The sequence below is a fragment of the Streptomyces sp. NPDC086766 genome, assembly GCF_044746005.1.
Taxonomy (GTDB): Bacteria; Actinomycetota; Actinomycetes; order Streptomycetales; family Streptomycetaceae; genus Streptomyces.
In genome coordinates this window covers 56,829-113,717 of record NZ_JBIVBI010000016.1, presented here as the reverse complement: position 1 = coordinate 113,717, position 56,889 = coordinate 56,829, and the positions used below count along the sequence as shown (strand labels likewise).

The 56,889-nt window shown below is 72.0% G+C and carries 50 protein-coding genes, 1 pseudogene and 1 riboswitch (1 of these 52 cut by a window edge); of the genes and pseudogenes, 41 read left to right on the top strand and 10 right to left on the bottom strand.

Annotated features, from left to right (window positions below):
• The first annotated feature begins 6 nt into the window (after window positions 1-6).
• Window positions 7-846: a ribonuclease III gene (rnc, locus tag ACIPM1_RS26610; protein WP_356191659.1), complete on the top strand. Its 840-nt coding sequence runs from the start codon at window positions 7-9 to the stop codon at window positions 844-846.
• A 140-nt stretch (window positions 847-986) separates the two neighbouring features.
• Complete coding sequence (gene mutM / locus ACIPM1_RS26605) at window positions 987-1,892, top strand: bifunctional DNA-formamidopyrimidine glycosylase/DNA-(apurinic or apyrimidinic site) lyase (protein WP_402438849.1); 906 nt, start codon at window positions 987-989, stop codon at window positions 1,890-1,892.
• Window positions 1,893-1,956: 64 nt separating this feature from the next.
• On the opposite strand, the gene ACIPM1_RS26600 is transcribed toward mutM, so the two are convergent.
• Window positions 1,957-2,352: a helix-turn-helix domain-containing protein gene (locus ACIPM1_RS26600; RefSeq protein ID WP_356191663.1), complete on the bottom strand. Its 396-nt coding sequence runs from the start codon at window positions 2,350-2,352 to the stop codon at window positions 1,957-1,959.
• Window positions 2,353-2,909: 557 nt separating this feature from the next.
• Here ACIPM1_RS26600 and ACIPM1_RS26595 point away from each other — a divergent pair.
• Complete coding sequence (locus tag ACIPM1_RS26595; protein WP_402438847.1) at window positions 2,910-3,248, top strand: hypothetical protein; 339 nt, start codon at window positions 2,910-2,912, stop codon at window positions 3,246-3,248.
• Window positions 3,249-3,345: 97 nt separating this feature from the next.
• Here the strand turns inward: ACIPM1_RS26595 and ACIPM1_RS26590 are convergent, their stop codons facing one another.
• On the bottom strand, window positions 3,346-4,629 hold the full coding sequence (locus tag ACIPM1_RS26590; RefSeq protein ID WP_402438845.1) for a CAP domain-containing protein: 1,284 nt from the start codon (window positions 4,627-4,629) through the stop codon (window positions 3,346-3,348).
• Window positions 4,630-4,798: 169 nt separating this feature from the next.
• Between ACIPM1_RS26590 and ACIPM1_RS26585 the strand changes: the two genes are divergently transcribed.
• The 4 genes from ACIPM1_RS26585 (at window position 4,799) to ACIPM1_RS26570 (ending at window position 11,131) form a co-directional block, all read left to right on the top strand.
• Window positions 4,799-5,080: an acylphosphatase gene (locus tag ACIPM1_RS26585; protein WP_402438843.1), complete on the top strand. Its 282-nt coding sequence runs from the start codon at window positions 4,799-4,801 to the stop codon at window positions 5,078-5,080.
• A 390-nt stretch (window positions 5,081-5,470) separates the two neighbouring features.
• Window positions 5,471-5,674 (top strand): hypothetical protein, encoded by a 204-nt coding sequence (locus ACIPM1_RS26580; RefSeq protein WP_018567931.1) that lies wholly within the window; start codon window positions 5,471-5,473, stop codon window positions 5,672-5,674.
• 209 nt (window positions 5,675-5,883) lie between these two features.
• Entirely contained in the window at window positions 5,884-9,438 is a 3,555-nt protein-coding gene (gene smc, locus ACIPM1_RS26575; protein WP_402438841.1) for a chromosome segregation protein SMC, read from the top strand.
• A 274-nt stretch (window positions 9,439-9,712) separates the two neighbouring features.
• Window positions 9,713-11,131 carry a sugar porter family MFS transporter gene (locus ACIPM1_RS26570; protein ID WP_402438839.1) on the top strand — a complete coding sequence of 473 codons (1,419 nt, stop codon included), beginning with the start codon at window positions 9,713-9,715 and terminating at the stop codon, window positions 11,129-11,131.
• A 96-nt stretch (window positions 11,132-11,227) separates the two neighbouring features.
• On the opposite strand, the pseudogene ACIPM1_RS26565 reads toward ACIPM1_RS26570, so the two are convergent.
• Both ACIPM1_RS26565 and ACIPM1_RS26560 read right to left on the bottom strand, forming a co-directional pair.
• Window positions 11,228-11,737 (bottom strand): annotated as a pseudogene (locus ACIPM1_RS26565) (LLM class flavin-dependent oxidoreductase); the annotation flags it as partial.
• Window positions 11,738-11,900: 163 nt separating this feature from the next.
• Window positions 11,901-13,355, bottom strand: coding sequence for a cytosine permease (locus tag ACIPM1_RS26560; protein WP_402438837.1), 1,455 nt, complete (start codon window positions 13,353-13,355; stop codon window positions 11,901-11,903).
• A 221-nt stretch (window positions 13,356-13,576) separates the two neighbouring features.
• Between ACIPM1_RS26560 and ftsY the strand changes: the two genes are divergently transcribed.
• Window positions 13,577-14,791, top strand: coding sequence for a signal recognition particle-docking protein FtsY (gene ftsY / locus ACIPM1_RS26555; RefSeq protein ID WP_402438835.1), 1,215 nt, complete (start codon window positions 13,577-13,579; stop codon window positions 14,789-14,791).
• A gap of 390 nt (window positions 14,792-15,181) precedes the next feature.
• Here the strand turns inward: ftsY and ACIPM1_RS26550 are convergent, their stop codons facing one another.
• Window positions 15,182-15,847, bottom strand: coding sequence for a bifunctional DNA primase/polymerase (locus ACIPM1_RS26550; protein ID WP_402438834.1), 666 nt, complete (start codon window positions 15,845-15,847; stop codon window positions 15,182-15,184).
• A gap of 447 nt (window positions 15,848-16,294) precedes the next feature.
• On the opposite strand from ACIPM1_RS26550, the gene ACIPM1_RS26545 reads away from it, so the two are divergent.
• The 6 genes from ACIPM1_RS26545 to ftsH all read left to right on the top strand — a co-directional run bounded on the left by ACIPM1_RS26545 (window position 16,295) and on the right by ftsH (window position 26,030).
• A complete protein-coding gene (locus ACIPM1_RS26545; RefSeq protein WP_402438832.1) occupies window positions 16,295-17,779 on the top strand; it encodes a hypothetical protein in 1,485 nt (494 codons plus the stop codon).
• 382 nt (window positions 17,780-18,161) lie between these two features.
• Window positions 18,162-19,502, top strand: coding sequence for an ammonium transporter (locus ACIPM1_RS26540; RefSeq protein WP_402438830.1), 1,341 nt, complete (start codon window positions 18,162-18,164; stop codon window positions 19,500-19,502).
• Window positions 19,499-19,837, top strand: a complete 339-nt coding sequence (locus ACIPM1_RS26535; RefSeq protein ID WP_039656487.1) for a P-II family nitrogen regulator — start codon at window positions 19,499-19,501, stop codon at window positions 19,835-19,837. The genes ACIPM1_RS26540 and ACIPM1_RS26535 overlap by 4 nt, the downstream gene beginning before the upstream one ends.
• Before the next feature lie 25 nt (window positions 19,838-19,862).
• The gene (locus tag ACIPM1_RS26530) at window positions 19,863-22,322 is read left to right on the top strand and encodes a [protein-PII] uridylyltransferase (protein WP_402438828.1); all 2,460 of its coding nucleotides are present in this window, start codon (window positions 19,863-19,865) and stop codon (window positions 22,320-22,322) included.
• Between the two features lie 81 nt (window positions 22,323-22,403).
• Window positions 22,404-23,951, top strand: coding sequence for a signal recognition particle protein (gene ffh, locus ACIPM1_RS26525; RefSeq protein ID WP_402438827.1), 1,548 nt, complete (start codon window positions 22,404-22,406; stop codon window positions 23,949-23,951).
• Window positions 23,952-24,089: 138 nt separating this feature from the next.
• Window positions 24,090-26,030: an ATP-dependent zinc metalloprotease FtsH gene (ftsH, locus tag ACIPM1_RS26520; RefSeq protein WP_402438825.1), complete on the top strand. Its 1,941-nt coding sequence runs from the start codon at window positions 24,090-24,092 to the stop codon at window positions 26,028-26,030.
• A 31-nt stretch (window positions 26,031-26,061) separates the two neighbouring features.
• Here ftsH and ACIPM1_RS26515 read toward each other — a convergent pair whose 3' ends face one another.
• On the bottom strand, window positions 26,062-26,919 hold the full coding sequence (locus tag ACIPM1_RS26515; RefSeq protein ID WP_402438823.1) for an SAM-dependent methyltransferase: 858 nt from the start codon (window positions 26,917-26,919) through the stop codon (window positions 26,062-26,064).
• Between the two features lie 646 nt (window positions 26,920-27,565).
• Here ACIPM1_RS26515 and ACIPM1_RS26510 point away from each other — a divergent pair.
• The 17 genes from ACIPM1_RS26510 to ACIPM1_RS26430 all read left to right on the top strand — a co-directional run bounded on the left by ACIPM1_RS26510 (window position 27,566) and on the right by ACIPM1_RS26430 (window position 41,148).
• Window positions 27,566-28,162, top strand: coding sequence for a hypothetical protein (locus tag ACIPM1_RS26510; RefSeq protein ID WP_356191701.1), 597 nt, complete (start codon window positions 27,566-27,568; stop codon window positions 28,160-28,162).
• Between the two features lie 350 nt (window positions 28,163-28,512).
• Window positions 28,513-28,935 (top strand): 30S ribosomal protein S16, encoded by a 423-nt coding sequence (gene rpsP, locus ACIPM1_RS26505; RefSeq protein WP_356191704.1) that lies wholly within the window; start codon window positions 28,513-28,515, stop codon window positions 28,933-28,935.
• Window positions 28,936-28,940: 5 nt separating this feature from the next.
• Window positions 28,941-29,180, top strand: a complete 240-nt coding sequence (locus tag ACIPM1_RS26500; protein WP_030612780.1) for an RNA-binding protein — start codon at window positions 28,941-28,943, stop codon at window positions 29,178-29,180.
• Window positions 29,181-29,261: 81 nt separating this feature from the next.
• A complete protein-coding gene (gene rimM, locus ACIPM1_RS26495) occupies window positions 29,262-29,810 on the top strand; it encodes a ribosome maturation factor RimM (protein ID WP_356191708.1) in 549 nt (182 codons plus the stop codon).
• Window positions 29,810-30,643, top strand: coding sequence for a tRNA (guanosine(37)-N1)-methyltransferase TrmD (trmD, locus tag ACIPM1_RS26490; protein WP_402438819.1), 834 nt, complete (start codon window positions 29,810-29,812; stop codon window positions 30,641-30,643). The genes rimM and trmD overlap by 1 nt, the downstream gene beginning before the upstream one ends.
• 134 nt (window positions 30,644-30,777) lie before the next feature.
• Window positions 30,778-31,128 carry a 50S ribosomal protein L19 gene (gene rplS / locus ACIPM1_RS26485; protein WP_356191714.1) on the top strand — a complete coding sequence of 117 codons (351 nt, stop codon included), beginning with the start codon at window positions 30,778-30,780 and terminating at the stop codon, window positions 31,126-31,128.
• Between the two features lie 45 nt (window positions 31,129-31,173).
• Complete coding sequence (gene lepB / locus ACIPM1_RS26480) at window positions 31,174-31,980, top strand: signal peptidase I (RefSeq protein WP_402438817.1); 807 nt, start codon at window positions 31,174-31,176, stop codon at window positions 31,978-31,980.
• Entirely contained in the window at window positions 31,973-33,067 is a 1,095-nt protein-coding gene (gene lepB / locus ACIPM1_RS26475; RefSeq protein ID WP_356191719.1) for a signal peptidase I, read from the top strand. The genes lepB (ACIPM1_RS26480) and lepB (ACIPM1_RS26475) overlap by 8 nt, the downstream gene beginning before the upstream one ends.
• Window positions 32,955-33,965, top strand: a complete 1,011-nt coding sequence (gene lepB / locus ACIPM1_RS26470) for a signal peptidase I (protein WP_402438815.1) — start codon at window positions 32,955-32,957, stop codon at window positions 33,963-33,965. Before lepB (ACIPM1_RS26475) ends, lepB (ACIPM1_RS26470) begins: the two co-directional genes overlap by 113 nt.
• A 181-nt stretch (window positions 33,966-34,146) precedes the next feature.
• Window positions 34,147-34,929, top strand: a complete 783-nt coding sequence (gene lepB / locus ACIPM1_RS26465; protein ID WP_402438813.1) for a signal peptidase I — start codon at window positions 34,147-34,149, stop codon at window positions 34,927-34,929.
• A gap of 187 nt (window positions 34,930-35,116) precedes the next feature.
• Window positions 35,117-35,593 carry an NUDIX hydrolase gene (locus ACIPM1_RS26460; protein WP_402438896.1) on the top strand — a complete coding sequence of 159 codons (477 nt, stop codon included), beginning with the start codon at window positions 35,117-35,119 and terminating at the stop codon, window positions 35,591-35,593.
• Between the two features lie 56 nt (window positions 35,594-35,649).
• Entirely contained in the window at window positions 35,650-35,958 is a 309-nt protein-coding gene (locus ACIPM1_RS26455; protein ID WP_003993268.1) for a DUF2469 domain-containing protein, read from the top strand.
• 100 nt (window positions 35,959-36,058) lie between these two features.
• Entirely contained in the window at window positions 36,059-36,451 is a 393-nt protein-coding gene (locus ACIPM1_RS26450; RefSeq protein ID WP_356191726.1) for a YraN family protein, read from the top strand.
• Window positions 36,451-38,076, top strand: coding sequence for a YifB family Mg chelatase-like AAA ATPase (locus ACIPM1_RS26445; RefSeq protein WP_402438811.1), 1,626 nt, complete (start codon window positions 36,451-36,453; stop codon window positions 38,074-38,076). The genes ACIPM1_RS26450 and ACIPM1_RS26445 overlap by 1 nt, the downstream gene beginning before the upstream one ends.
• Entirely contained in the window at window positions 38,073-39,233 is a 1,161-nt protein-coding gene (gene dprA / locus ACIPM1_RS26440; protein WP_402438809.1) for a DNA-processing protein DprA, read from the top strand. The genes ACIPM1_RS26445 and dprA overlap by 4 nt, the downstream gene beginning before the upstream one ends.
• Before the next feature lie 273 nt (window positions 39,234-39,506).
• Window positions 39,507-40,343, top strand: coding sequence for an RNA polymerase sigma factor WhiG (gene whiG / locus ACIPM1_RS26435; protein ID WP_402438807.1), 837 nt, complete (start codon window positions 39,507-39,509; stop codon window positions 40,341-40,343).
• A gap of 247 nt (window positions 40,344-40,590) precedes the next feature.
• A complete protein-coding gene (locus ACIPM1_RS26430; RefSeq protein ID WP_356191750.1) occupies window positions 40,591-41,148 on the top strand; it encodes a TetR family transcriptional regulator in 558 nt (185 codons plus the stop codon).
• Between the two features lie 122 nt (window positions 41,149-41,270).
• On the opposite strand, the gene ACIPM1_RS26425 is transcribed toward ACIPM1_RS26430, so the two are convergent.
• Window positions 41,271-41,765 carry a peptidoglycan DD-metalloendopeptidase family protein gene (locus ACIPM1_RS26425; protein WP_402438805.1) on the bottom strand — a complete coding sequence of 165 codons (495 nt, stop codon included), beginning with the start codon at window positions 41,763-41,765 and terminating at the stop codon, window positions 41,271-41,273.
• Between the two features lie 545 nt (window positions 41,766-42,310).
• On the opposite strand from ACIPM1_RS26425, the gene rpsB reads away from it, so the two are divergent.
• From rpsB to ACIPM1_RS26400, 5 genes are all read left to right on the top strand, one after another.
• Window positions 42,311-43,234 carry a 30S ribosomal protein S2 gene (gene rpsB / locus ACIPM1_RS26420; protein WP_402438803.1) on the top strand — a complete coding sequence of 308 codons (924 nt, stop codon included), beginning with the start codon at window positions 42,311-42,313 and terminating at the stop codon, window positions 43,232-43,234.
• Window positions 43,235-43,385: 151 nt separating this feature from the next.
• Window positions 43,386-44,222 carry a translation elongation factor Ts gene (tsf, locus tag ACIPM1_RS26415; protein WP_356191738.1) on the top strand — a complete coding sequence of 279 codons (837 nt, stop codon included), beginning with the start codon at window positions 43,386-43,388 and terminating at the stop codon, window positions 44,220-44,222.
• Between the two features lie 203 nt (window positions 44,223-44,425).
• The gene (gene pyrH, locus ACIPM1_RS26410; protein WP_402438801.1) at window positions 44,426-45,184 is read left to right on the top strand and encodes a UMP kinase; all 759 of its coding nucleotides are present in this window, start codon (window positions 44,426-44,428) and stop codon (window positions 45,182-45,184) included.
• 208 nt (window positions 45,185-45,392) lie between these two features.
• Window positions 45,393-45,950: a ribosome recycling factor gene (gene frr, locus ACIPM1_RS26405; RefSeq protein ID WP_039656445.1), complete on the top strand. Its 558-nt coding sequence runs from the start codon at window positions 45,393-45,395 to the stop codon at window positions 45,948-45,950.
• Entirely contained in the window at window positions 45,950-47,137 is a 1,188-nt protein-coding gene (locus tag ACIPM1_RS26400; protein ID WP_402438799.1) for a phosphatidate cytidylyltransferase, read from the top strand. Before frr ends, ACIPM1_RS26400 begins: the two co-directional genes overlap by 1 nt.
• A 126-nt stretch (window positions 47,138-47,263) precedes the next feature.
• Here the strand turns inward: ACIPM1_RS26400 and ACIPM1_RS26395 are convergent, their stop codons facing one another.
• The 3 genes from ACIPM1_RS26395 to ACIPM1_RS26385 form a co-directional block, all read right to left on the bottom strand.
• A complete protein-coding gene (locus tag ACIPM1_RS26395; protein WP_402438797.1) occupies window positions 47,264-48,565 on the bottom strand; it encodes a PP2C family protein-serine/threonine phosphatase in 1,302 nt (433 codons plus the stop codon).
• Window positions 48,566-48,827: 262 nt separating this feature from the next.
• The gene (locus ACIPM1_RS26390) at window positions 48,828-49,241 is read right to left on the bottom strand and encodes a hypothetical protein (RefSeq protein ID WP_402438795.1); all 414 of its coding nucleotides are present in this window, start codon (window positions 49,239-49,241) and stop codon (window positions 48,828-48,830) included.
• 1,174 nt (window positions 49,242-50,415) lie between these two features.
• Entirely contained in the window at window positions 50,416-50,859 is a 444-nt protein-coding gene (locus tag ACIPM1_RS26385; protein WP_402438794.1) for a hypothetical protein, read from the bottom strand.
• 272 nt (window positions 50,860-51,131) lie between these two features.
• Between ACIPM1_RS26385 and ACIPM1_RS26380 the strand changes: the two genes are divergently transcribed.
• The 5 genes from ACIPM1_RS26380 to ACIPM1_RS26360 form a co-directional block, all read left to right on the top strand.
• Window positions 51,132-52,364: an acyl-CoA thioesterase/bile acid-CoA:amino acid N-acyltransferase family protein gene (locus ACIPM1_RS26380; RefSeq protein ID WP_402438792.1), complete on the top strand. Its 1,233-nt coding sequence runs from the start codon at window positions 51,132-51,134 to the stop codon at window positions 52,362-52,364.
• 206 nt (window positions 52,365-52,570) lie between these two features.
• The gene (gene rlmN / locus ACIPM1_RS26375) at window positions 52,571-53,677 is read left to right on the top strand and encodes a 23S rRNA (adenine(2503)-C(2))-methyltransferase RlmN (protein ID WP_402438790.1); all 1,107 of its coding nucleotides are present in this window, start codon (window positions 52,571-52,573) and stop codon (window positions 53,675-53,677) included.
• A gap of 136 nt (window positions 53,678-53,813) precedes the next feature.
• A riboswitch (TPP riboswitch) is annotated at window positions 53,814-53,921 on the top strand.
• A gap of 92 nt (window positions 53,922-54,013) precedes the next feature.
• Entirely contained in the window at window positions 54,014-55,096 is a 1,083-nt protein-coding gene (locus ACIPM1_RS26370; protein ID WP_356191193.1) for a thiamine ABC transporter substrate-binding protein, read from the top strand.
• A gap of 23 nt (window positions 55,097-55,119) precedes the next feature.
• Entirely contained in the window at window positions 55,120-56,754 is a 1,635-nt protein-coding gene (locus ACIPM1_RS26365) for an ABC transporter permease (RefSeq protein ID WP_402438788.1), read from the top strand.
• Window positions 56,755-56,889, top strand: partial view of an ABC transporter ATP-binding protein gene (locus ACIPM1_RS26360; RefSeq protein ID WP_402438786.1) — the beginning only. 885 nt of this gene lie beyond the right edge of the window; only the first 135 of its 1,020 coding nucleotides appear in the window; it begins with the start codon at window positions 56,755-56,757; its stop codon lies off the right edge, out of view.

The following is a 56,889-nucleotide window of genomic DNA, read 5'->3' as shown; positions in this document are numbered from 1 at the left end:
CGGCTGGTGAGAGGCACCGTGTCCACTGCCAAGAAGGCGGATGACGCCAAGGCGGAACCAACCGCCCGGAAAAAGTCGGACAACACGGCCTCGTCCCACACGCTTCTGGAAGGGCGGCTCGGCTACCAGCTCGAGTCCGCCCTTCTGGTGCGTGCGCTGACCCACCGTTCGTACGCGTACGAGAACGGCGGTCTGCCGACGAACGAGCGTCTGGAGTTCCTCGGGGACTCCGTCCTCGGTCTCGTCGTCACCGACACGCTGTACCGCACCCACCCCGACCTGCCCGAGGGCCAGCTGGCCAAGCTGCGGGCCGCGGTGGTCAACTCGCGTGCGCTGGCGGAGGTCGGCCGCGGCCTCGACCTGGGTTCCTTCATCCGGCTCGGCCGTGGTGAAGAGGGCACGGGCGGCCGGGACAAGGCGTCCATCCTCGCCGACACCCTGGAAGCGGTGATCGGCGCGGTCTATCTCGATCAGGGCCTCGACGCGGCCTCCGAACTGGTGCACCGCCTGTTCGACCCGCTGATCGAGAAGTCCTCGAACCTCGGAGCCGGCCTGGACTGGAAGACCAGCCTCCAGGAGCTCACCGCGACCGAGGGGCTCGGCGTGCCCGAGTACCTGGTCACGGAGACCGGACCCGACCACGAGAAGACCTTCACTGCTGCCGCCCGCGTCGGAGGCGTCTCGTACGGCACCGGCACCGGCCGCAGCAAGAAGGAGGCGGAGCAGCAGGCCGCCGAGTCCGCCTGGCGGTCCATCCGGGCCGCGGCGGACGAGCGCGCCAAGGCGGCGGCCGAGGCCGTCGCGGCCGCCGGGGACAACGCGGACGCCGAGTCGGCCTCCGCCTGACCCGGCGCGCACCGCTCCGCAGCACAGCGCACCCGAGCGCCCGCCCCTGCCCGGGGCCGGGCGCTCGGTCGTAGAGGAGGGCCGGCGGCCCCGAGGCCGAGTGCCGCGGGGCCGCGGACCCGCGGAAGACGGGGGAGTCCATGCCCGAGTTGCCCGAGGTCGAGGTCGTACGGCGCGGCCTGGAGCGGTGGGTCGCCCACCGGACCGTCGCCGACGTCGAGGTGCTGCACCCGCGCGCGGTCCGGCGGCATCTCGCCGGCCCGGACGACTTCGCGCACCGCCTCGAGGGGCACCGCATCGGCATACCCCACCGCCGCGGCAAGTACCTGTGGCTGCCCCTGGAGGGTTCCGGCCAGGCGATCCTGGCCCACCTCGGCATGAGCGGCCAGCTGCTGGTCCAGCCCCGGGAGGCGCCCGCCGAGAAGCACCTGCGCATCCGCATCCGGTTCGCGGACAGCCTCGGCACCGAGCTGCGCTTCGTCGACCAGCGCACCTTCGGGGGGCTCTCGCTGCACGACACCACCCCCGACGGGCTGCCCGACGTCATCGCCCACATCGCCCGGGACCCCCTCGACCCGCTGTTCGACGACGAGGCCTTCCACCGGGCGCTGCGCCGCAAGCGCACCACCATCAAGCGGGCGCTGCTGGACCAGTCGCTGATCAGCGGGGTCGGCAACATCTACGCGGACGAGGCGCTGTGGCGGGCCCGCATCCACTTCGAGCACCCCACCGCGACCCTCACCCGGCCGCGCACGGCCGAACTCCTCTGCCACGTCAGGGACGTGATGAACCAGGCCCTGGCCCTGGGCGGCACCAGCTTCGACAGCCTCTACGTCAACGTCAACGGCGAGTCCGGGTACTTCGACCGCTCCCTGGACGCCTACGGCCGCGAGGGCCTGCCCTGCCGCCGCTGCGCCACCCCGATGCGCCGCCGCCCGTGGATGAACCGCTCCAGCTACTTCTGCCCGAAGTGCCAGCGGGCACCGCGCGAACGCCTCCGCGCCGTCCGCGTCCCACCCGGTCCCTACGGCCCCGCCGCGCGCTAGCCGGGACCAGGGCCTGTCCGGCGGATCATGCCGCAGACGCCGGTGAACCTTTCCGGTTACCGCACTAGACCCGGCGGGCGTCGTACGCCTCGCGCGCAGCCAGCACGTCGTCCATACGGCCCTCCACGCACTGGATGAGGGCCAGCAGCCGCCCGGCGACCTCGTGGCCGAGGGGGGTCAGTTCGTAGTCCACGCGGGGCGGGTTCGTCGGCTGGGCCTCGCGGTGCACCAGACCGTCGCGCTCCAGCGCGTGCAGCGTCTGGGACAGCATCTTCTCGCTCACGCCGTCCACGCGGCGGCGCAGCTCGTTGAAGCGCAGGGAGCCCTCGTGCAGTGCGCCGAGGGTGAGCGAACCCCAGCGACCGGTGACGTGCTCCAGCGTGCCGCGCGAGGGACAGGCCTTGGCGAACACGTTGTACGGGAGGTTCTGCTCCTCCGTGCACTCCTGCGCGATGCTCATACCCCCAGCGTACGCGAACGCAGCGCTACCCCGTGGTTGGCGCTGTCCATGAGTAAGTTCGCGCGGTACGGGGTTGTCGGTGGCCGTCCACTTCTTCCCCTGCCGCCAGTGCCGCGGCCTCCCCTGGGACTGGCGCTTCGACTGCCACTGGCCGCCGAGGGCGCGGGCTCAGGCCTCGCGGGCTCAGGTCTCCGGCCCGGCGACCTGCGACAACAGCACCTCAGCCGTGAAGGTTGAGGGCGGCGTGAGCCAGGCGGGACACTTGTCCGATGGGCGTCTCGAGGGGTTCGTGGGTCAATACCACGCATGATTGGTCAAATGCCGTCGATTCGGACCACCTGGCGTCCGTGCGACGGAGCCCGGAGAGGTTCGCGCCAGGTGGTCCGTGGCACCTTGTCCTCGAAGTGCTTGCCTATGCCGCCGACGAGGCGTCGAGCAGGGGCGGAGGACGCTGCCTCGTCAGTCTCCGTCCGGACGGCTCCGTGTCCGTGGCGGATGACGGACGGGGCACCGACACCCGTAGGGATGAGCACGGGCAGATCGTGAAGAAGCCGGTCATGGCGACAAAGGACCTGCGCTTCTTCGACTTCCCGGACGCGGAGCTGCTTCCGGACGGCCATCCGCGCCGCGGCATGTCCGTCGTGGCGGCGCTGAGTGAGTGGCTCGTCCATACCAACCGTCGCCCCGACGGGGCCTGGACCCAACGCTATGAACATGGCATTCCGGTCACCGGCCTCGAACCCGTCGAGGACGACGGCAGCACCGGGACACTCGTCCACTTCAGACCGGACACACCGTCGCGTTCGATGGATGTGGCCATGGACGGGCAGTGGAAGCGTCTGGCCATGACGTGGCCGGACCTGGACATTCAGGTGGACGACCGGCGTCATGCCTGATGGCCACGGCCGTGGATCGTCTTCATGGACGAGGAACCCACGATCGACGGCCCGGACACGGCCCGGCAGGGTGCTTACCGTCTGGCCTGCGGCTGTCTCAATAGCCGAAGTCCTGTGTCCACCAGGGGCCGCCGGAGCCGAAGTGTGCGCCCACGCCCAGGGTCTTGAAGTCGCAGTTCAGTATGTTGGCGCGGTGGCCGGGGCTGTTCATCCACGCCTCCATCACCGCCGCCGCGTCCGCCTGGCCCCGGGCTATGTTCTCGCCGCCGAGGCCGGTGATGCCGAGCTTCGCGGCCCGGTCCCACGGCGAGGCGCCGCTGGGGTCGGTGTGGTCGAAGAAGTCCTGGTCGGCCATGGCCTTGCTGAAGTTCTCCGCCAGCTCGGTCAGTGCGCTGTCCGCCGTCACGGGGCTGCAGCCCACCTTCGCCCGCTCCTCGTTGACGAGCTGGAGCACCTGTGCCTCGGCGGCCGCCTGCTGGGAGACCGCCGCGGGGGCCTTGTTCCTGCCCCCCGCCTTCGGGGGCTTGTGGGCCGGCGTGCTGGGCTCGGGCTGCTCGGTCCGGCTCGGCGCGGCCGGGGTCGGCTTCACCGACGGCGACCCGGTGGGCCTGGCCGACGGCGCGGCGGAGGCCGACGCCGAGGCCGAGCCGGAGGCGGACTGCCCCGGTGCGGCCGACCGGTCCGCGTCACGGCTGGTCGACGAGCCGCCGGTCCGGCCCTGGGCACTGCCCGAGGTGCCGCCCTGCTCCGAGGCCGAGTTCGTCGGAGATCCCGCCGCCTGCACCGCGTCGGCGCCGCTGCTGCTTCCGCCGCCCAGCTTGTAGTTGTCCAGACCCGGCACCGCCCCGGTCGCCACGGCCACCGTGCCGATGGCGACGGCGGCCGAGACTCCGAGCAGGCCCGAGCGTACGGGCGTGGCGGCGGCCTCCTTCCGGCGGCGGTGCCCGCCGGCCCGGCGAGGACCCTCCGCGGGGGAGAAGCCCTCGGCCGGGAAGGTCACGGTGTCGGTGGAGCGGGCGTGGGGCTCGTCCGGTGTGAAGAGGTACTCCGCGGCCCTGGCGTAGGCGTCGGCGTACAGGTCCGGGTTCAGGTAGGGCGCGATACCCATGCGGTCGTCGTCCGCGTACACGTCCCGGAGGCCGTTTCCGTGCGGGTGCGGGTCCCGGAGGCCGTAGCTGGGTGAATACGGGTCCCAGACGGTCTGGCTCGGCGAGTACGGGTCCCGGAGGTCGTGGCTGGACAGGTACGGGTCCCGCACGTCGTAGCCGGGCGGGTACGGGTCCCAGGGGTCGTCGTGGCCCTGCGGGTACGCGCCGTATGTCTCCGTGGTCCCCGTGGCGGCGCGGCCGGCGTCCGAGTCCGAGCGTCGGTGGCGTCCCATGTCCTGGCCTTCCTCGTCCCCGGCGGTCGACCCGGGCGCAGAGCCGTCGTGGTCAACCCAACTCACTCGATCGAGTGAGTTTCATATGAGATTCATTGGGTGGGGACGGTACCGCATGGGGCGGGAGGAGGAAGTGCCCCCGGAGACATTGGCCCGTTAGGTTGCACCCATGAGCGAGGATGTACGGATGACCGCGTGGGTGCGCGGACGCGTCCAGGGTGTGGGTTTCCGCTGGTTCACCCGGGCCAGGGCCCTGGAGATCGGCGGCCTGCGTGGTTTTGCTCTCAATCTCGGCGACGGCCGGGTCCAGGTGGTCGCCGAGGGCCCGCGCGACGGCTGCGAGCGGCTGCTCGCCTGGCTTCAGGGCGGCGACACGCCCGGACGCGTCGACGGAGTCACCGAGATCTGGGACACACCCCGCGGCGGCTACGAGGGGTTCGTCGAGCGCTGAGCCCGACCCGCCCGGAGCGCGCCGGAAGCGGAGTCGCGTGCCGGGGGCATCTGCCGGAAGCAGGCCCGGAGCGGGAAAGGAGCAGGTCGTTGCCGAGAAGGGCTTGCCGTGGCGCGCTCCGCACGGCAGGATGATCGCCACGCCCCGAGGGGCCCGCAGGAGCAGCCGCGCCGCCTTCTTCCGGCCGCGCGCCCCCGGGACGCCCGTCGATACGGGGCGTGATCGTGTTGACCGTCAAACTTTTTGGTGAGACGCTGAAAACCCGCGCACCTTAGCTGTTTGGCATGGATGAACGGCAGCACGAACTCAACAGTGCCAAGCACTCCGGGTGCTAATCCCTCACGACCCACACCGGCTCGGTCGGTCACTCAGTGTGGAGGACCATCCATCATGGCAAAGGCGCTTCTCGGTTACGTCGGCGGCTCCGACCCTCGACTCCTCGCCGAGATGCGACGGCTCCAGCAGCGCGTCCAGGACCTGGAATCCGAACTCGTACGCATCCAGGCGGAGAACGACGCGCTGGCGGCTGCCGCTTCTCACGACAGGATCATGGAGCGCGTCGACGCACACCAGGCGGAGCCTGCGCTCACCTGATCACTGCATCGCACCCCGACACAGTGGTTGGGCTGCCCGTATCAACCGCTCAGCCGTCAGAGTTGCAAGGGACGCTTCGGCGTCCCTTCTTTCTTTCTTGCCCCCGTGCATCCTTTCACCGTCTTTAACGTTTGGTCTGCCCTGCACGTTCGGCGGTGAAACCGCGGGTTCATGGAGCGGGACATCGGCGGCGGGTAGAGTCCGGCGGCGTGCACCTCAAGGCCCTGACCCTCCGCGGCTTCAAGTCGTTCGCCTCGGCGACCACGCTCCGGTTCGAGCCGGGCATCACGTGCGTCGTCGGACCGAACGGCTCGGGCAAGTCCAACGTGGTGGACGCGCTCAGCTGGGTCATGGGCGAACAGGGCGCCAAGTCGCTGCGCGGCGGCAAGATGGAGGACGTCATCTTCGCCGGCACCACCGGGCGACCCCCGCTCGGCCGCGCCGAGGTGTCCCTGACCATCGACAACTCCGACGGGGCCCTGCCCATCGAGTACGCCGAGGTCACCATCACGCGGATCATGTTCCGCAACGGCGGCAGCGAGTACCAGATCAACGGCGACACCTGCCGGCTCCTCGACATCCAGGAACTGCTGTCCGACTCCGGCATCGGCCGCGAGATGCACGTCATCGTCGGCCAGGGCCAGCTCGACTCCGTCCTGCACGCCGACCCCACGGGCCGCCGCGCCTTCATCGAGGAGGCCGCGGGCGTCCTCAAGCACCGCAAGCGCAAGGAGAAGGCGCTGCGGAAGCTGGACGCGATGCAGGCCAACCTGGCCCGCGTGCAGGACCTCACCGACGAACTGCGCCGCCAGCTCAAACCGCTCGGCCGCCAGGCCGCGGTGGCCCGCCGCGCGGCCGTGATCCAGGCCGACCTCCGCGACGCCCGGCTGCGCCTGCTCGCCGACGACCTCGTACGGCTGCGGGAGGCGCTCCAGGCCGAGGTCGCCGACGAGGCGGCGCTCAAGGAACGCAAGGAAGCCGCCGAGCGGGACCTGCGCGGGGCCCTCCAGCGCGAGGCCAGGCTCGAGGACGAGGTACGGCGGCTCACCCCGCGCCTCCAGCGCGCCCAGCAGACCTGGTACGAGCTGTCCCAGCTCGCCGAACGCGTCCGCGGCACCGTCTCCCTGGCCGACGCCCGGGTCAAGAGCGCCACCTCGGCGCCCCCCGAGGAGCGGCGCGGACGCGACCCGGAGGACATGGAGCGCGAGGCGGCCCGCATCCGCGAGCAGGAGGCCGAGCTGGAGGCGGCCCTGGAGGCGGCCCAGCGCGCCCTGGACGACACGGTCGCCCACCGCGCCGAGCTGGAGCGCGAGCTCGCCCTGGAGGAGCGGCGCCTGAAGGACGCGGCCCGCGCCATCGCCGATCGCCGCGAGGGGCTCGCCCGGCTCAGCGGCCAGGTCGGCGCGGCCCGTTCGCGCGCCGCGTCCGCCCAGGCCGAGATCGACCGGCTCGCCGCCGCACGGGACGAGGCGCGCGACCGGGCCGGCGCGGCGCAGGAGGAGTACGAGGCGCTCAAGGCCGAGGTCGACGGACTCGACGCGGGCGACGAGGAGCTCGCCGCACGGCACGAGGCCGCCAAGGAGCGGCTCGCCGCCGCGGAGGCCGGCCTCACGGCGGCCCGCGAGGCGGTCACCGCCGCCGAGCGCAGCCGGGCGGCGACCCAGGCCCGGCACGACGCCCTGGCCATGGGACTGCGCCGCAAGGACGGCACGGGCGCGCTGCTCGGCGCCCGGGACCGGCTCACCGGACTGCTGGGCCCGGCGGCCGAGCTGCTGACGGTCACCCCCGGCCACGAGGTCGCGCTGGCCGCGGCCTTCGGCGCGGCCGCGGACGCGCTCGCGGTGCGGACGCCCTCCGCGGCGGCGGACGCGATCCGCCTGCTGCGCAAACAGGACGCCGGACGCGCGGCGCTGCTCGTCGCCGGCGCCCCCGACGACGTACCGGAGCGGGAGCGTCCCGACGGGCCGCCCCGCGCCTCCGACCTCGTCCGCGGGCCTCTCGAACTGATGCCCGCGGTGCGGCGGCTGCTGCGCGGGATCGTCGTCGTCGGCACCCTGGAGGACGCCGAGGAGCTGGTCTTCGCGCAGCCCGGCGTGACCGCCGTGACGGCCGAGGGCGATGTGCTCGGGGCCCATTTCGCGCAGGGCGGCTCGGCCGGGGCGCCCAGCCTGCTGGAGGTGCAGGCCTCCGTCGACGAGGCCGCCGCCGAACTGGCGGAACTGGCCGTGCGGTGCGAGGAGCTGACCGCGGCCCAGGCCCGGGCGGCCGAGCAGCGCACCGAGTGCGCCGCGCTGGTCGAGGAGGTCGGCGAGCGGCGCCGGGCCGCGGACCGGGAGAAGTCCGCCGTCGCGCAGCAGCTCGGGCGGCTCGCCGGGCAGGCGCGCGGCGCGGCGGGCGAGGCCGAGCGGTCGGCGGCGGCGGCCGCCCGGGCCCAGGACGCGCTCGACAAGGCCCGCCAGGAGGTGGAGGAACTCGCCGAACGGCTCGCCGTCGCCGAGGAGATGCCGATCGAGGAGGAGCCCGACACCTCCGTACGGGACCGGCTCGCCGCCGACGGCGCCAACGCCCGCCAGACCGAGATGGAGGCCCGCCTCCAGGCCCGTACCCACGAGGAGCGGGTCAAGGGGCTGGCCGGCCGGGCCGACTCCCTGGACCGGGCCGCCCGCGCCGAACGCGAAGCACGTGCGCGGGCCGAGCAGCGGCGCCTCCGGCTGCGCCACGAGGCGGCCGTCGCCGAGGCCGTCGCCTCCGGCGCCCGGCAGCTCCTCGCGCACGTCGAGGTGTCGCTGGGCCGTGCGGAGCGGGAGCGGGCCGCCGCCGAGGCCGCCAAGGCCCGCCGCGAGCAGGAGCTCGTCCGGGCGCGCAGCGAGGGGCGCGACCTCAAGGCCGAACTGGACAAGCTGACGGACTCGGTGCACCGGGGCGAGGTGCTCGGCGCCGAGAAGCGGCTGCGGATCGAGCAGCTGGAGACGAAGGCGCTGGAGGAGCTCGGCGTCGAACCGGCCGGGCTGATGGCCGAGTACGGCCCCCACCAGTCGGTGCCGCCCTCGCCGCCCGCCGAGGGGGAGGAGCTGCCGGAGGATCCGGAGCACCCGCGCAACCGGCCCCGGCCGTACGCGCGCGCCGAGCAGGAGAAGCGGCTGAAGGCGGCCGAGCGCGCCTACCAGCAGCTCGGCAAGGTCAACCCGCTGGCCCTGGAGGAGTTCGCCGCGCTGGAGGAACGCCACAAGTTCCTCAGCGAGCAGCTCGAGGACCTGAAGAAGACCCGCGCCGACCTGCTCCAGGTGGTCAGGGAGGTCGACGAGCGCGTCGAGCAGGTCTTCACCGAGGCCTACCGGGACACCGCCCGCGAGTTCGAGGGCGTCTTCAGCCGCCTTTTCCCGGGCGGTGAGGGGCGGCTGGTGCTGACCGACCCCGACAACATGCTCACCACCGGCGTGGACGTGGAGGCGCGTCCGCCGGGCAAGAAGGTCAAGCGGCTGTCCCTGCTCTCCGGCGGCGAGCGGTCGCTGACGGCGGTCGCCCTGCTGGTGTCGATCTTCAAGGCCAGGCCGAGCCCGTTCTACGTCATGGACGAGGTCGAGGCCGCGCTCGACGACACCAACCTGCAGCGGCTGATCCGCATCATGCAGGAGCTGCAGGAGGCCTCGCAGCTCATCGTGATCACGCACCAGAAGCGCACGATGGAGGTCGCCGACGCGCTGTACGGCGTCTCCATGCAGGGCGACGGTGTGTCGAAGGTCATCTCCCAGCGTCTGCGCTGACCACGGCCCCGCTTCGGGTGCTTCCGTCCCGGCGGGACCGGAGCCCCCGTATGCCCACGGGACTTCGGGGGTAGACGGGCCGAGAGTCCTATCTGGGTTCACTACTTGAACACAAGGCCGACACGCCGTCCGGGGAAGCTCACAACGGTTGCCCTATTGACTTCGAAACTTGAAGGCATAGTCTCTGCAACGTTGCTTTTACCTTCAGGTCTCACGAACCCGAAGGGCAGTCCCCCCACCCCCGGCAGCGTTGCCGGTGGCCCGAGGAGTACACGTGACCAGCACAGCGCAGGCACCCAAGTCAGGAGCCAGGACGGCTCAACCCGAGAATCTCGGGCACGTCATCTTCATCGCGGCGGCGGCCGCGATGGGCGGTTTCCTCTTCGGCTACGACAGTTCCGTGATCAACGGCGCGGTCGAGGCCATCCGGGACCGCTACGACGTCGGCTCCGCGGCGCTGGCCCAGGTCATCGCCATCGCCCTCATCGGCTGCGCCGTCGGCGCCGCGACCGCCGGCCGCATAGCCGACCGCATCGGCCGCATCCGGTGCATGCAGATCGCCGCCGTCCTCTTCACGGTCAGCGCCGTCGGTTCCGCGCTGCCCTTCTCGCTGTGGGACCTCGCCTTCTGGCGGGTCGTCGGCGGTTTCGCCATCGGCATGGCCTCGGTCATCGGCCCCGCCTACATCGCCGAGGTCGCCCCGCCCGCCTACCGCGGCCGTCTCGGCTCCTTCCAGCAGGCCGCGATCGTCGTCGGCATCGCCATCTCGCAGCTGGTCAACTGGGGCCTGCTCAACGCCGCCGGCGGCGACCAGCGCGGCACCCTGTGGGGCCTGGAGGCCTGGCAGGTCATGCTCGGTGTGATGGTCGTCCCGGCCGTCCTGTACGGGCTGCTCTCCTTCGCCATCCCCGAGTCCCCCCGCTTCCTGATCTCCGTCGGCCGGCGCGACCGCGCCCGGCAGATCCTCGCCGAGGTCGAGGGCAAGGACGCCGACCTGAACGCCCGCGTGGCCGAGATCGAGACCGCCATGAAGCGCGAGGAGAAGTCGAGCTTCAAGGACCTGCTCGGCGGCGGCTTCTTCTTCAAGCCGATCGTCTGGGTCGGCATCGGCCTGTCGGTCTTCCAGCAGTTCGTCGGCATCAACGTCGCGTTCTACTACTCCTCGACGCTGTGGCAGTCGGTCGGCGTCGACCCGACGGACTCGTTCTTCTACTCGTTCACCACGTCGATCATCAACATCGTCGGCACCGTGATCGCGATGATCTTCGTGGACCGCGTCGGCCGCAAGCCGCTCGCGCTCATCGGCTCGGTCGGCATGGCCCTCGGCCTGGCGCTGGAGGCCTGGGCCTTCTCCCACGACCTGGTCGGCGGCAAGCTCCCCGCCACCCAGGGCTGGATCGCCCTGATCGCCGCCCACCTGTTCGTGCTCTTCTTCGCCCTCTCCTGGGGTGTGGTCGTCTGGGTCATGCTCGGCGAGATGTTCCCGAACAAGATCCGTGCCGCCGCCCTGGGCGTGGCTGCCGCCGCGCAGTGGATCGCCAACTGGGCCATCACCGCGAGCTTCCCGTCGCTGGCCGACTGGAACCTGGCCGGCACCTACGTGATCTACACGGTCTTCGCCGCGCTCTCCATCCCCTTCGTCCTGAAGTTCGTCAAGGAGACGAAGGGCAAGTCGCTGGAGGAGATGGGCTGAGCCTCGCCAGAGGCCCACTGACTCGAGGAGACGGGCCAAGTCCCCGCTGCCCCTCTCCTCGAACCCCGTAGGACGTACTGCCCCGGCTCGCGCACCGAGCCGGGGCAGTACGTCTTCGCGGAACCGGCGCAGACTGCGCCGCCCCTCGTCGAGGGGCATCCCGCCCGCCGGCGGGTGCAGGACCAGGGTGTCCAGGTTCTGCGCGAGGCGCTGCTCGGGCATGGGGATCCGGTACACGCCCCCCGCCCGCACCTCCGCCACGGTCCGCGAAAGTCCGACCGCACCGCCGAGCGGATGCCGCCGGACTGCCAGGAGGCGTAGGTCCGGGCCTCGTGCAGGAGGTGCTCGCCGTACTCGGCCCAGGCGCGGTCGGGGTCCTCGGCGAGGTGCAGCAGCGGTGTTTCGGCGGCGGGCATCACGCGCCGGCCCTCGGCGCCGTACTCGGCCGGCCGGTCCCGGTAGTACGCCTCGCTCCGGCAGGTGCGCGCTCGGGAAGAAGGGCAGGCCGAGCCGGGCGGCCCGGCGCGCGGCGGCCCGGGAGGAGCCGCCCACCAGCAGCGGCTGCCATCTCGACGGCCGCCCGGTAGCGCGCGCCGAGCGAGGCCGGGGTGGCGCCGGGCTCGACGAGGTTGAGACGGACGACCGTGACAGGCATGGCGACGTCCCCCTTCACCGGGCGGGTGTGCAGGGGGACGTGGCTGACGGAGTGTCAGGTCGCCAGGGCGTCGAGGGTGGCCGTTCGGATCGGGGCCCGGCCGGCGCGGCGGGGTCAGGCGCCGACGCCCGCCCGCTCCTCGGCCCGCTCCGGCGCGTCGGCGGGCGCAGTCGCCACCGTGGGCTTCGGCAGCACCGTGTACAGCAGGCCCGAGATCACGATCGTGGCCACCCAGCCGAGGCCGTACTCGCCGACGACGTTGTTCCGGGCCAGCGGGCCCGTGAACCAGTCGGAAGTGGTGAACATCAGGCCCGCGCCCAGGCCGGCCGCCCAGGCGGCCACCGCGGCGGGGGAGAAGCCGCCCCGGTACCAGTAGGCGCTGGTGCGCGTGGTGTCGGCCAGGGCGCGGCCGTCGTACTCCGCGCGCCGCAGCATGTCCGCGCCGAAGACGCCGACCCAGGCGGAGAAGGCCACCGCGAGCAGCGACAGGAACGCGATGAACGAGCCCAGGAAGCTCGTCGCCACCAGCATCAGGACACCGCCGAAGGCGAGCGAGATCACGGCGTTCACCGAGACCGCCCAGTGACGCGGCACCCGGAAGCCGAGGGTCTGCGCGGTGAAGCCCGCCGAGTACATCGACATCGAGTTGATCAGCAGCATCCCGATCAGGGCGATCAGCAGGTACGGCACCGCGAGCCACGTCGGCAGGATCTCGCCGAGGAAGGAGACCGGGTCGACGGCGGATGCCAGGTCCGGAGTGGAGACCGCCATCACCGCGCCCATCAGCACCATGGGCAGGACGACGAGACCGGCGCCGCCGACCGTGGTGCCCACGATCGCCTTCGAGGAGGCGGTGCGCGGCAGGTAGCGGGTGAAGTCCGGCGCCGAGGGGATCCAGCTGACACCGCCCGCCGCGATCAGCCCGACGCCCGTGATCACCGCGGCCGCGGACCCGGCGGGCCGGCCGACGACCGCGGACCAGTCGGTGCGCACCACCAGATAGCCGAGGACCAGGACCGAGAAGAGGCCGAAGAGGTAGGTCGCGTACTTGTTGCACCGCTGCACGGCGTTGATGCCGAGCCCGGAGATCGCGAAGGTCGCGACGACGAACGCCAGCAGCATGACCATGTCCAGCACGCCGCTCGCGTCGAGGCCGAACACGATCTTCAGGATGGTGAGCATCGCGTAGGCGCCGGTCACCGCGTTGATCGTCTCCCAGCCCCAGCGGGCGACCCAGATCAGCGAACCGGGCAGCAGGTTCCCGCGCTGCCCGAACACCGCGCGGGACAGCGCCATGCCGGGCGCCCCGCCCCGCTTGCCCGCGATCCCGATCAGCCCCACCAGCCCGTACGACACGACGGGTGCCGCGGCGGCGACGACGAGCGCCTGCCAGACGTCGAGGTGGTACGCCACGACGAGGCTCGCGCCCATCGTGAGCAGCAGCACGCTGATGTTGGCGCCCACCCAGGTGGGGAACAGTTCGCGGATCCTGGCGGTGCGCTCGTGATCGGGCACCTGCTCGATGCCGCGGGTCTCCAGGGCGCCTTCGGTCTCGGCGGTCTTGCGCATAGAAAAGTGGTTCCGTGCCTCGGTCGTGGGGGACAGGGGAGGTGCGGTCGTGGCGGGAGAGAGGGGGGAGACTGGGGGACTGGACGTCGCGACTCCGCGTGGGTGGACGCGAGAGGCTCCATCGTACTTTGATCCGACTCGCGCCTTTCAGTGGTGTTTGTCTCCCCGGCGCACGCACAAGCACGGTGTCGCCGCAACCCATGGCTGATACTGGACGCGTTATGGAAACCGTCATCCTTGCTGTAGTCATCGCCGTGGTCGTGCTCGGCGCACTCGGCGGGCTCATCGTCGGCAGCCGACGGAGAAAGTCGCTGCCCCCGCCGCCCCCCGCGCCGCCCGACATCACCGCCCCACCGGCCGAGCCGCACGTCGGCGACGAGGCCGAGACGCCGCGCGAAGAGCCGCGGCGGACCATCGAGGAGGTGGATCTTCCGGGCGGCTCCGCTCCCGTCGCCGTGGAGGAGCCGCCCACCGCCGAAGACCTGCTCCCGGCACCCGTCATCGAGGTGCCGGAGCCCACCGCGGGCCGGCTGGTCCGGCTGCGCACCCGACTCTCCCGCTCGCAGAACGCGCTGGGCAAGGGCCTGCTCACCCTCCTGTCGCGCGAGCACCTCGACGAGGACACCTGGGAGGAGGTCGAGGACACGCTGCTCACCGCCGACGTCGGCGTGCAGCCCACCCAGGAGCTCGTCGACCGGCTGCGCGAGCGCGTCCGCGTGCTCGGTACCCGCACCCCCGAGGAGCTGCGCGGACTGCTGCGTGAGGAGCTGCTCACACTGGTCGGCACCGACCTGGACCGCACGGTCAGGACCGAGCCGCCCACCAGCAAGCCGGGCATCGTGATGGTCGTCGGGGTCAACGGCACCGGCAAGACCACCACCACCGGCAAGCTCGCCCGGGTCCTGGTGGCCGACGGCCGCAGCGTGGTCCTCGGCGCCGCCGACACCTTCCGCGCGGCCGCCGCCGACCAGCTCCAGACCTGGGGCGAACGGGTCGGCGCCCACACCGTGCGCGGCCCGGAGGCGGGCGACCCCGCCTCCGTCGCCTTCGACGCGGTCAAGGAGGGCAAGGAGATGGGGGCCGACGTGGTCCTCATCGACACCGCCGGCCGGCTGCACACCAAGACCGGTCTCATGGACGAGCTGGGCAAGGTCAAGCGCGTCGTCGAGAAGCACGCCCCGCTCGACGAGGTGCTGCTCGTGCTGGACGCGACCACCGGGCAGAACGGCCTGGTGCAGGCCCGTGTCTTCGCCGAGGTCGTCGACATCACCGGCATCGTGCTGACCAAGCTCGACGGCACGGCCAAGGGAGGCATCGTGGTCGCGGTCCAGCGCGAGCTGGGCGTACCGGTGAAGCTCATCGGGCTCGGCGAGGGCGCGGACGACCTGGCGCCGTTCGAGGCGGAGGCGTTCGTGGACGCCCTGATCGGCGACTGACCGAACCCGTCGCCCCACACGCGGCGCCCGTCCCCGGGATCCAGTCGGGGGCGGGCGCCGTCGTCGTGTCCGGGGGCGGGGCGCGGGTGGGTGTCCGTCCGTGGGCGCCGTCTCGGCCCGCGGGTCGCGAGTGCCGGGGGAGTGGGGCGTGCTGGGTCCGGGTGAGCCGGTGGGCGGGGGCCGTGGGCGCCGTCTCGGCCCGCGGGTCGCGAGTGCCGGGGGAGTGGGACGTGCTGCGTCCGGGTGAGCCGGTGGGCGGGGGCCGTGGGCGCCGTCTCGGCCCGCGGGTCGCGAGTGCCGGGGGGAGCGGGAGGTGCTGGGTCCGGGTGAGCCGGTGGGCGAAGCCGTCGGGCCGGACGGGCCGCGGACGGATCCCGTCGTTCCGTGGGGTTACGCCCGGGACCGGTGCGCCACGTAGGCCAGGGTGCCCAGGAGCAGGCGGGCCTCCGGGGGCTGCGCCGTGTCCAGGGCGGGTGGGCGCAGCCAGCGCACCGGGCCGAGGCCGCCCCGGTCGGAGGGCGGTGCGGTGATGTACGTGCCCGGGCCCAGGCCGCGCAGGTCGAGGGAGCCGGGGTCGTCCCAGCCCATGCGGTAGAGCAGTCCGGTCAGTTCGACGGCGGCGCCGGGGGCGACGAAGAAGTGCGCGCGCCCGTCCGGCGTCGCGGCCACCGGGCCGAGCGGAAGGCCCATGCGCTCCAGCCGGGTCAGGGCGCCCCGCCCCGCCGGCTCGGCCACCTCGATCACGTCGAAGGCGCGTCCGACCGCCAGCATCACCGCGGCCCCGGGCATCTCCGCCCAGGCCCTGCTCACCTCGTCGAGGGTGGCCCCGGCCGGGATCTCGGGCGCGAAGTCCAGGGGGTGGGCGCCCGGTGCGGGACAGTCGGTGCGGCCGCAGGAGCAGGCGCCGCCCGCGGTCCGCGCGCCCCGCACCACGGGCCAGCCCCACAGCCCGGTGTACTCGGCAACCGCCGTGCACTCCTCCGCCGAGCGGTACGACCGGCCGCGCCGCCGCGCGCCGGAGCGGATCTCGCGCATCCCGCCGATCGTGAACCCCATGCCCCCTCCAACGGCTCCGGCGCCTCGATGGTTACGGGGCGGAAGCGGATCGTGACTCTCCGTCCCCGCCCCCTCCCCGGCGTGGCCGGGTTCAGGCGGCGCCCGGCAGCGCCCCGGGTGGTGCGTTCCGTGGTGCGCGCCCTCCCGTGCCCCGCTCCGCCCGCCCGCTGTTGTCCTATGTCAAGTGAATCGCGCCCTGGCCACCGAGAGTTCATTCGAAGGGGTGGCGAATGGTGGCGTTTCCGGGATCGCTGTGGCTGGACGGGTGATCGTAGGATTACTGTGAGTGTGCGAGGCCTGGGGCACGTGCACTCGTGGGTATGCCGGAGGCAAGTCGGCAGTCCGTTCGAAGGGTGAGAAGCGGCGGACGGACGGCCGTATTGACGGGCATTCTGATAGGGCTTGGCGCACTCGGCGACAAGTGGTCTCAGGGATGGGGGCGTTCCAGTGAGCGGCAACGGCGGTGGCGGTACGAACGCTGCGAGCGCGGACAGGCGCCCCAACGAGCTGCTCACTTCCTGGTTCGTGCGCAGCGGCTGGTCCAAGGGCGAGCTGGCCCGCCAAGTCAACCGCCGGGCACGCCAGTTGGGCGCGAACCACATCTCCACCGACACCTCGCGCGTACGGCGCTGGCTGGACGGGGAGAACCCGCGCGAGCCGATTCCCAGGATTCTGTCGGAGCTGTTCTCCGAGCGCTTCGGCTGTGTGGTGTCGGTGGAGGACCTCGGCCTGCGCGCCGCCCGCCCCTCGCCCTCCGCGATCGGGGTGGACCTGCCGTGGACGGGCCCGCAGACCGTGGCCCTGCTCGGCGAGTTCTCGCGCAGCGACCTGATGCTGGCGCGGCGCGGCTTCCTCGGGAGCTCGCTGGCCCTGTCCGCGGGCCCGTCCCTCATCGAGCCGTTGCAGCGCTGGCTCGTGCCCTCCCCGCCCGCACCGCTCCAGGAGCCCGAGCCGCCGGCCGCCTCCCGCCGCCCCGGCCGGCTCTCCCGGCCCGAGCTGGAGCTGCTGGAGTCCACCACCGTGATGTTCCGTCAGTGGGACGCCCAGTGCGGCGGCGGCCTGCGCCGCAAGGCGGTCGTCGGCCAGCTGCACGAGGTGACCGACCTCCTCCAGGAACCCCAGCCCGAGGCCACCACCCGCCGTCTGTTCAAGGTCGCCGCCGAACTGGCCGAACTGGCGGGGTGGATGAGCTACGACGTCGGGCTCCAGCCCACCGCGCAGAAGTACTTCGTGCTCGCCCTGCACGCCGCCAAGGAGGCCGGCGACAAGCCGCTCGGCTCCTACGTGCTGTCCAGCATGAGCCGCCAGATGATCCACCTCGGCCGCCCCGAGGACGCCCTGGAGCTCATCCACCTCGCGCAGTACGGCAGCCGCGACTGCGCGAGCCCGCGCACCCAGTCCATGCTGTATGCGATGGAGGCCCGCGCCTACGCCAACATGGGCCAGCCCGGCCGGTGCAAGCGGGCGGTGCGGATGGCCGAGGACTCCTTCGCCGACGCCGGGGACTGGGACGAGCCGGACCCCGACTGGATCCGCTTCTTCTCCGAGGCCGAGCTGCACGGCGAGAACTCCCACTCCTTCCGCGACCTCGCCTACGTCGCCGGCCGCAGCCCCACGTACGCCTCGCTGGCCGAGCCGCTGATGGAGAAGGCGGTGCGGCTCTTCGCCGACGACCACGAGCACCAGCGGTCGTACGCGCTGAACCTGATCGGCATGGCCACCGTCCACCTGCTGCGGCGCGAGCCCGAGCAGAGCACGGAGTACGCGACGCGGGCCATGCGGATCGCCAAGAAGGTCCGCTCCGAACGGGTGAACACCCGTATCCGCAAGACCGTCGACAACGCGGTGCGCGACTACGGGGATCTCGCCGAGGTCGTCGATCTCACCGAGCAGCTCGCCGTCGAGCTGCCGGAGACCGCCGAGGCGGTCTGACCCCCACCCGGACCCACCAGACCCCGGCCGCGGCCGGCCCTCCCGAACTGCCCGACTCGGCTCCCCCATGCCAGGTCATCGGAAGGCCGCCGCGGCCGGTTCCCTTTCGCGCGGAGAAGGTCGCGTCGCGCCTTCCCGCGGAGAAGGTCGCGCCTTCCCGTGGAGAAGGTTGCGCCACGATAACGATCGCGCGGCCGGGCATCTCGCAATTCATCCACGCGTAACACACAGGGCGCCTTCGTCACTGCGGCGAAACAACGAGGGGCGTCGACCGAAACCACGCTGCGCCAATCTCAGGGCGCATAACCGGCCCACCCCTCAACCGACCGCACAGCTCAGGCTTCGCCCGCACGGGGCCGTACCAACCGACGAGGAGACGCCGATGGCACCAGCCATCATGCTTGCGGCGGACGCACCCAAGCTGTCGTCCGCCAACACAGGCTTCATGTTGATCTGTTCCGCCCTGGTGATGCTGATGACCCCGGGCCTCGCCTTCTTCTACGGGGGCATGGTCCGCGTCAAGAGCACGCTGAACATGCTGATGATGTCCTTCATCAGCCTGGGCATAGTGACCGTCCTGTGGGTGCTGTACGGCTTCTCGATGGCCTTCGGCACCGACAAGGGCTCGCTCCTCGGCTGGACCGGCGGCTACGTCGGCTTCAGCGGGATCGGCAAGACGGACCTCTGGCCCGGCTACACCATCCCGGTCTTCGTCTTCGCCGTGTTCCAGCTGATGTTCGCGATCATCACGCCGGCCCTCATCAGCGGTGCGCTGGCCGACCGCGTGAAGTTCACCGCCTGGTCCCTGTTCCTCGTGCTGTGGGTCACGATCGTGTACTTCCCGGTCGCCCACTGGGTCTGGGGCACGGGCGGCTGGGCCTTCGAGCTCGGGGTGATCGACTTCGCCGGCGGTACCGCGGTCCACATCAACGCCGGTGCGGCGGCGCTCGGCGTGATCCTCGTCATCGGCAAGCGCGTCGGCTTCAAGAAGGACCCGATGCGCCCGCACAGCCTTCCGCTGGTCATGCTCGGCGCGGGCCTGCTGTGGTTCGGCTGGTTCGGCTTCAACGCGGGCTCCTGGCTCGGCAACGACGACGGCGTGGGCCCGCTGATGTTCGTCAACACCCAGGTCGCCACCGGCGCGGCCATGCTCGCCTGGCTCGCCTACGAGAAGATCCGGCACGGCGCGTTCACCACGCTGGGCGCCGCCTCCGGAGCAGTCGCCGGCCTGGTCGCTATCACCCCGTCCGGCGGTGCCGTCTCCCCGCTCGGCGCGATCGCGGTCGGAGCCATCGCCGGTGTCCTGTGCGCCATGGCGGTCGGCCTGAAGTACAGGTTCGGCTACGACGACTCGCTCGACGTGGTCGGCGTGCACATGGTCGGCGGAGTCGCCGGCTCCCTGCTGATCGGCTTCTTCGCCAGCGGCAAGGGCCAGTCCGACGTGAAGGGCCTCTTCTACGGCGGCGGCCTGGACCAGTTCTGGAAGCAGTGCGCCGGCGTGTTCGCGGTCCTCGCCTACTCCCTGATCGCCTCCGCGGTCCTCGCCTTCGTCCTCGACAGGACGATCGGCATGAGGGTCGCCGAGGACGAGGAGATCTCCGGCATCGACCAGGCCGAGCACGCCGAGACCGCATACGACTTCAGCGGCGCGGGTGGCGGCGTCATCGGCACCGTCGCCGCCACGGCCCCGGCCGCCGCGCAGAGCAAGAAGGTGGACGCATGAAGCTCATCACCGCCGTCGTGAAGCCCCACCGGCTCGACGAGATCAAGGAGGCCCTGCAGGCCTTCGGCGTCCACGGCCTGACGGTCACCGAGGCCAGCGGCTACGGTCGTCAGCGGGGACACACCGAGGTGTACCGCGGTGCCGAGTACACCGTCGACCTGGTGCCCAAGATCCGTATCGAGGTGCTGGCCGAGGACGACGACGCCGAGCAGCTGATCGAGGTCGTGGTCAAGGCGGCCCGCACGGGCAAGATCGGTGACGGCAAGGTCTGGTCCCTCCCGGTCGAGACGGCCGTCCGGGTGCGGACCGGCGAGCGCGGTCCGGACGCGCTCTGAACGGCTGAAGGACAGGAGTCGCCGGGTGACGAGGACGAACGTGCGGAACGAAGCAGAGGACTCGGGACCCGGCGGGTACGCGGCGGCCCGGCTGCGCCTCCTCACCGAGGGGGCGCGGTCCGGGCCGCCGCGCCGTGCGGCCCTCGCCGAACTGACCGACGACTGGCTGTCCGGCCTGTTCACCTCCGCGGCCGGGGCGCTGCGCGGGGTGTCCCTGGTCGCCGTCGGCGGATACGGCCGCGGGGAGCTGTCCCCGCGCAGCGACCTCGACCTGCTCCTGCTGCACGACGGCGGCGACTCCGGCGCGGTCGCCGCCCTGGCCGACCGCGTCTGGTACCCGGTCTGGGACCTCGGCCTCGACCTCGACCACTCGGTCCGCACCCCGGCCGAGGCCCGCAGGACGGCCGGCGAGGACCTCAAGGTCCAGCTGGGCCTGCTGGACGCCCGGCACATCGCGGGCGACCTAGGCCTGACGGCGGGCCTGCGCACCGCGGTCCTCGCCGACTGGCGCAACCAGGCGCCGAAACGTCTCCCCGAACTCCAGGAGCTGTGCTCCGGACGCGCCGAACGCCAGGGCGAGCTCCAGTTCCTGCTGGAGCCCGACCTGAAGGAGGCCCGCGGCGGCCTGCGTGACGCCACCGCGCTGCGCGCCGTGGCCGCCTCCTGGCTGGCCGACGCCCCGCGCGAGGGCCTCGCCGACGCCCGCCGCCGGCTGCTCGACGTGCGCGACGCCCTGCACCTGACGACCGGGCGCGCCACCGACCGGCTCGCGCTCCAGGAGCAGGACCAGGTCGCGGCCGAGCTGGGCCTGCTGGACGCCGACACCCTGCTGCGGCAGGTCTACGAATCGGCCCGGGTCGTCTCGTACGCCAGTGACGTCACCTGGCGCGAGGTGGGGCGGGTGCTGAGGTCGCGCGCGGTGCGGCCGAGGCTCCGCGCCCTGATGGGCGGGGGGAAACCGGTCGCCGAGCGGTCGCCGCTCGCCGAGGGGGTCGTGGAGCAGGACGGCGAGGTGGTGCTGGCCCGGGCCGCGCGCCCCGAACGCGACCCCGTGCTTCCGCTGCGCGCCGCGGCCGCCGCCGCGCAGGCCGGACTGCCGCTCTCCCTGCACGCCGTACGGCGCATGGCGGCCTCCGTGCGCCCGCTGCCCACGCCCTGGCCCGCCGAGGCCCGCGAGCAGCTCGTCACCCTGCTCGGTTCCGGCCGCCCCACCGTCGAGGTCTGGGAGGCCCTGGAGGCCGAGGGCCTGGTCACCCGCCTGCTGCCCGACTGGGAGCGGGTGCGCTGCCGCCCGCAGCGCAACGCCGTGCACCTGTGGACCGTCGACCGGCATCTGATCGAGACCGCGGTGCGCGCCTCCGAGCTGACCCGCCGGGTCAGCCGCCCCGACCTGCTCCTGGTCGCCGCGCTGCTGCACGACATCGGCAAGGGCTGGCCGGGCGACCACTCGGTGGCCGGCGAGATCATCGCCCAGGACGTGGCGGCCCGGATCGGCTTCGACCGCGCGGACGTGACCGTGCTCGCCACCCTCGTCCGCCACCACCTGCTGCTCGTCGAGACCGCCACCCGGCGCGACCTGGAGGACCCGGCCACCGTCCGCTCGGTCGCCGAGGCGGTCGGCACCCAGAGCACCCTGGAACTGCTGCACGCCCTGACCGAGGCGGACGCCCTCGCCACCGGCCCCGCCGCCTGGTCGTCCTGGCGCGGCTCCCTGGTCGCGGACCTCGTCCGGCGGGTCTCCGCGGTCCTCGCCGGGGACGTGCCCGACGAGCCCGAGCCCACCGCAGTGCCCACCGCCGAGCAGGAGCGGCTCGCCGTCGAGGCGATCCGCACCGGTGGCCCGGTGCTGGCGCTGCGGGCCCAGACCGAGCCGCCCACCGAGGAGGAGGCGGCCGCCGCGCGGGAGCCCGAGCCGCTCGGCGTGGAACTGCTCATCGCCGTCCCCGACCAGCCCGGCGTCCTGCCCTCGGTCGCCGGTGTCCTCGCGATGCACCGGCTCACCGTCCGCACGGCCGAGCTGCGCGCCCTGGAGCTCCCGCACGGCGTCGACGACGGCGCCGTCCTGCTCCTGAACTGGCGGGTCGCCGCCGAGTACGGCTCCCTGCCCCAGGCCACCCGGCTGCGCGCCGACCTCGTGCGCGCCCTCGACGGCTCCCTGGACATCGCGGGCCGCCTCGCCGAACGGGACGCGGCCTACCCGCGCCGCAGGGGCGTGGTGCCGCCCCCCGCGCGCGTGAAGGTCGCGCCCGCCGCCTCCCGGCACGCCACGGTGATCGAGGTCCGCGCCCAGGACGCGCCCGGGCTTCTGTTCCGCATCGGCCGGGCGCTGGAGGACGCCAAGGTCCGGGTGCGCAGCGCGCACGTGTCCACCCTGGGCGCCAACGCCGTGGACGCCTTCTACGTCACCGGGCCGGCGGGTCTCCCGCTGCCGGGCGAGGAGGCGGCGACCGTGGCGCGGCGGCTGGAGGAGACGCTGCGCGCATGACCGTGACCCGGTTTTGTCCGGCCGGGATACCCTGGAGGGCGATTCTCCCAGCCATCCCCGACCCCGAGGACCGCGAGCGCCGTGTTCGACACTCTCTCCGATCGCCTGTCAGCGACTTTCAAGAATCTGCGCGGCAAGGGACGGCTCTCCGAGGCGGACATCGACGCCACCGCGCGCGAGATCCGCATCGCGCTCCTCGAGGCGGACGTGGCCCTGCCCGTCGTCCGGGCGTTCATCAAGAACGTCAAGGAGCGTGCCCTCGGCGCCGAGGTGTCCCGCGCCCTGAACCCGGCCCAGCAGGTTCTGAAGATCGTCAACGATGAACTGGTCACCATCCTCGGCGGCGAGACCCGGCGCCTGCGCTTCGCCAAGCAGCCGCCCACCGTGATCATGCTCGCGGGTCTGCAGGGTGCCGGTAAGACCACCCTCGCGGGCAAGCTCGGACGCTGGCTCAAGGAGCAGGGCCACTCGCCGCTGCTGGTCGCGGCCGACCTCCAGCGCCCGAACGCGGTCAACCAGCTGAGCGTCGTCGCCGAGCGCGCCGGCGTCGCCGTCTACGCGCCCGAGCCGGGCAACGGCGTCGGCGACCCGATCAAGGTCGCCAAGGATTCCATCGAGCACGCGCGGACCAAGGTCCACGACATCGTCATCGTGGACACCGCCGGCCGCCTCGGCATCGACCAGGAGATGATGCAGCAGGCCGCGGACATCCGGGACGCGGTCTCGCCGGACGAGATCCTCTTCGTCGTCGACGCGATGATCGGTCAGGACGCCGTCAACACGGCGGAGGCCTTCCGCGACGGCGTCGGCTTCGACGGCGTGGTGCTCTCCAAGCTCGACGGCGACGCCCGCGGTGGCGCGGCCCTGTCGATCCGGCACATGACCGGCAAGCCGATCATGTTCGCCTCGAACGGCGAGAAGCTCGACGACTTCGACGCCTTCCACCCGGACCGGATGGCCTCCCGCATCCTCGACATGGGTGACCTGCTCACCCTCATCGAGCAGGCGGAGAAGACGTTCAGCCAGGAAGAGGCCGAGAAGATGGCCTCCAAGCTGGCGTCCAAGAAGGGCCAGGACTTCACCCTGGACGACTTCCTGGCCCAGATGGAGCAGGTCAGGAAGATGGGCTCCATCTCCAAGCTGCTCGGCATGCTCCCGGGCATGGGCCAGATCAAGGACCAGATCAACAACCTCGACGAGCGGGACGTCGACCGCACCGCCGCGATCATCAAGTCGATGACCCCGGGCGAGCGCCAGGACCCGACGATCATCAACGGCTCCCGCCGCGCCCGTATCGCCAAGGGCTCCGGCGTCGAGGTCAGCGCCGTGAAGAACCTGGTCGAGCGGTTCTTCGAGGCCCGCAAGATGATGTCCCGCATGGCCCAGGGCGGCGGGATGCCCGGCATGCCGGGGATCCCGGGCATGGGCGGCGGCCCCGGCCGGACGAAGAAGCAGCCGAAGAAGGCCAAGGGCAAGCAGCGCTCCGGCAACCCGATGAAGCGCAAGCAGCAGGAGCAGGAGGAGGCCGCCCGCCGCGCCGCCGCGGCCCAGGGCGGCGCCCTCGGGCTGCCGCAGCAGGGCGGTCAGGACTTCGAACTGCCGGACGAGTTCAAGAAGTTCATGGGCTGACGCACACCGCGGCCCGACGACGTCGAGGGCGCCCCCGGTCCACGGGGGCGCCCTCGACGCGTGCCGGGACCCCGCGGGTCCCCGGGGCCGCGCGCTCAGCGCGTGCCGGGACCCCGCGGGTGCCGTACCGTCCGAGGTATGAGCGATGCCGCGCCGCGCCGCGACGGCCCCGACCGGCCGTGGCGCACCGAGGGCACCCCGGACGAGACGCCCAGGCGGTCCGGTGGCAGGAGGATGCGGTGGTGGGGCCTGCTCGTCACCGCGGTCGTGGTCTTCCTGCTGGCCTATGTGGGGCTGACCTACTTCAACCGGGGCAACGAACCGACGGTCTCGTACACGGAGTTCAGCCGGCAGGTCGACGCCGGCAACGTCGCCAGGATCTACTCCAAGGGCGACGCGATCCAGGGCGAGCTCAAGACCGCGCGGGCCAATCCGGACGGGGGCGCGAAGTACACCAAGTTCCGCACCCAGCGCCCGGCCTTCGCGCAGGACCGGCTCTGGCAGAGCCTGACCAGCCACGGCGTGACGGTCACCGCGCGCCCGGTCGTGCAGGAGCGCAGCCTCCTGTCCAACCTGCTGATCTCGCTGATCCCCATCGCGGTGCTGGTGGCGCTGTGGATCTTCATCGCGCGGCGGTTCGGTCCCGGCGGCCTCGGCGGTCCCGGCGGGATGCTCGGCCGCAAGACCCCGCCGAAACCCGTCGAGCTGCGGCCGGGTACCCAGCGCACGACGTTCGCCGACGTGGCCGGCATCGACGAGGTCAAGGGCGAGCTGGACGACGTCGTCGACTTCCTGGAGCATCCCGACGCCTACCGCAGGATGGGCGCGAAGATGCCGCGCGGCGTGCTGCTCGCGGGCCCGCCCGGCACCGGCAAGACCCTGCTGGCGCGCGCGGTGGCGGGCGAGGCGGGCGTGCCGTTCTTCTCCGCCTCCGCGTCCGAGTTCATCGAGATGATCGTCGGTGTCGGCGCCTCCCGCGTGCGGGAGTTGTTCGCCGAGGCCCGCAAGGTGGCGCCGTCGATCATCTTCATCGACGAGATCGACACCATCGGCCGGGTCCGCGGCGCCGGCGCCTCCGTGAGCGGCCACGACGAGCGCGAGCAGACCCTGAACCAGATCCTCACCGAGATGGACGGCTTCTCCGGCTCGGAGGGCGTGGTCGTCATCGCGGCGACCAACCGCGCCGACATCCTCGACCCGGCGCTGACCCGGCCCGGACGCTTCGACCGGGTCGTCAACGTCTCCCCGCCGGACCGCGCCGGGCGCGAGTCGATCCTCGCGATCCACACCCGCCGCATCCCGCTCGACACGGACGTGGACCTGGCCCAGCTGGCGCGGACGACCCCCGGCATGACCGGCGCGGACCTGGCCAACCTCGCCAACGAGGCCGCCCTGCTCGCGGTCAAGCGGAAGCAGGAGACGGTGACCCAGTCGGACCTGTCCGAGGCGCTGGAGAAGGTGCAGCTGGGCGCCGAGCGGGCCCTGGTGATGCCGGAGGAGGACCGTCGGCGCACCGCGTACCACGAGAGCGGGCACGCCCTGCTGGGCATGCTCCAGCCCGGCGCCGACCCCGTCCGCAAGGTCACCATCGTGCCCCGCGGCCGGGCGCTGGGCGTGACGCTCTCGACCCCCGAGTCGGAGCGGTACGCGCACTCGGAGGAGTACCTGCGCGGCCGCATCATCGGCGCCCTCGGCGGCATGGCGGCCGAGTACGTGGTCTACGGGGTGGTCACCACGGGCTCCGAGAGCGACCTGGAACAGGTCACCAACATCGCGCGCGGCATGGTCGCCCGCTGGGGCATGAGCGAGCGGGTGGGCCGGCTGTCCGCCCTGCCGAGCGACGCGCAGCAGGCGTACGGGCTGTCGGCCGCCCCGCGGACCCTGGACGTGATCGACGACGAGATGCGGCGCCTCGTCGAGGAGTGCTACGACGAGGCCTGCCACAAGCTCCGGGTCCACCGCCGGCAACTCGACGCCCTGACGGAGTCCCTGCTGGAGAACGAGACCCTGGAGGAGGCCGACGCCTACCGGATCGCCGGAATCCCGCGCACGAACACGAAGAAGAACGCGGACGCCTAGGACGTGTCCGTAGGCCGTACTGGCACAGGCCTCACGTGGTCCGCGCGATCAGGTACCGGAACACGTTCGGCATCCATACCGTGCCGTCCTGCCGCCGGTGCGCGTGCAGCGCCTCCGTCAGCTCCTTGTCGATCTGTGCCTGGTCGGCCGTCCCGTCCGCCGCGTCGAACAGCCCGGTCGACTTCAGGCCGCGCACGGCGCTGTCCACGTCGGCGTAGCCGAAGGGGCAGGAGACCCGGCCGGAGCCGTCCGGCCGCAGCCCGGCCCGCTGGGCCACCTCCTCGAGATCGTCCCGCAGGGTGGGCCGCCGGCCGCCCGGACCGCGCTGCGGGTCGGCCGGTTTCGCCGCCACCCGCAGCACGGACGACGTGGCGCAGCGCTCCGGCGGGCCCCAGCCGGCCAGCACGACCGCCGCCCCGCGCTCCGCGAGCGGCGTCGCCGCGGCGAGCAGCTCGCCCAGCCCCTCGGCGTCGCCCGCCAGATACCCGATGGGCTCGAAGGCGGTCACCACGGTGAACGCGGGGCCCTCCGCGTCGGCGGCGTCCCGCGGCGACCCGTGGACGATCCGGGCCCGCGCGCGCGGGCGCCGGTCCCACGACTGCGGCAGCAGCCGCTGCCGGGCCAGAGCGAGGCGTTCGGGGCCGGCGGAGTCGACACCGGTCACCGCCGCCCCTCTGGACGCCGCCATCAGCAGGGCGAGCCCGGAGCCGCAGCCGAGCCCGAGCAGCCGCGTGCCCGCGCCCACTTCCAGACGTTCGTAGACGGACTCGTAGAGCGGGACGAGCATCCGCTCCTGGATCTCGGACCAGTCACGCGCGCGTGCACGCTGATCCACGCGGGGCATTCGTCCCGCGTGACGTACGTGCTGTCGCACGAGCGTAGGTGTCATGGATAAGCGCCCCAATCGCCGACGAGAGTTCCCGCTGTGCCCGATTCCTGTGGCCCCCGTGCAGTGCGCTCGCACTCCCGTAGGCCAGCAAACTCCGCGCCTTCCCGTGCGTCCAGGGGTTGCGGGGCCCGGCTTGAGGGTTGCACATGCCAGCGGCGATATTTCACATTCCGGTAATACGAATGGCCTGAAAATGACCCGCGGCGGTGACGGCGCGTCGCGTTTGCCGCCGCGTGGCGTCCTGCTCCCGAGACCCCCTCGCGCGGTCGGGGACGGCCACGCGGTTTCGGCCAAGGTCCCCGCGCTGTCCGCCCGCCGTTCACGGGGCGGTGCCCCACGCCGGCGGCGCACCCGGTAACGTCACGGTCGTCGCGCGCGCTGACCGAGGTGTCCCCTCCCGGTCGGAGAGCGACCGAAACGCCTCTTGCGCACCGCCCGGTCGCAGCCGCACCGGAGCGTACGGATCTCCTACGCGCGGGACCGTACGCGGAACTACGCACCAGCTTGGTACGAGCTGTGAGGCTTCTCCGCAGATCAGCGCACCCGCCCTCGTCAGCACGCATCAGCGGCAACTGACGGGTACGTGCAAATTATTTGGGATGCCCCGGAATAGGAACACAGCGGCACCGAGGCTCGTTGTCATTACGTGAGCACGACACCACCTGTTCTCGCCGCAGAGCTGGCGCAGGCGTGGGCCGACATTCAGCGGTACCACCCCGAGCTGCCAGACCTTGCCGCGCCTGAGTCCCTGATCGGAGAGTCGTCGTCCGCGTGCGGTCACGAACTCTCCTTCGAGCGACTGCTCCATGAAGCAGTCCACGGCATCGCCGCCGCGCGCGGAGTCCGCGACACCTCGCGCGCCGGCCGCTACCACAACCGCAGGTTCCTCGCGATCGCCGAGGAGCTGGGCCTGGACCACCCCGAGGAGCCGCACCCGAGCAGCGGTTTCTCCCTGGTCACGCTCAGCCCCGAGGCGAAGCGGCGCTACCGACCGACCATCGAGCGCCTCCAGCGCGCGCTGAAGGCGCACACGGCGGCGACCGCCGCCGACACCGCCCGCAGCTTCCGCGGCCCGGCCGCCCGCCACGGCTCCTCCGGCGGCGGAGTCCGGGTCAAGGCGGTCTGCGACTGCGGCCGCAACGTACGGGTCGTCCCGTCGGTGCTGGCCCAGGCGCCGATCGTGTGCGGAGGCTGCGGCAAGCCGTTCCGCATCCCCGAGGTGGTCGGCGCGGCGGCAAGCTGACACCGCGGCTGCTCGTGGCAGCCGCGGTCGGCGCTTGTGGCGGGGCCCGCCGGTCCGCACCGTCCCGCGGGGGGTCGTGCCGCGGGACGGCACGCGGGGTGCCGGGGTGAGCAGTCGGCGTACGGCCGTCGCCGTGCCGCCGGGTGCTCCTCAGTCATGCCCGCGCACCCTTGCCGGCCCTCGGGGGAAAGGGCTCCGTGGGGTGTGGCACAATGGCAAGCTGTACTCGACAGCCGCACAGGACCCCTCTCTCCTCCGGCTGACGCGTCCGTCGGGCCACTCGGGTACCGCAGCCCCACGCGGCATTTCCGCAGTGCCCCACCACGTCAAAACCAGGAGAACCCACTCCCGTGGCAGTCAAGATCAAGCTGAAGCGTCTGGGCAAGATCCGTTCGCCTCACTACCGCATCGTCGTCGCCGACTCCCGCACCCGCCGTGACGGCCGGGCCATCGAGGAGATCGGTCTGTACCACCCGGTGCAGAACCCCTCGCGCATCGAGGTCAACGCCGAGCGCGTTGCGTACTGGCTCTCCGTCGGCGCCCAGCCGACCGAGCCCGTGCTCGCCATCCTGAAGAAGACCGGCGACTGGCAGAAGTTCAAGGGCGAGCCCGCCCCGGCCCCGCTGCTGCAGCCGCAGGAGAAGGCCACGCGTCCGTCGTTCGAGGCTCTCGGCGGCGAGGACGAGGGCAAGGGTGAGGCGATCACCCAGAAGAAGAAGGCCGAGAAGAAGGACGAGGCCGCCGCCGAGTCCTCCGAGTCCACCGAGGCCTGAGCAACATGCTCGAAGAGGCGCTTGAGCACCTCGTGAAGGGCATCGTCGACAACCCTGACGATGTGCAGGTCGCCTCGCGCAACCTGCGTCGCGGACGCGTGCTCGAGGTCCGGGTCCACCCCGACGACCTCGGCAAGGTGATCGGCCGCAACGGTCGCACCGCACGCGCCCTGCGCACCGTCGTGGGCGCCATCGGCGGCCGCGGCGTCCGGGTCGACCTCGTCGACGTGGACGACGTCCGCTGACGCTTATCGCAACCGGCTCGGGCCGGGGAGGGCCACTGGGCCGTCCCCGGCCCGCAGTCGTATGAACGGAGACCTGTAGAAGTGCAGCTGGTAGTCGCTCGCGTCGGCCGCGCCCACGGCATCAAGGGCGAGGTCACCGTGGAGGTGCGTACCGACGAGCCGGAGCTCAGGCTCGGGCCCGGCGCCGTCCTGGCCACCGACCCGGCCTCGGCCGGACCGCTCACCATCGAAACCGGCCGTGTCCACAGCGGCCGCCTCCTCCTGCGCTTCGAGGGCGTACGCGACCGCAACGCCGCCGAGGCGCTGCGCAACACCCTCCTGATCGCCGAGGTGGACCCGGCCGAGACGCCCGAGGAGGAGGACGAGTACTACGACCACCAGCTGATCGACCTGGACGTGGTCACCGAGGACGGCACGGAGGTCGGACGGATCACGGAGATCTCCCACCTGCCCTCGCAGGACCTCTTCATCGTCGAGCGGCCCGACGGCAGCGAGGTGATGATCCCGTTCGTGCAGGAGATCGTCACCGAGATCGACCTGGAGGAGCAGCGGGCGGTCGTCGCCCCGCCGCCCGGCCTGATCGACGACAGGGCGGAGATCGTGTCCTCCCGGGACGAGGACGAGTCCTGATGCGGCTCGACGTCGTCACGATCTTCCCCGAGTACCTCGAACCGCTGAACGTCTCCCTGGTGGGCAAGGCCCGCGCGCGCGGGCAGCTGGACGTGCGGGTGCACGACCTGCGGACCTGGACGTACGACCGGCACCACACGGTCGACGACACCCCCTACGGCGGCGGCCCGGGCATGGTCATGAAGACCGAGCCCTGGGGCGACGCCCTGGACACGGTCCTCGCCGACGGCTACGAGACCGGTGCCCGGGAGCCGGCCCTGATCGTCCCGACGCCCAGCGGCCGTCCCTTCACCCAGAAACTCGCCGTGGAGCTCTCCGAGCGCCCCTGGCTGATCTTCACGCCGGCCCGCTACGAGGGCATCGACCGGCGGGTGATGGACGAGTACGCGACCCGGATGCCGGTGTACGAGGTGTCCATCGGCGACTACGTCCTCGCCGGCGGCGAGGCCGCCGTGCTGGTCATCACGGAGGCCGTCGCCCGGCTGCTGCCCGGCGTCCTCGGCAACGCCGAGTCCCACCGGGACGACTCCTTCGCCCCGGGCGCCATGGCCGGCCTCCTGGAGGGCCCCGTCCACACCAAGCCGCCGAAGTGGCGCGGCCGGGACATCCCCGACGTGCTGCTCAGCGGCCACCACGGGAAGATCGCCCGCTGGCGCCGCGACGAGGCCCTGAAGCGGACGACCGCGAACCGGCCCGACCTCATCGAGCACTGCGCCCCCGGGGCCTTCGACAAGAAGGACCGGGAGATGCTGTCCATCCTGGGCTGGGAACCGGACCCGGAAGGGGAGCGGTACGGCCGATTTTGGCGCAGGACCGGGGGCGTGGAAGAATAGGCCGCTGTTGTGCGCCGTCCGGCGTGCGCCCCTGCCACAGGGGGACACGACGCCCGCCCCGACGGGCACAGCGCTCATCCCGAACACCTAGTTCCCGTTGATGACCTGTGGCATCAGCGAAGAAAGCAGACGAAATGTCTCACCTGCTCGACTCCGTCGACGCCGCGTCGCTGCGCGAGGACGTCCCCGCGTTCCGTCCGGGCGACACCGTCAACGTGCACGTGCGCGTCATCGAGGGCAACCGCTCCCGTGTCCAGCAGTTCAAGGGTGTGGTGATCCGCCGCCAGGGGGCCGGCGTCCGCGAGACCTTCACGGTCCGCAAGGTCTCCTTCTCTGTCGGCGTCGAGCGCACCTTCCCGGTGCACACCCCGATCGTGGAGAAGATCGAGCTCGTCACCCGCGGTGACGTGCGTCGCGCCAAGCTGTACTACCTCCGTGAGCTGCGCGGCAAGGCCGCGAAGATCAAGGAGAAGCGCGACAGCTGAGCGCCTTCCGGAGTCCGCGGCGGGGCCGGATAGCATCTGGCCCCGATGGACACCGAAGCACAGTCGACGGAGCGCGACCGCTCCTCCCGCCCCTCTGGATCCGGCAAGACCCCGGACACCGAGGGGCTGGAGGACCGGTCGCGTTTTTCGTTGGTCTCACGCGTCGCGGACTGGCTGCCGGGCGGGCGGATCACCCTGACCGTGTTCGTCTGTCTGGCCTCTTTGCTGCTCCTCAACACGTTCGTGGCGCAACCGTTCCAGATTCCGAGCGGATCCATGGAGCAGGGATTGAGGATCGGGGACCGCGTTCTCGTAAATAAGTTGGCGTACCGTTTCGGTGCCGGGCCGCGGCGGGGCGATGTCGTCGTGTTCGACGGCACCGGGTACTTCGGGGACGCCGACTACATCAAACGCGTCGTGGGCGTAGGGGGAGACCACGTGGTCTGCTGTGACAAGGACGGGAGGATCCGGGTGAACGGCCGGTCGGTCGACGAGTCGACATTCCTCCACCCCGGCGACAGTCCCTCCACGGTGCCCTTCGACGTCGTCGTGCCCGACGGCACCCTGTTCGTCCTCGGCGACCACCGCAGCGACTCCCGCGACTCCCGCGACCACCTCGGCTCACCCGGCGGAGGCATGATCCCCGTCGATGCGGTGATCGGCCGGGCCGAGGCCATCGTCTGGCCGTCCGGCCACTGGACCCGCCTGCACCGTCCGGGCGCCTACGCGCGCGTGCCCGCCGCCGCGGCGGACGTGCGCGTGCCGGTCGCCGCGGCGGACCGACCCGCCCCCGCGCGGCCGCACGCCACCGCGGTCGCGGGGCCGACGACCGCGGACGGTGCGTATGGGTAACCGCGGCAAACCACGCGGCGTCTCCGTCGACGCCGCCGAGAACCTCCTGCCCACCGGGGCCCGGCGCGCCGGCGCCCCGGCGGGCGGCGGCCGCAGCCGCGCCGAGCGCCGCAAGCTCCAGCGCAAGGTCAAGCGGAAGCGCAGGCGCTCCGCCGTGCGGGAGATACCGCTTCTGGTCGGCGTCGCCGTTCTCATCGCGCTGGTGCTGAAGACCTTCCTCGTCCAGGCCTTCGTGATCCCGTCCGGCTCCATGGAGCAGACGATCCGCATCGGCGACCGCGTCCTGGTCGACAAGCTGACCCCCTGGTTCGGCTCCAAGCCCCAGCGCGGTGACGTCGTGGTCTTCCACGACCCGGGCGGCTGGCTGGCGGGCGAGCAGACCCCGCCGAAGAACGACCCCGTCGTCGTCAAGCAGGTCAAGGAGGGTCTCACCTTCATCGGTCTGCTGCCGTCCGACAACGAGAAGGACCTCATCAAACGGGTCGTCGGCGTCGGCGGTGACCACGTCAAGTGCTGTGACGCCCAGGGACGCGTCACCGTCAACGGCGTTCCCCTGAACGAGGGGGGCTACCTCTATCCGGGCAACGCCCCGTCCGACGCGCGGTTCGACATCACCGTCCCCCCGGGCCGGCTGTGGGTGATGGGCGACCACCGGGGCAACTCCGCCGACTCCCGTGCCCACCAGGACACCCCTTACGGCGGCACGGTGGCCGAGAGTTCCGTGGTCGGCCGGGCCATGTTCATCGGCTGGCCGGTGGGCCACTGGACCACGCTGAAGGAACCTCCGACCTTCGCCTCGGTGTCCGACGCGACGGCCGGGTCGACCACCGCCGCCCGGCTGTCGCATAGGGTTGATCCCGACCATCCGAACGGATCGGTTCAGCTCCCGACCCCTGCGGAACTCCCGCTCGTTATGGGAGTGGTGGGCCTGCACCGGGCACGGTGCGGGCGGCGGCACGGAGTTAGGAGATGGCGTGGGGGATGTGGCGGTTGGCGCACGGTCCGGACACGACGGCGAGGAGCACCGCGGACGTCCCGTGGAAGCGGCGGTGTCCGCCGCGAACAACGCCGTGACCTCCGGGAGTGAGTCCGGAACACCCGAGGACGGCACGGTGACGGAGCAGAACCAGAGCGATGAACAGGGCGCCGACGGCGGGTCCCGGCAGCGGAACAAGCCGCGCTCCTTCTGGAAGGAGCTGCCCATTCTGATCGGTATCGCGCTGGTGCTGGCGCTGCTGATCAAGACCTTCCTCGTACAGGCGTTCTCCATCCCCTCGGACTCGATGCAGAACACCCTGCAGCGCGGCGACCGCGTCCTGGTCGACAAGCTGACCCCGTGGTTCGGCTCCGAGCCGAAGCGCGGCGAGGTCGTCGTCTTCCACGACCCGGACGACTGGCTCGCCGGCGAGCCGACCAGCAGCCCCAACGCGCTGCAGACCTTCCTCAGCTGGATCGGCCTGATGCCGTCCGCGGAGGAGAAGGACCTCATCAAGCGCGTCATCGGCGTCGGTGGCGACACCGTCGAGTGCGAGGGCACCGGCCCGCTCAAGGTCAACGGCAAGGCGCTCGACGAGCAGGCCTACGTGTACGCGGGCAACACCCCGTGCAGCCAGGACGACCAGGGCGGCCAGTTCAAGGTCACGGTGCCCCAGGGCTACATCTGGGTCATGGGCGACCACCGGCAGAACTCGCGCGACTCGCGCTACAACCAGAACGACAGGCACCACGGCATGGTCCCGGTGAACGAGGTCGTCGGCCGCGCCATCGTGAAGGCCTGGCCGATCAACCGCTGGGACACCCTGCCGGTTCCGGACACCTTCGACCAGCAGGGACTGCAGCAGCCCTCGGCGGCCGGCGCGCTGACGGTGGCCCCGCAGGGCGTGGCGCTCACCGCGGTGCTTCCGGTGGTCGTCTGGCGGCGCAGGCGGAGCGGCGCGGCGGAGTCCTGGAAGGCCGGGACCGTGACGGCGACGGGGAACCGCTGAGCCGACCGGCCCCGGACCGCCGGGCAGGGCCCGGGGGCATCGGCGCCGCCGGCGTTCGGATGCCCGCTTCCCGGGCTTCCGCTTCGGCGGCCCGTTCCCGTGAAACCCTTGTGGAGCTTGTGGCCCGGGTACCGGAAGAGGGGCTGCCCGGTTCCGGTACCGCCCGGTAGGGTGCGGGTCCATGGGTGGCGAGAGCACGACGCGTACGGCCCCGCGCAGCGGCGGCACAGGCACCGGCACGGGCCCGGCGGGCGGCAGGACCGGACAGCGGCTGTCAGGAGTGGCGGTGGCACTGGGACTGGTGCTGTTCCTCGCCGGATTCGCGTGGGCGGCGGTCGTCTACCGCCCGTACACCGTGCCCACCAGCTCCATGACGCCGACCATCAACATCGGCGACCGGGTGCTCGCCCAGCGCGTCGACGGCGGTGAGGTGCGCCGCGGCGACGTCGTCGTCTTCACCGACAAGTCCTGGGTGACCAACGCCCCCGTGGTCAAGCGCGTGGTCGCCGTCGGCGGCGACACGGTCTCCTGCTGCAAGCAGGGCAAGCTGACCGTCAACGGCAAGCGGATCGACGAGCCCTACCTGAAGGGCGGAGTCGCCGAGGCCGCGAACTTCCCGACCGTGAAGGTGCCCGCGGGTCGCCTGTTCCTCCTCGGCGACGAGCGGGAGGGCTCCCTGGACTCCACCGCCCACCTCACCGACGCCGCGAAGGGCACCGTCTCCCGCGACGCCGTGACCGCCCGGGTCGACGCCGTCGTCTGGCCCATGAACGGCATGCTGGAGCGTCCCTCGGGCTTCCAGGCCCTCGGCACGCTGTCCCGGCCGGGCCCGCTGCGCACGATGGTCCTCCTCATCGTCGCCGGGGCCGCCCTCGTTCTCCTCGGCGGCGCCTACGGCCCGATCGCCAAGCTGCTGGGCGGCTCGCGGGCTCGTGCCCGGACGGAGCCCGCCGGTGCCCGCTGAGGCGGCGGACACGGCCTCGGCGTCGGAGGGCGGGGCGGATCCGGCTTCGGCGTCGGAGGGCGGGGTCGGCCCGGCCTCGGACGCCGGTGCGGACCAGGCCCCGGTCGCCGGCGCCGGTCTGGCACCGGACGCGGGGGCGGACCCGGCCGCGCGGGCCGGTGCGGACCAGGCTGGGGGCGGCGGCGGGCTGCGGAGGGTGGCCCGGGTGGTCCTGCTCGACCCCGAGGACCGCATCCTCCTGCTGCACGGGCACGAGCCGGACGATCCGGCCGACGACTGGTGGTTCACCCCCGGCGGCGGTCTGGAGGGCGACGAGACGCGCGAGGAGGCCGCTCTCCGGGAACTCGCGGAGGAGACGGGCATCACCGAGGTCGAGCTCGGCCCGGTGCTGTGGCGCCGGACGTGCTCGTTTCCCTTCGCGGGCCGACGCTGGGACCAGGACGAGTGGTACTACCTGGCCCGTACGACCCAGACGGCGACCGGAGCGGTGGCCCTCACCGAGCTGGAGCGGCGCAGTGTCTCCGGAGCGCGCTGGTGGACGTGCCGGGAACTGACCCGGGCGCATGAGACGGTGTATCCGACCAGACTCGCCGAGCTGCTGCGCGCACTGCTCGACGAAGGTCCTCCGGCCGGGCCCGTAACCCTCGACACGGAAATCGTCTAGGGCTCCGCGGGACTGGCGCACAATGGGGGGACCGCACGGCTGAAGGGGAACATGCCATGAGCGCCGAGGACCTCGAAAAGTACGAGACCGAGATGGAGCTGAAGCTCTACCGGGAGTACCGCGATGTCGTCGGTCTGTTCAAATACGTGATCGAGACCGAGCGGCGTTTCTACCTCACCAACGACTACGAGATGCAGGTCCACTCGGTCCAGGGTGAGGTGTTCTTCGAGGTGTCCATGGCGGACGCCTGGGTGTGGGACATGTACCGGCCCGCCCGTTTCGTGAAGCAGGTGCGCGTCCTCACGTTCAAGGATGTGAACATCGAGGAGTTGAACAAGAGCGACCTGGAGCTGCCGAGCGGCTGATCGCCGGCCTCCGTATCTCGCCTCGCTCACTCGTGTGAGTGACGAAGTTGTCCACAACCGCCGGGTAGCCCACCAAGATCCACTTCTTCGGGTCGGATGCGTGACCGTGGGCGCCGGAGGTGGTGCCGACATGAACGCACGCGGTGCGCTCGGCAGGTACGGGGAACAGCTGGCCGCACGACGGCTGGCCGGCAGCGGAATGACGGTCCTGGCGCGCAACTGGCGCTGCGGCCGGACCGGTGAGATCGACATCGTCGCCCGGGACGGCGACGCCCTGGTCGTCTGCGAGGTGAAGACGCGCAGGGCGGGGCCCTTCGGCCGGCCGATGGCCGCGATCACGCCGCAGAAGGCCGAGCGGCTGCGGAGCCTGGCCGAGCGCTGGATCCAGACGCACGGAGGAGCCCCTCCCGGAGGCGTCCGCATCGACCTGGTCGGCATCGTGCTGCCCCGGCGCGGCGCCCCCGTGGTCGAGCACGCGCGGGGGGTGTCTTGATGGGATTCGCCCGAACGTGTGCGGTGGCCCTCGTCGGCGTCGAGGGCGTGGTGGTCGAGGTCCAGGCCGACCTCGAACCGGGCGTCGCGGCCTTCACCCTGGTCGGCCTCCCGGACAAGAGCCTGACGGAGAGCCGCGACCGGGTGCGGGCGGCGGTCGTGAACTCCGGTGCCGAGTGGCCGCAGAAGAAGCTCACGGTCGGGCTGAGCCCGGCCTCGGTGCCGAAGGCGGGCAGCGGCTTCGACATGGCCGTCGCCTGCGCGGTGCTCGGTGCCGCGGAGCGGATCGACCCACGGGTCCTCGCCGACATCGTGATGATCGGAGAGCTGGGTCTGGACGGGCGGGTCCGCCCGGTGCGGGGCATCCTGCCCGCGGTGCTGGCCGCGGCGGACGCGGGCTACGAGCAGGTGGTCGTGCCCGAGTGCGCCGCCGCCGAGGCCTCGCTCGTCCCCGGCATCTCCGTGCTCGGCGTCCGCAGCCTGCGGCAACTGATCGCCGTGCTGACCGACGAGCCCGTCCCCGAGGAGGAGCCGGAGGAGCAGGGGCGCCCGGACCCGCTGCTGGCCGGCCTGCGCGTGCCGGGCACCGGCGCGGCCACCGGCATTCACAGCGTGGGCGCCGAGCAGCAGGACCACGGGCACGACCTCGCCGACGTCGTCGGCCAGACCTCGGCGCGTACGGCGGTGGAGGTCGCCGCGGCGGGCGGACACCACCTGTTCCTGGAGGGGCCGCCGGGCGCGGGCAAGACCATGCTCGCGGAGCGGATGCCCGCCGTCCTGCCGCCGCTCGGCCGCGAGGAGTCGCTGGAGGTCACGGCGGTGCACTCGGTGGCCGGGCTGCTGCCACCCGGCAAACCGCTGATCGACACGGCCCCCTACTGCGCCCCGCACCACTCGGCCACGATGCAGGCCCTGGTCGGCGGCGGCCCCGGCGTGGCCCGGCCCGGCGCCGTGTCGCTCGCCCACCGGGGCGTGCTGTTCCTGGACGAGGCCCCGGAGTTCAGCGGCCGGGCGCTCGACGCCCTGCGCCAGCCCCTGGAGGCGGGCCATGTCGTGATCGCCCGCAGCGCCGGGGTCGTGCGGTTCCCGGCCCGGTTCCTGATGGTGCTCACGGCCAACCCGTGCCCGTGCGGCCGCTTCTCGCTGCGCGACTCCCTGTGCGAGTGCCCGCCCTCGGCGATCCGCCGCTACCAGGCCCGGATCTCCGGACCGCTGCTCGACCGGGTCGACCTCCGGGTCGAGGTCGACCCGGTCACCCGGGCCGAACTCGGCCGGCGCGGCGCCGCCGGGGAGTCCACGGCGACGGTCGCCGACCGGGTGCGGACCGCCCGGGAACGCGCGGCGACACGGCTCACGGGCACGCCCTGGCGCACCAACGGCGAGCTGCCCGGACGGGAGCTGCGCAACCGCTGGCACGCGGCGCCCGGCGCGCTGGACGAGGCCGAGCGGAACCTGGAGCGCGGCGTCCTGACCGCCCGCGGTCTGGATCGCGTCCTGCGGGTCGCCTGGACCGTGGCGGACCTCGTCGGCCACGACCGGCCCGACGCGACCGACGTCGCCCTGGCCCTGCACCTGCGCACCGGAGTGCCGCGGGGCGTCCCGATGGCGATCGGAGCGCTGACGTGAGCGCCGGGGACGGCCCCGACGCCGAACTGCTCGCCCGGGTCTTCCTCGGCCGGGTCCTCGAACCCGGGGACGAGACGGGCGGGCGGTGGGTGCGCGAACTGGGGGCGGTGGAGGTGGCGCGCCGGCTGCGGGAGGACGGCCCACGCCTGGCCGGCGTGTCGGACAAGCGCTGGGCGGGACTGCGCGCCCGGGCCGTCCGCGCCGCGCCCGAGCGGGACCTGGCTCTCGCGCGGAGCGCCGGTGTGCGGTTCGTGCGCCCCGGCGACACCGAGTGGCCCGCCCAGCTCGACGACCTGGGGGACGCGCGCCCCACGGGGCTGTGGGTGCGCGGCCGGCCCAGCCTGCGGATATGGGCGCTGCGCTCGGTCGCGGTGGTCGGCGCCCGGGCCTGCACGCAGTACGGGGCCCACATGGCCGCCACCCTCGCCGCCGGTCTCGCCGAGCGCGGCTGGGTCGTGGTCTCCGGCGGGGCCTACGGCGTCGACGGCGCGGCCCATCGCGGCGCGCTCGGCGCGGGTGGCGCCACCGTCGCCGTGCTGGCCTGCGGTGTCGACCGGCCCTACCCGCGCGGGCACACCGGGCTGATCACCCGCATCGCACAACAGGGTCTGGTGGTGGGGGAGTTGCCGCCTGGCGAGCATCCGACGCCGAGCCGGTTCGTGGTCCGCAACCGGGTCATCGCCGCGCTCACCCGCGGCACCGTGGTCGTCGAGGCGGCCTACCGCAGCGGTTCGCTGGTCACGGCGCGGGCGGCGCGGCGGCTGGGGCGTCACACCATGGGCGTCCCCGGGCCGGCCACCAGCGTCCTCTCCGCCGGGGTGCACGAGCTGCTGCGCGACGGCGCGGGACTGGTCGGCGACGCCGCGGAGGTGATCGAGCTGGTCGGCGACATGGGCGAGCTGGCACCGGACCGGCGCGGCCCCGTGCTGCCCCGTGACCTGCTGGAACCGGACGCCCGGCAGGTCCTGGCCGCGCTGCCCGGCCGCGGTGCGGCCACCGCGGCCGAGATCGCCCGCGGCGCCCGGACCACCCCGGACGACGCGATCGCGAGACTGTACGAACTCCGATCACTTGGGTATGTCGAACGGCAGGGCGACGGCTGGAAGTTGACACGCCAGGCGATGATCTCCGTTCGCGCCGGGCGGAGCGAGTGCTGACCGAGCGTGTTCGGCCGTCCGGGGGAATGCCGACGGCGGGCGGAATCACCGCAGTTGAGAGTGGGGTCGGTGACCGACGGTGACGGACGTGACGGGCGCGGGGCACCCCTCGGAACGAATCTGCGCACGCCTCGCGCCCCGCCGTTCGCGCACCGCGACACCCCAGTCACGCTACGCTCACGAGGATTACGGCACAGAAACCCGATCCCGGCACCAGACCGGCACCCGCACCCAGGCCCCCGCACTCCACGGCAGAACGGCACAAGGCGACGAATGCCCCAGCACACCTCCGGGTCCGACCGGGCGGCGATCCCCCCAGCCGCCCGTGACGGTGGCAGCGTGCGGCCGCCCGCTCCCTCGACGCTCGACGAGCTGTGGCGGTCGTACAAGGCGACGGGGGACGACCGGTTGCGGGAGCAGCTCATCCTGCACTACTCGCCGCTGGTGAAGTACGTGGCGGGGCGGGTCAGCGTGGGGCTGCCGCCCAATGTGGAGCAGGCGGACTTCGTGTCCTCCGGGGTCTTCGGGCTGATCGACGCGATCGAGAAGTTCGACGTCGACCGCGAGATCAAGTTCGAGACCTACGCGATCACGCGGATCCGCGGCGCGATGATCGACGAGCTGCGGGCGCTGGACTGGATCCCGCGGTCGGTCCGGCAGAAGGCGCGCAACGTGGAGCGCGCCTACGCGACCCTGGAGGCGCGGCTGCGGCGCACGCCGACGGAGGTGGAGGTGGCCGCCGAGATGGGGATCGCGGTGGAGGAACTCCACGCCGTGTTCAGCCAGTTGTCGCTGGCCAACGTGGTGGCCCTGGAGGAGCTGCTGCACGTCGGCGGCGAGGACGGGCTGAGCTTCATGGACACGCTGGAGGACACCGCCGCCGACAACCCGGTGGAGGTCGCCGAGGACCGCGAGCTGCGGCGGTTCCTGGCGCGGGCGATCAACACCCTGCCGGAGCGCGAGAAGACCGTCGTCACGCTGTACTACTACGAGGGCCTCACGCTCGCCGAGATCGGCAACGTGCTCGGGGTGACCGAGAGCCGGGTCAGCCAGATCCACACCAAGTCGGTGCTCCAGCTGCGCGCCAAACTGGCGAGCTTCGGCCGCTGATCACCACTGGCCGCCCCACTCCGTCCACCGGCGGTGCCGGTACCACCTGCCGCCCGAGGCGTCCCGGCCGGCCGGCCCGCCCCGGCTCTCCCGCCGTCCGCCCGTCCCGCTGTCATGCCGCCGGGCGTCGCCCGCCCGTCCGTCAGGCTGAACGGAGCGGGGCCCCGGGCGGGTCTGCCGCAAGGCGCTCCCGCCGTGCGGGGCGCGTCCGTACAGTGGTCGAGTGCCAAGGATTCGAGCGGCCTCCGTGGCCGAGCACCGGTCGATGCAGCGAGCCGCCCTGCTGGACGCGGCGCGGGCCCTGCTGTCCGAGGGCGGGACGGAGGCGCTGACCTTCCCGGCCCTGGCCGAGCGGACGGGGCTGGCACGCTCGTCGGTGTACGAGTACTTCCGGTCCCGGGCCGCCGTGGTCGAGGAGCTGTGCGCGGTCGACTTCCCGCTGTGGGCGGCGGAGGTCTCGGCGGCGATGGAGCGAGCGGCCGGCCCGGAGGCCAAGGTCGAGGCGTACGTCCGCAAGCAGCTGGAGCTGGTCGGGGACCGGCGGCACCGGGCCGTCGTGGCGATCTCGGCGAGCGAGCTCGACGCGGGGGCCCGGGAGAAGATCCGGGCCGCGCACGGCGGGCTGATCGCCATGATCGTCGAGGCCCTGGCGGAGCTGGGGCACGCCCGGCCGCGGCTGGCGGCGATGCTGCTCCAGGGAGTCGTCGACGCGGCCGTGCGCCGGATCGAACTGGGCGCGGCGGAGGATCCGGCGGCCATCGCGGAGGCAGCCGTGAGCATGGCCCTCAGGGGCGTACGCGGCTGACCCGCACGGACGCCGGCCGCACCGCCTCCGCGCGCTCACCCACGCGGCCCAGCGCCCGGACGGCCGTCGACCCTCCCGCCTCCGCGCCCCGTCCCCGCCGAGCAGCACCCCTCGCCGAATGTTCACCGGCCCGACGGCATCGATCGCGACCCCGCCCCCGTGTCCGCCCCCGCGGTCGTCCCGGTGCGGGGCGGCGGTACTCCCAGTACCGGCAGGAGTCTCGACGGGCCCGGGTGGAGCAGCCATGGGGGGAGCAGGCTCAGGGGGTTCAGGTAGGTGTCGCCCCGGAGCAGGCCCCAGTGCACGCACGTGGCCGCGCAGTGCGAACCCGTCGCCTCGACGGTGCCGACCACCTGGCCCGCCGTCACCTCCTCGCCCGCGGCGACCGACGCCCGGACCGGTTCGTAGGTCGTCCGCAGGGGCGGCTCTCCCGTGCCCGTGAGTGCCACGGAGACGACCCCGCGCCCCGCGACCCGCCCCGCGAAGAGCACCCGCCCCGCGGCGACCGCCCGTACGGGAGCGCCCGCCGACGCGCCGAGGTCCACCCCGCGATGCCCGGGGCCGTACACCGATGCCGGCGGCTCCCAGCCCCGCAGGACCGGCGGACGTACGCCCACGGGCCAGGCGCGACCCGCGGCCGGGACGGGTGTCCGCGGAGCCGGCGCGCCCGGGTCCGCCGGGGCCGCGGACCGGGGCGGCGGCGCCGGACCGCCACCACTACCGCCCCCACCGCCGCTGCCGTCGCCCCCACCACCCGCCCAAGCCGTCCACCCCGCCGACGCCAGGACGCCCACCGACACCAGCACACTCACCACCGCACCGAGCAGCGAACCGTGCGAGGTCCGCGACCCGCCCGCCCGACTCGTCGGCCTTGCCCGCATGTGATCCATGCGCCCACCCTCCCGCACCCCGCCGATCACGGCCGGGATCTGTGGACAACCCACCGGTTGTGGACAGCGGCGTCACCCGAGGCCTCCCGGGTCCCGTACACTTCTGGTGGCGATCCGGGGCACCGGGTCGACTTCGCACGCCCCGACATCCTGACCGGAGACGGTCGGTGTCAGCGCCTCTCGGTCCTCAGCGGCACGGCGCGTTGTGGGCGTCAGGCGCGGAAGCCGTCCGGCATCCGCGGCACAACCGAGAAATTCAAGGAGATACGGCCATGGCCGTCGTCACGATGCGGGAGCTGCTGGAGAGCGGCGTCCACTTCGGTCACCAGACCCGTCGCTGGAACCCGAAGATGAAGCGCTTCATCTTCACCGAGCGCAACGGCATCTACATCATCGACCTGCTCCAGTCGCTGTCGTACATCGACCGCGCCTACGAGTTCGTCAAGGAGACCGTCGCCCACGGCGGCACGGTCATGTTCGTCGGCACGAAGAAGCAGGCGCAGGAGGCCATCGCCGAGCAGGCCACCCGCGTCGGCATGCCCTACGTCAACCAGCGCTGGCTGGGCGGCATGCTCACCAACTTCTCGACCGTCTACAAGCGTCTGCAGCGCCTCAAGGAGCTCGAGCAGATCGACTTCGAGGACGTGGCCGCCTCCGGCCTCACCAAGAAGGAGCTGCTGGTCCTCTCCCGCGAGAAGGCCAAGCTGGAGAAGACCCTCGGCGGTATCCGCGAGATGCAGAAGGTGCCCAGCGCCGTCTGGATCGTGGACACCAAGAAGGAGCACATCGCGGTCGGTGAGGCCCGGAAGCTCAACATCCCGGTCGTCGCCATCCTCGACACCAACTGCGACCCCGACGAGGTCGACTACAAGATCCCGGGCAACGACGACGCGATCCGCTCCGTCACCCTGCTCACCCGTGTGATCGCCGACGCCGTCGCCGAGGGCCTCATCGCCCGTTCCGGCGCCGCGGCCGAGGGCAAGGGCGAGAAGGCCGCGGGCGAGCCGCTCGCCGAGTGGGAGCGCGACCTGCTCGAGGGCGAGAAGAAGGCCGAGGAGGCCCCGGCCGCCGCCGAGGCCCCCGCCACGGAGGCCCCCGCCACGGAGGCTCCGGCCGCCGAGGCCCCCGCCACGGAGGCTCCGGCCGCCGAGGCCCCGGCCACGGAGGCTCCGGCCGCCGAGGGCGAGCAGGCCTGACCCGTCGGCGTTGACGGCGGGAGCGCCGACATGAAGTCCGCTCCCGCCGTTCACCCGTAGGCCAGCGGTGCGTCAGCGGCCTCCCTCTCCATGGGAACCGCGGACCCCCTGATCTTCGATCTTCCAGACTTCGAGAAAGACTCACAGACTCATGGCGAACTACACCGCCGCCGACGTCAAGAAGCTCCGCGAGCTCACGGGCGCCGGCATGATGGACTGCAAGAAGGCGCTGGACGAGGCCGAGGGCAACGTCGAGAAGGCCGTCGAGGCGCTGCGCATCAAGGGCCAGAAGGGCGTCGCCAAGCGCGAGGGCCGCTCCGCCGAGAACGGCGCCGTGGTCTCGATCATCGCCGACGACAACTCCTCCGGCGTCCTTGTCGAGCTGAAGTGCGAGACGGACTTCGTCGCCAAGGGTGACAAGTTCCAGGCCGCCGCCACCGCGATCGCCGAGCACGTCGCCAAGACCTCCCCGGCCGACCTGGAGGCCTTGCTCGCCTCCGAGATCGAGGCCGGCAAGACGGTCCAGGCCTTCGTGGACGAGGCCAACGCCAACCTCGGCGAGAAGATCGTCCTGGACCGCTTCGCGCAGTTCGCCGACGGCTACGTGACCGCGTACATGCACCGCACGATGCCCGACCTGCCCCCGCAGATCGGTGTCCTCGTCGAGTTCGACAAGCCGAACGCCGAGGTCGCCAAGGGCATCGCCCAGCACATCGCCGCCTTCGCGCCGAAGTACCTCGCCAAGGAGGACGTCCCGGCCGAGGTCGTCGAGTCCGAGCGTCGCATCGCCGAGGAGACCACCCGCGCCGAGGGCAAGCCCGAGGCCGCGATCGCCAAGATCGTCGAGGGTCGTCTGAACGGCTTCTTCAAGGACGCCACCCTGCTCGGCCAGCCGTACGCCCTGGACAACAAGAAGTCCGTCCAGAAGGTTCTGGACGAGGCCGGTGTCACCCTGAAGCGCTTCACGCGCATCAAGGTCGGCATCTGAGTCCGTACCGCGACGGACGCCCGACCCGGATAGGGTCGACAGCAGTCGTCCGTGTGGCTCGCGGATGCGTCACGCACGCACACGCGCGTGACGGACGACAGCAGATCTGACGAGGAGGCCATTGCCGCGCATGGGATGCGAAACACTCCCCACCGGCAATGGCCTTCTTCGCATGTGCACCACGTAAAAGAGGCGGGATCTCCATGACCACCAAGGCCCAGAAGAGCGACGACGGCAAAGTACCCGGCCGGTTTCTGCTGAAGCTGTCCGGCGAGGCCTTCTCCGGCGGTGGGGGCCTGGGCGTGGACCCCGACGTGGTGCACGCCATCGCCCGTGAGATCGCGGCCGTCGTCCGGGACGGCGCCGAGATCGCGGTCGTTATCGGAGGCGGCAACTTCTTCCGCGGTGCCGAACTCCAGCAGCGCGGCATGGACCGCGCCCGCTCGGACTACATGGGCATGCTCGGCACCGTGATGAACTGCCTCGCCCTGCAGGACTTCCTGGAGAAGGAAGGCATCGACAGCCGGGTCCAGACCGCCATCACCATGGGCCAGGTCGCCGAGCCGTACATCCCGCTGCGCGCCGTGCGGCACCTGGAGAAGGGCCGCGTGGTCATCTTCGGCGCCGGCATGGGAATGCCGTACTTCTCCACCGACACCACCGCCGCCCAGCGCGCCCTGGAGATCGACGCCGAGGCGCTGCTGATGGGCAAGAACGGCGTGGACGGGGTGTACGACTCCGACCCGAAGGCCAACCCGGACGCCGTGAAGTTCGATTCGCTCGGCTACGGCGAGGTCATCACGCGCGACCTGAAGGTCGCCGACGCCACGGCGATCACGCTGTGCCGCGACAACAAGCTCCCGATCGTCGTCTTCGAGCTCCTGAAGGAGGGCAATATCGCCCGCGCCGTCAAGGGTGAGAAGATCGGCACGCTCGTGGGCGACCACGGCAGCCGGGACTGACCGCAGAACCATCCGGTTCCGGAACCGACCGGAGCCGTCCGGTCCGCGGAACGGCACCCGCCCGGGGGACGGGCGGGACGGACCCGGCCGGGGGATGGACAATGTCCTGCCGGTCGGGAACCGTGCAGGAAGAAGACGCGACGCAGCCGGCCGCCGCCCTGACAAGGAACCGCAGCCGGGCCTACTCACAGACACGCAGGAGCAAGTGGTGATCGAAGAGACCCTCCTCGAGGCCGAGGAGAAGATGGAGAAGGCCGTCGTGGTCGCCAAGGAGGACTTCGCCGCGATCCGCACCGGCCGTGCGCACCCGGCGATGTTCAACAAGATCGTGGCCGACTACTACGGCGCGCCGACGCCGATCAACCAGCTGGCCTCGTTCTCCGTGCCGGAGCCGCGCATGGCCGTCGTGACCCCGTTCGACAAGAGCGCGCTGCGCAACATCGAGCAGGCGATCCGCGACTCCGACCTGGGCGTCAACCCGAGCAACGACGGCAACATCATCCGTGTGGTGTTCCCCGAGCTCACCGAGGAGCGCCGCCGCGAGTACATCAAGGTCGCCAAGGGCAAGGGCGAGGACGCCAAGGTGTCCATCCGCTCCGTCCGCCGCAAGGCCAAGGACGCCATCGACAAGCTGATCAAGGACGGCGAGGTCGGCGAGGACGAGGGCCGCCGTGCGGAGAAGGAGCTCGACGACCTCACCGCGAAGTACGTCGCGCAGGTCGACGAGCTCCTGAAGCACAAGGAAGCGGAGCTGCTCGAGGTCTGATGAACGACTCTTCCTGGGGAGCGCCGCAACAGGCCGGGTACTGGGGGCCCGCGGACCAGGGACCCGTGCAGGGGCCGGTCCAGGGGGCCGTCCCGGCGGGTCCCGCGTACGATGCGCACAACGCCCAGCAGACTCGCCCCATGCCCGTCGTGCCCGACGTGCCCGTTCACGGCGGAATCCAGGATGACGACCGGGGGGCCGCTCGGCCGAGCGGCCCCCTGTTCCACCCCGACGACCCGCCGCAGCCTTACGAAGCAGTCCTGCCGCGGCCCTACGACATGCCGCAGACGTCGTCCTTCCCCGGGGCGGCGTCGCAGAATCCGGAGCCCATGCCCGACGCCCCGCAGCCGGTGCCGCCCGCACCGCAGAAGAAGAGCGCGGGCCGCGACCTGGGCGCTGCCATAGGAGTCGGTGTCGGGCTCGGTGTCGTGATCATCGCGTCGCTGTTCGTCGTCAAGGCCGTGTTCGTCGGTGTGGTCGCCGTCGCGGTCGTCGTGGGGCTGTGGGAGCTGACCAAGCGGCTGGAGGAGCGCAAGGGCATCAGGGCGCCGCTCGTCCCGCTCGCGGTCGGCGGTGCCGCGATGGTGGTCGCCGGATACGTCCGGGACGCCGAGGGCGCCTGGGTGGCGATGGCGCTGACCGCGCTCGCGGTCCTGGTCTGGCGCATGACGGAAACGCCCGAGGGCTACCTGAGGGATGTCACGGCGGGTGTCTTCGCCGCGTTCTACGTGCCGTTCCTGGCCACGTTCGTCGCGATGATGCTCAGCGCCGAGGACGGCCCGTTCCGGGTGCTGACGTTCCTGCTGCTGACCGTGGTCAGCGACACCGGGGCGTACGCCGTCGGCTGGCGCTTCGGCACGCACAAGCTCGCCCCGCGCATCAGCCCCGGCAAGACCCGAGAGGGACTGGTCGGCGCGGTCGCGTTCGCCATGGTGGCCGGGGCGCTGTGCATGCAGTTCCTGATCGACGGCGGCAGCTGGTGGCAGGGTCTGCTGCTCGGCCTGGCGGTCGCCGCCAGCGCCACGCTCGGCGACCTCGGCGAGTCCATGATCAAGCGGGACCTGGGCATCAAGGACATGGGCACGCTGCTGCCGGGCCACGGCGGCATCATGGACCGCCTGGACTCGCTGCTGCCCACCGCGCCCGTGGTGTGGCTGCTGATGGTGCTCTTCGTCGGGAGCGGCTGACCGAGGACGACGCGTACGCGGACGTACCCGTCCGTGCGGAAGACATGAGGGAAGGGACCCGCGAGGCCGTGGCCGCCGGTCCCTTCCCTCGTTCCGTCCGTTTCCGTCCGTGCCGCTCCGCCGGTGTCAGTCCTCCAGGAGTGCGTCCGTGAGGGCGTCGGGGTCCGTGTCCGGGGTGGCGGCGACGGCGGTGGGGGAGCGCCGGACCGCCACCATGGCCACGTCGTCGGCGAGCCGGGCACCACCCACGTACCGCCGCAGATCCGCGTGGACGGCGGTCAGCAGGGCGTCCGGGGGCAGCGCGGTCCAGCGCCGCAGCCGGTCGGCGAGCGGGTAGAAGGCGCCGGACGGCCCGCGGGCCTCGGTCACCCCGTCGGTGTAGAGCAGCAGGACGGCGCCCGGCGGGAAGTCGGCCTCCTCCACCACGATGTCCCCGCCGTTGAGGTCGGCGAGGCCGAGCGGGGGCACCGGCACCTTCGGTTCCAGGGCGCGGACCGTCCCGTCGTGCAGGAGCAGCGGCGGCGGATGCCCCAGATTCACCAGGCGCATGGGGCCGTCGTCGGGCAGCTCCACCACGACCGCGGTGACGAACGACTCCTCGCCGGGCGAGCTGCCCACGCTGGGAATCGCGTCCGCGCCGTACGGGACGGCCGCGCCGACCACCACGTCGGTGGCGTACGGAACGCCGGCGCCGGCAGCCTGGTCCGCGTAGCGCGCGGTGCCCGGGCCGGGAGCGGCGTCGGCCGCCTCGCACAGCTCGCGCATCTCCTCCCGGAAGGACGTCTCCAGCTCGCGCACCACCTCCGGCAGTGGGCTGCCGTGCCGCACCGAGTGCCGGAAGGTGTTCAGCACGGAGCTGACCATCTCCAGCGCGGCCAGCCCCTTGCCCTGCACGTCGCCCAGCAGGATCCGCGCGGACGAGCCGCAGCGGGCGACGGCGTACAGGTCGCCGCCTATGGCGGCCTCCTCGTCGGCCGCCAGATAGAGCGAGGCGAGGTCGAAGGTGCCGACCTTGCGCGGCAGCGGGTGCAGCAGGACGCGCTGGGTGACCTGGGCGACCCAGCGGGACCGGGCCAGTTCCTGCTCCCTGCGCATCCGCACGGCGCTGGCCGCGAGGGCGGCCACGCTGATCAGCGTGATGGTGCCCAGCTGGGTCGGGAAGTTGGCACTGTCGAGTATGTCGTTCGCCGCGGACGCGCCGACCACGCAGGGCAGGGTCACCGCGATCACGACGAGGACGCCGGTGGGGCTGCAGAAGATGGCCGCGAGGGCGGGCGCCGCGACCATCAGCGCGCCGAAACGGACGTCCTCCGGCGTCAGCACGTCCACCACCAGCAGGATGACCGGGAGGAGCGACAGCGCCACCGTGACGGTCGCGGGATGACGCCAGACACGGGCGCCCGCCAGTCTGCCGATGACGTCTCGCACTGTGGCCACCTCCAGCGGCACGTCCCGTACGCCCCACCCGCCATCCCTCCAGGGAACGCGGTGGGCCTCACCATCACAAGGGGCCGATTGGCACCTCAACAGGTCAATCGTCCCCATACGCACGTATTCGGCGCACACGCGGGCCCTGGATGCAGCCACCCGCACCCGGGGCCCGGAACCGTCAGGAAGCGTGTCGGCAGTGGCCGGGGTGACCGCTCGTGGATGGTCACGGCGAGGCTGTGCCGAAGGTGCGACGAGCTGCCTAGCGGGGCCCGCGGCGCAGGCTTCGAACGACGAGCGGCACCGACAGGAGGAGCAGGGAACCTTCGAGGGCCAGGCTGACCAGCCCGATCGGTTCCGTCCAGTTGCCGATGTCGTCGGTGTAGCCGGGCAGTCCCGGCCCCCTGGAGAGGACGTAGCCGAGCAGAGGGCCGGCGGCGACCCCGGCCGCCAGCAGCCATCCCAGTCGGACCAGACCGATGAGGAGCAGCACGGCGGCGACCACGGCCGCGACCTCCAGGACGTGGTAGGCGACGCCGATGTAGTAGGGGTCTCTCGTCGCCGTGAGGCCGCCCTGGTCCACGACATGGACGGTGGCCACCGCGAGGCACAGCAGAGCCCCCGCCCCCCTGGCCGGCCAGGCGGCCTCCGGCATCGTCGCGATGCGGTGTGACATGCGGAGACCACTCCTCACTTCTTCGGCGGAGCGTGGCCGCCGTGCCGCGACCCATCCGGTCGACGGGATTCCGGCGATGCGGCGCGCCGCACCTGTGTCAGGTCCCAGCCTCGGTGGACGGGTGCCCGGCGTCGTCCCCGGCGGTGCGGACGAGTGACGCGGGAGGGGCGCCGTCGCGGACGGCAGGGCTCCGTTTCCCGGACCGCCGGTGGGCCGTCCGAGGTCGCTCAGCGGCGACCGGGGACGGCTGCCGACGACGGCTTCGCGGTAATGACTCGCCCGTTCCTGCCGTTCCTGCCTCTCCTTCCGTCATGGCCCCTCCTGCCGTGAAGGCCGTCCTTGCCGTGCCGCCCCGCTTTGCCCGTCGGGCCGGTGGGGCCGGGCGGACCCGAGGGGCCGGAGGGGCCGGGCGGTCCCGGGGGGCCGTGCTCGACGCCGCCCCCCTGGAGGTCGACGTGCCGTGCCCGGAGCTCGTCGATCTGGCGCTGGTGGGCGACGAGCGTGGCTGACTGTGCGACGACCGTGACGGTCAGTACCGCGCTGAGCACAAGGCGGCGCCATGGGCCGCGCCATGCCTCGGTCACACTTCTCATTTCATTCCTCACGGTCGGCCGCCCGGCGACGAGGGTCGCAACCGACGGTCGGCCACCCGGCGATGAGGGTTGCGGCCGCCGTGACGGCAATCGACGTGCAAGGGCTGAACACGTTCAAGATCTTGACGGAGGGCAGCTCGGCTCCGGCGGGGCGACAGCGTTCTGGCCGTTCTGGCCGTTCTGGCCGTCCTGCCCGTCACTGCCGTCCGTCCCGTCTTTCCCGTCCGTCCCGTCCTTGCCCGGCGGGCCGATGGGCCCGCCCGGACCGGGAGGGCCGGACGGGCCGGACGGCCCGCGGGGACCGGGCTCGAGGCGCTCCTGGAGGCCGACGGGCTGTGTCCGCAGAGTGTCGATCTGCATCTGCTGGGCGACGAGTGCAGCTGACTGTGCTACCAGCGCGACGGTCAGCACCGCGCCGAGCACGAAAGGGCGCCGTGGGTTACGTAGTGCTTCCATCACGCTTCTCACATGGCTCCTCACGTTGTGTAACGGGGAGAGTGTAAGGGGCGAGGGATCGGGGGAGGCGGAGTGCGTGGAGTGTCGGCCCTGGGGCGGCCTCGAAAGGCGCAAGCCCGCTCGGCTCAGTCGCCGGAGTAGCCCCAGAAGTAGATCTCCCGCGGTTCACCCTCGTCGTCGTGGAGCACGGCGCACCGGCCGTACCAACGCCAGTGGTCGAAGTCCTCGAAACGCGGCACGTGAGCCCGGGTGGGTTTCCGCGTGCCCAGGACGCGCAGCGCCTCCTCCTCGGTCACCTGCTTCATCGTGCAGTAGTCCGGCTCCTCGTCCGGCCCGATGATCCGGAAGATGTCGAGGATCGAGTGCGTCCCGGCGTGCTGGACGAGCTCGTGCTCCCACAGCTCGTCCATGGTCTCCGGCCACGGCAGCCGCTCCTCCTCCGGCCGCCAGTCGGCACCAGGACCCCAGTAGTACTCCCGCTCCTCGAAGACCTTCCGCCGCAGCCCCTCGAAGGCCCCGACGAGATCCTCCTGATAGGGGACCGAATAGTCCCACCCCGACGCACCCATACACCCCTCGCTCTCCGGCTTTTCGGAACGGCCGGACGCTAACAGCGGCCACTGACATTCGCGGGCGGAGGCGTGAGGCCTCCCGGGCCATGCCTTTCGCCGAGCCCCGGCGGCGGGCCCGGGCCGTCCGAGGTGAACGAGCGATCGGCGGGGAGCTCACGACGGCTCTGTTGACTCCTGTCGCTGCTCATGGGACATGTAGTGCGGGTTTCGGGGGCGATGGGGGCGCGATGTCTCGACAGTGGCAACTGTGGCGGGCATTGGGTGTGGCGATGTCAGTGATCGTCGCGTGGGGGGCGGCAGGGTGCTCATCGGCGCGTCCTGTCAGCACCCGGGCGGCCATCGATGTCGACATGCCGGTCGCGCTGGTCGATCAGCCGGTACACATGAGGATCACGCACCTCGCCCCGCATGACCGGATTGTCGTGGGCTCCTCGGCGACCGCGTACAACGGCCAGGTCTGGGGAGCGAAGGCAACCTTCACCGCGGACGACCGCGGTGTCGTCGACCTCACCACGTCGCGGCCGGAGTCGGGGACGTACAACAAGGTCGACGGAATGGGGCTGTTCTGGTCGATGAGGCCGCCGTCCGGCGATCCCGACCTGGCGTCCTTCGCCCCGCTTTACCCGGATCTCGCTCCCTCGTACAAGGTGCGGATCGGTGTCACCGCGCACGGGCGCTCGCTCGCGGGCCGTACCCTCACCCGCGAATGGGCGAGGCCGGGTGTGCAGAGCAAGGACCTGTCCCTGGCCCACGACAAGTTGCTCGGGAAACTGTTCCTGCCCCCTCCGGGCACCCCGCGCCATCCGGCGGTGCTGGCCTTCGGTGGATCGGAAGGCGGAGTCGGCATGAAGTTCGAGGCCGCTCTGCTGGCGTCCCACGGCTATCCGACGCTGTCGCTCGGCTACTTCCGTATGCCGGGCCTGCCCGCAACTCTGCGGGACATCCCGCTGGAGTACTTCGCGACCGCCGCGCACCTCCTGGCAGCGCAGCCTTCCTCGGACCCCGCCCACATCATCGCGATGGGCTATTCGCGCGGCAGCGAGGCCGCTCTGCTCCTGGCCGAGCACTACCCCCAGCTCGTCCACGGAGCTGTCGTGTACTCGCCCTCTTCCACGGTCTTTCCAGGCTTCCCGGAAGGCGGCGACGCTTGGACCTACCAAGGGCGGCCGATCCCCCAGAGCACCATACCGCTGGACCATCTCAGCGGGCCGGTCCTCTCCATCGCCGGCGCTGACGACGCCCTATGGGCTTCCCCGGCCTTCGCCAGACAGATCGCCGCCCAACTCGACGACAACCACGACCGTCACCCTCACCAGTCCCTCATCTACCCCGGGGCCGGGCACGGCGTGGGGACCTTTCCCTACCTTGCACGGGCCGTCTCACTGACCAACCCCACCACCGGCCGGAACATGAATCTCGGCGGGAGCCGCGCCGCCGACGCCGCTGCGAGGGAGCAGGGCTGGCCCAGAGTTCTCTCGTTCCTCGCCAACGCCTCACAGTGATTCCAGACAGCTCTGCCGGCACGCTGCCCCCAACCACCAGGTCAGGGTCCGGCTCGATGAGTGGTGAGCAGCGGACGGTGATCATTCCTGGGCCGTCTCTGGGCCGTCCGAGGTCGCTCGGTGACGACCGGTGACGACCGCCGGCGACAGGTGCCCGGCCCGACAGCCGCAGGTCACCCGATTGGATCTGCGACACTGGTACCGCCATGCCTAAGCCCGGAGAACTCACTTTCGTCGCCCCGCGCGGAGCCCAGAAGCCGCCGCGGCACCTTGCCGACCTCACTCCTGCCGAACGCAAGGAGGCCGTCGCCGCGATCGGCGAGAAGCCGTTCCGTGCCAAGCAGCTCTCGCAGCACTACTTCGCGCGGTACGCGCACGACCCGGAGCAGTGGACCGACATCCCCGCCGGCTCGCGCGCCAAGCTGCGGGAGGCGCTGCTGCCGGACCTGATGACGGTGGTGCGGCACCTGTCGACCGACCAGGGCACCACACGCAAGACGCTGTGGCGGCTGTTCGACGGCACCCTCGTGGAGTCGGTGCTCATGCGCTACCCGGACCGGGTGACCATGTGCATCAGCTCGCAGGCCGGCTGCGGTATGAACTGCCCGTTCTGCGCCACCGGCCAGGCCGGTCTGGACCGCAATCTGTCCACCGCCGAGATCGTGCACCAGATCGTGGACGGGATGCGCGCCCTGCGCGACGGCGAGGTTCCCGGAGGCCCCGCGCGGCTGTCCAACATCGTCTTCATGGGCATGGGCGAGCCGCTCGCCAACTACCGGCGAGTCGTCGGATCCATCCGGGCCCTGACCGACCCCGAGCCGGACGGGCTGGGCCTGTCGCAGCGCGGGATCACCGTGTCCACCGTCGGTCTCGTCCCGGCCATCCACCGGTTCGCCGACGAGGGCTTCAAGTGCCGCCTGGCCATCTCCCTGCACGCGCCGGACGACGAACTGCGCGACACCCTCGTACCGGTGAACACCCGGTGGAAGGTGCGCGAGGTGCTGGACGCCGGGTTCGAGTACGCGGCCAGGTCCGGGCGCCGGCTGTCCATCGAGTACGCGCTGATCCGGGACATCAACGACCAGGCGTGGCGCGGGGACCGGCTCGGACGGCTGCTCAAGGGCAAGCCGGTGCACGTCAACCTCATCCCGCTGAACCCGACTCCGGGCTCCAAGTGGACCGCGTCCCGGCCCGAGGACGAGAAGGCCTTCGTCGAGGCGATCGCCGCCCACGGTGTACCGGTCACCATCCGGGACACCCGGGGCCAGGAGATCGACGGGGCGTGCGGGCAGCTCGCCGCCACGGAGAGGTAGCGGCCGGGCGGCTGCCACCGGGACGGACCAGATGTGCCACCGGGCGGGAGCGGTGGTTCCGACTGAGACGGGACCGGGCGTGCCTCCGGGAGGGAGACGGGCGGTAGTCTGAGGCCGTCCATATATCAACATCTTCATATTCCGACAGGGGAGCGCCACAGCGCTGAGAGTGCGGCAATCGGGCCGCAGACCCTCCGAACCTCGCCCAGGTCATTCTGGGTAGGGAGATCGGTCTTCACTCGAGCTGTTGCGCCCTGCCCGGGAACCCGCGGACCCCGTCCGCCGGACCCGGGCAGGGCCGCGTCTCTTCCTGGCCAACCCCAGGAGGAAAATCCAGTGCACACCAAGACCTTCGTGGCCGTGGCCGTCGGGCTCGGCCTCGTCACGCTGTCCGCGTGCGGATCGTCGAACGGTTCCGCGGGCGGCAGCGGCGGCGACACCAAGACCGTGACCCTGGTCAGCCACGACGCGTGGGCCGTGTCGAAGAACGTCCTCAAGGAGTTCGAGAAGCAGTCCGGGTACAAGGTCAGGGTCCTCAAGGACGGCGACGCCGGACAGGCCGTCAACAAGGCTGTCCTCACCAAGGACAACCCGCAGGGCGACGTCTTCTTCGGCGTCGACAACACCCTGTTGTCCCGCGCCCTCGACAACGGGCTGTTCCAGCCGTACCGGGCCAAGGGACTCGACCAGGTCGGCGCCGCCTACCAGCTCGACGGGGCCAAGCACCGCGTCACCCCGATCGACTACGGCGACATCTGCGTCAACTACGACAAGGAGTGGTTCGGCAAGCACAAGCTGACCCCGCCGCAGTCCTTCGACGACCTGGCCAAGCCGGCGTACAAGAACCTCCTCGTCACCGAGAACGCCGCCACCTCCTCGCCCGGCCTCGGCTTCCTGCTCGGCAGCGCCGCGAAGTACGGCGACGGCGGCTGGTCCGGCTACTGGAAGAAGCTCAAGGCCAACGGCGTCAAGGTGGTCGACGGCTGGGAGCAGGCCTACAACGAGGAGTTCTCCGGCTCCGCGGGCGGCCGGAAGGCCAAGGGCGACCGGCCGCTCGTCGTCTCCTACGCCTCCTCCCCGCCCGCCGAGGTCGTCTTCGCCGACCCCCGGCCCAAGACCGCCCCGACCGGGGTCGCCACCGGCACCTGCTTCCGGCAGATCGAGTTCGCCGGGCTGCTGAGCAACGCGAGGAACAGCAAGGGCGGCAAGGCGCTCGTCGACTTCCTGATCTCCAAGAGGTTCCAGGAGGACATGCCGCTGAACATGTTCGTCTACCCCGTGATCGGCGGCGCGAAGGTGCCCGCCGAGTTCACCCAGTACGGCCCGCCGGCCAAGGCCCCCGAGACCATGGCCCCGGGCAAGATCGCCGCCAACCGTGACCAGTGGGTCAAGTCGTGGACGTCGCTCGTACTGAAGTGACCCCGCGCGAGGGCCGTGCGCCGATGCGTACGGGGAACGCGGCGCGGTTCGGCCTCATGGCCGTGCCCGTCGCGTTCTTCGCGCTGTTCTTCGCCTACCCGGTGGCCGCGATCGTCCGGCGCGGCCTCCGGGTCGACGGCGCCTGGCGCTTCGGGCGGCTCGTGGACGTGCTCGGGCAGCCCGACATCCGGCACGTGCTGTGGTTCACCACCTGGCAGGCGTGCGCCTCCACCGCGCTCACCCTGCTGGTCGCGCTGCCCGGCGCGTACGTCTTCGCCCGCCTCGACTTCCCCGGCCGGCAGGTTCTGCGCGCGGTGGTCACCGTGCCCTTCGTGCTGCCCACGGTCGTCGTGGGCACCGCCTTCCTCGCCCTGGTCGGGCGCGGCGGGCTCCTCGACCAGCTGTGGGGCGTACGGCTGGACACCACGGTCTGGGCGATCCTGCTGGCGCACGTCTTCTTCAACTACGCCGTGGTCGTACGGACCGTGGGCGGTCTGTGGGCCCAGCTCGACCCGCGGCAGGAGGAGGCCGCCCGGATGCTCGGCGCCTCACCGCTGCGGGCCTGGCGCAAGGTCACCCTGCCCGCCCTCGCGCCCGCGGTCGCCGCCGCCGCGCTCATGGTCTTCCTGTTCACCTTCACCTCCTTCGGCGTGGTGCAGATCCTCGGCGGACCCACCTTCTCCACCCTGGAAGTGGAGATCTACCGGCAGACCTCCGAGATCTTCGACCTGTCCACCGCAGCCGTCCTCACCGTCGTCCAGTTCCTGGCGGTCGGCGCGATCCTCGCCGCGCACGCCCGGACCGTACGGCGGCGGGAGGCGGCCCTGAAGCTCGTCGACGCGTCCGTGACCGCGCGCCGGCCGCGCGGTGCCGGTCAGTGGGCGCTCCTCGCGGGCGTCCTCGGGACCGTCGTGGTGCTGCTTCTGCTGCCACTGGCCGTGCTCGTGCAGCGGTCGCTCCAGGCGCCCGGCCTCGGTTACTACCGGGCGCTGACCGACGCGGACGGCGGCACCTTCCTGGTGGCGCCGGTCACCGCCATCGGCACCTCCCTGTCCTACGCGGTCGCCGCCACCGCCATCGCCGTGCTGATCGGGGCGCTCGCCGCCGCCGCGCTCACCCGCCGGGACGCCGGCCGGATCGGCCGCGGGTTCGACGCGCTGCTGATGCTGCCGCTCGGGGTGTCCGCGGTGACCGTCGGTTTCGGGTTCCTGATCGCCCTGGACGAGCCGCCGCTGGATCTGAGGTCCTCCTGGATCCTGGTGCCGCTCGCCCAGGCCCTGGTCGGCGTCCCCTTCGTGGTCCGGACCATGCTGCCGGTGCTGCGGGCGGTGGACGCGCGGCTGCGGGAGGCGGCGGCCGTGCTCGGGGCGTCGCCGTGGCGGGTGTGGCGCGAGGTGGACCTGCCGATGGTGCGCCGGGCGCTGCTGATCGCCGCCGGGTTCGCCTTCGCGGTGTCGCTCGGCGAGTTCGGGGCGACCGTGTTCATCGCGCGGCCCGACAACCCGACCCTGCCGGTCGCCGTGGCCCGGCTGCTCGCACGGCCCGGCGACCTCAACTACGGCCAGGCGATGGCCCTGTCGACGATTCTGATGGTGGTGTGCGCGGCCGCGCTGCTCGTCCTGGAGCGGCTGCGCACCGACCGGAGCGGGGAGTTCTAGATGCTGCTGAGCCTGGCCGCCGCGACCGTCCGCCTCGGCGGGCGGCCGGTCCTGGACGCCGTCGACCTCGATGTCGCACAGCACGAGATCGTGTGCGTCCTCGGTCCCAGCGGCAGCGGCAAGTCCACGCTGTTG

Coding starts and splice junctions, on each gene's coding strand:
- mutM (WP_402438849.1), top strand. CDS start 987: ATGCCCGAGTTGCCCGAGGTCGAGGTCGTACGGCGCGGCCTGGAGCGG.
- ACIPM1_RS26600 (WP_356191663.1), bottom strand. CDS start 2,352: ATGAGCATCGCGCAGGAGTGCACGGAGGAGCAGAACCTCCCGTACAAC.
- ACIPM1_RS26595 (WP_402438847.1), top strand. CDS start 2,910: ATGGCGACAAAGGACCTGCGCTTCTTCGACTTCCCGGACGCGGAGCTG.
- ACIPM1_RS26590 (WP_402438845.1), bottom strand. CDS start 4,629: ATGGGACGCCACCGACGCTCGGACTCGGACGCCGGCCGCGCCGCCACG.
- ACIPM1_RS26585 (WP_402438843.1), top strand. CDS start 4,799: ATGAGCGAGGATGTACGGATGACCGCGTGGGTGCGCGGACGCGTCCAG.
- ACIPM1_RS26580 (WP_018567931.1), top strand. CDS start 5,471: ATGGCAAAGGCGCTTCTCGGTTACGTCGGCGGCTCCGACCCTCGACTC.
- ACIPM1_RS26560 (WP_402438837.1), bottom strand. CDS start 13,355: ATGCGCAAGACCGCCGAGACCGAAGGCGCCCTGGAGACCCGCGGCATC.
- ftsY (WP_402438835.1), top strand. CDS start 13,577: ATGGAAACCGTCATCCTTGCTGTAGTCATCGCCGTGGTCGTGCTCGGC.
- ACIPM1_RS26550 (WP_402438834.1), bottom strand. CDS start 15,847: ATGGGGTTCACGATCGGCGGGATGCGCGAGATCCGCTCCGGCGCGCGG.
- ACIPM1_RS26540 (WP_402438830.1), top strand. CDS start 18,162: ATGGCACCAGCCATCATGCTTGCGGCGGACGCACCCAAGCTGTCGTCC.
- ACIPM1_RS26535 (WP_039656487.1), top strand. CDS start 19,499: ATGAAGCTCATCACCGCCGTCGTGAAGCCCCACCGGCTCGACGAGATC.
- ftsH (WP_402438825.1), top strand. CDS start 24,090: ATGAGCGATGCCGCGCCGCGCCGCGACGGCCCCGACCGGCCGTGGCGC.
- ACIPM1_RS26515 (WP_402438823.1), bottom strand. CDS start 26,919: ATGACACCTACGCTCGTGCGACAGCACGTACGTCACGCGGGACGAATG.
- ACIPM1_RS26500 (WP_030612780.1), top strand. CDS start 28,941: ATGCTCGAAGAGGCGCTTGAGCACCTCGTGAAGGGCATCGTCGACAAC.
- trmD (WP_402438819.1), top strand. CDS start 29,810: ATGCGGCTCGACGTCGTCACGATCTTCCCCGAGTACCTCGAACCGCTG.
- rplS (WP_356191714.1), top strand. CDS start 30,778: ATGTCTCACCTGCTCGACTCCGTCGACGCCGCGTCGCTGCGCGAGGAC.
- lepB (WP_402438817.1), top strand. CDS start 31,174: ATGGACACCGAAGCACAGTCGACGGAGCGCGACCGCTCCTCCCGCCCC.
- lepB (WP_356191719.1), top strand. CDS start 31,973: ATGGGTAACCGCGGCAAACCACGCGGCGTCTCCGTCGACGCCGCCGAG.
- lepB (WP_402438813.1), top strand. CDS start 34,147: ATGGGTGGCGAGAGCACGACGCGTACGGCCCCGCGCAGCGGCGGCACA.
- ACIPM1_RS26455 (WP_003993268.1), top strand. CDS start 35,650: ATGAGCGCCGAGGACCTCGAAAAGTACGAGACCGAGATGGAGCTGAAG.
- ACIPM1_RS26445 (WP_402438811.1), top strand. CDS start 36,451: ATGGGATTCGCCCGAACGTGTGCGGTGGCCCTCGTCGGCGTCGAGGGC.
- whiG (WP_402438807.1), top strand. CDS start 39,507: ATGCCCCAGCACACCTCCGGGTCCGACCGGGCGGCGATCCCCCCAGCC.
- rpsB (WP_402438803.1), top strand. CDS start 42,311: ATGGCCGTCGTCACGATGCGGGAGCTGCTGGAGAGCGGCGTCCACTTC.
- tsf (WP_356191738.1), top strand. CDS start 43,386: ATGGCGAACTACACCGCCGCCGACGTCAAGAAGCTCCGCGAGCTCACG.
- pyrH (WP_402438801.1), top strand. CDS start 44,426: ATGACCACCAAGGCCCAGAAGAGCGACGACGGCAAAGTACCCGGCCGG.
- ACIPM1_RS26400 (WP_402438799.1), top strand. CDS start 45,950: ATGAACGACTCTTCCTGGGGAGCGCCGCAACAGGCCGGGTACTGGGGG.
- ACIPM1_RS26390 (WP_402438795.1), bottom strand. CDS start 49,241: ATGTCACACCGCATCGCGACGATGCCGGAGGCCGCCTGGCCGGCCAGG.
- ACIPM1_RS26385 (WP_402438794.1), bottom strand. CDS start 50,859: ATGGGTGCGTCGGGGTGGGACTATTCGGTCCCCTATCAGGAGGATCTC.
- ACIPM1_RS26380 (WP_402438792.1), top strand. CDS start 51,132: ATGTCAGTGATCGTCGCGTGGGGGGCGGCAGGGTGCTCATCGGCGCGT.
- rlmN (WP_402438790.1), top strand. CDS start 52,571: ATGCCTAAGCCCGGAGAACTCACTTTCGTCGCCCCGCGCGGAGCCCAG.
- ACIPM1_RS26365 (WP_402438788.1), top strand. CDS start 55,120: ATGCGTACGGGGAACGCGGCGCGGTTCGGCCTCATGGCCGTGCCCGTC.